The 56,028-nt window shown below is 61.1% G+C and carries 51 protein-coding genes, 1 tRNA gene and 1 rRNA gene (1 of these 53 running past the window's edge); 21 read left to right on the forward strand and 32 right to left on the reverse strand.

The window, feature by feature from the left end:
• The 6 genes from AC3Z8Y_RS02205 to AC3Z8Y_RS02230 form a co-directional block, all read right to left on the reverse strand.
• Positions 1–1,378: the 5' portion of a lipopolysaccharide biosynthesis protein gene (locus tag AC3Z8Y_RS02205; protein WP_490088277.1), read on the reverse strand. 146 nt of this gene lie to the left of the window's left edge; only the first 1,378 of its 1,524 coding nucleotides appear in the window; it begins with the start codon at positions 1,376–1,378; its stop codon lies off the left edge, out of view.
• 21 nt (positions 1,379–1,399) lie between these two features.
• Positions 1,400–2,515: a DegT/DnrJ/EryC1/StrS family aminotransferase gene (locus AC3Z8Y_RS02210; RefSeq protein WP_490088278.1), complete on the reverse strand. Its 1,116-nt coding sequence runs from the start codon at positions 2,513–2,515 to the stop codon at positions 1,400–1,402.
• Between the two features lie 65 nt (positions 2,516–2,580).
• Entirely contained in the window at positions 2,581–3,348 is a 768-nt protein-coding gene (locus AC3Z8Y_RS02215; protein WP_490088279.1) for a hypothetical protein, read from the reverse strand.
• A gap of 625 nt (positions 3,349–3,973) precedes the next feature.
• Positions 3,974–4,780: a carbon-nitrogen hydrolase family protein gene (locus AC3Z8Y_RS02220; RefSeq protein WP_490088280.1), complete on the reverse strand. Its 807-nt coding sequence runs from the start codon at positions 4,778–4,780 to the stop codon at positions 3,974–3,976.
• A gap of 4 nt (positions 4,781–4,784) precedes the next feature.
• Positions 4,785–6,467 carry a flavin monoamine oxidase family protein gene (locus tag AC3Z8Y_RS02225; protein ID WP_490088281.1) on the reverse strand — a complete coding sequence of 561 codons (1,683 nt, stop codon included), beginning with the start codon at positions 6,465–6,467 and terminating at the stop codon, positions 4,785–4,787.
• A gap of 242 nt (positions 6,468–6,709) precedes the next feature.
• Positions 6,710–7,168: an Lrp/AsnC family transcriptional regulator gene (locus AC3Z8Y_RS02230; RefSeq protein WP_490088282.1), complete on the reverse strand. Its 459-nt coding sequence runs from the start codon at positions 7,166–7,168 to the stop codon at positions 6,710–6,712.
• A gap of 440 nt (positions 7,169–7,608) precedes the next feature.
• Here AC3Z8Y_RS02230 and AC3Z8Y_RS02235 point away from each other — a divergent pair, with 440 nt between their 5' ends.
• Together AC3Z8Y_RS02235 and AC3Z8Y_RS02240 are read left to right on the forward strand one after the other, a co-directional pair.
• Positions 7,609–9,042, forward strand: coding sequence for a DUF2723 domain-containing protein (locus AC3Z8Y_RS02235; RefSeq protein ID WP_490088283.1), 1,434 nt, complete (start codon positions 7,609–7,611; stop codon positions 9,040–9,042).
• A gap of 139 nt (positions 9,043–9,181) precedes the next feature.
• Positions 9,182–10,279 carry an alpha/beta hydrolase gene (locus tag AC3Z8Y_RS02240; RefSeq protein ID WP_490088284.1) on the forward strand — a complete coding sequence of 366 codons (1,098 nt, stop codon included), beginning with the start codon at positions 9,182–9,184 and terminating at the stop codon, positions 10,277–10,279.
• Here AC3Z8Y_RS02240 and AC3Z8Y_RS02245 read toward each other — a convergent pair.
• The 6 genes from AC3Z8Y_RS02245 to rpsU form a co-directional block, all read right to left on the reverse strand.
• The gene (locus AC3Z8Y_RS02245; protein ID WP_490088285.1) at positions 10,276–11,421 is read right to left on the reverse strand and encodes a Fic family protein; all 1,146 of its coding nucleotides are present in this window, start codon (positions 11,419–11,421) and stop codon (positions 10,276–10,278) included. The genes AC3Z8Y_RS02240 and AC3Z8Y_RS02245 overlap by 4 nt on opposite strands.
• A gap of 177 nt (positions 11,422–11,598) precedes the next feature.
• A tRNA-Ile gene (locus tag AC3Z8Y_RS02250) sits at positions 11,599–11,675 on the reverse strand.
• Positions 11,676–11,734: 59 nt separating this feature from the next.
• Positions 11,735–12,454, reverse strand: coding sequence for a GNAT family N-acetyltransferase (locus AC3Z8Y_RS02255; protein ID WP_490088286.1), 720 nt, complete (start codon positions 12,452–12,454; stop codon positions 11,735–11,737).
• 177 nt (positions 12,455–12,631) lie between these two features.
• Positions 12,632–14,482: an RNA polymerase sigma factor RpoD gene (gene rpoD / locus AC3Z8Y_RS02260; RefSeq protein ID WP_181113219.1), complete on the reverse strand. Its 1,851-nt coding sequence runs from the start codon at positions 14,480–14,482 to the stop codon at positions 12,632–12,634.
• A 67-nt stretch (positions 14,483–14,549) separates the two neighbouring features.
• Positions 14,550–16,508, reverse strand: coding sequence for a DNA primase (gene dnaG / locus AC3Z8Y_RS02265; protein ID WP_490088287.1), 1,959 nt, complete (start codon positions 16,506–16,508; stop codon positions 14,550–14,552).
• Positions 16,509–16,733: 225 nt separating this feature from the next.
• On the reverse strand, positions 16,734–16,949 hold the full coding sequence (rpsU, locus tag AC3Z8Y_RS02270) for a 30S ribosomal protein S21 (protein WP_002551877.1): 216 nt from the start codon (positions 16,947–16,949) through the stop codon (positions 16,734–16,736).
• A 202-nt stretch (positions 16,950–17,151) separates the two neighbouring features.
• Here rpsU and tsaD point away from each other — a divergent pair, with 202 nt between their 5' ends.
• On the forward strand, positions 17,152–18,177 hold the full coding sequence (gene tsaD, locus AC3Z8Y_RS02275) for a tRNA (adenosine(37)-N6)-threonylcarbamoyltransferase complex transferase subunit TsaD (RefSeq protein WP_490088288.1): 1,026 nt from the start codon (positions 17,152–17,154) through the stop codon (positions 18,175–18,177).
• A 34-nt stretch (positions 18,178–18,211) separates the two neighbouring features.
• Here tsaD and plsY read toward each other — a convergent pair whose 3' ends face one another.
• Positions 18,212–18,781 (reverse strand): glycerol-3-phosphate 1-O-acyltransferase PlsY, encoded by a 570-nt coding sequence (gene plsY / locus AC3Z8Y_RS02280; protein ID WP_490088289.1) that lies wholly within the window; start codon positions 18,779–18,781, stop codon positions 18,212–18,214.
• Between the two features lie 72 nt (positions 18,782–18,853).
• Between plsY and folB the strand changes: the two genes are divergently transcribed.
• Positions 18,854–19,207: a dihydroneopterin aldolase gene (gene folB, locus AC3Z8Y_RS02285; RefSeq protein WP_181113208.1), complete on the forward strand. Its 354-nt coding sequence runs from the start codon at positions 18,854–18,856 to the stop codon at positions 19,205–19,207.
• Positions 19,198–19,704 carry a 2-amino-4-hydroxy-6-hydroxymethyldihydropteridine diphosphokinase gene (folK, locus tag AC3Z8Y_RS02290; protein ID WP_490088290.1) on the forward strand — a complete coding sequence of 169 codons (507 nt, stop codon included), beginning with the start codon at positions 19,198–19,200 and terminating at the stop codon, positions 19,702–19,704. The genes folB and folK overlap by 10 nt, the downstream gene beginning before the upstream one ends.
• Positions 19,705–19,729: 25 nt before the next feature.
• Here folK and AC3Z8Y_RS02295 read toward each other — a convergent pair whose 3' ends face one another.
• The 11 genes from AC3Z8Y_RS02295 to AC3Z8Y_RS02345 all read right to left on the reverse strand — a co-directional run bounded on the left by AC3Z8Y_RS02295 (position 19,730) and on the right by AC3Z8Y_RS02345 (position 33,552).
• Positions 19,730–20,845: a tRNA nucleotidyltransferase/poly(A) polymerase-related protein gene (locus AC3Z8Y_RS02295; RefSeq protein WP_490088291.1), complete on the reverse strand. Its 1,116-nt coding sequence runs from the start codon at positions 20,843–20,845 to the stop codon at positions 19,730–19,732.
• A gap of 51 nt (positions 20,846–20,896) precedes the next feature.
• Positions 20,897–22,459 (reverse strand): SpoVR family protein, encoded by a 1,563-nt coding sequence (locus tag AC3Z8Y_RS02300; protein ID WP_490088292.1) that lies wholly within the window; start codon positions 22,457–22,459, stop codon positions 20,897–20,899.
• The gene (locus tag AC3Z8Y_RS02305) at positions 22,456–23,730 is read right to left on the reverse strand and encodes a YeaH/YhbH family protein (RefSeq protein WP_490088293.1); all 1,275 of its coding nucleotides are present in this window, start codon (positions 23,728–23,730) and stop codon (positions 22,456–22,458) included. Before AC3Z8Y_RS02305 ends, AC3Z8Y_RS02300 begins: the two co-directional genes overlap by 4 nt.
• Positions 23,731–23,851: 121 nt before the next feature.
• A complete protein-coding gene (locus AC3Z8Y_RS02310; RefSeq protein ID WP_490088294.1) occupies positions 23,852–25,774 on the reverse strand; it encodes a PrkA family serine protein kinase in 1,923 nt (640 codons plus the stop codon).
• A 304-nt stretch (positions 25,775–26,078) separates the two neighbouring features.
• Entirely contained in the window at positions 26,079–26,405 is a 327-nt protein-coding gene (glpE, locus tag AC3Z8Y_RS02315; protein WP_490088295.1) for a thiosulfate sulfurtransferase GlpE, read from the reverse strand.
• Positions 26,406–26,422: 17 nt separating this feature from the next.
• Positions 26,423–27,244 carry a symmetrical bis(5'-nucleosyl)-tetraphosphatase gene (locus AC3Z8Y_RS02320; protein WP_490088296.1) on the reverse strand — a complete coding sequence of 274 codons (822 nt, stop codon included), beginning with the start codon at positions 27,242–27,244 and terminating at the stop codon, positions 26,423–26,425.
• The gene (gene apaG / locus AC3Z8Y_RS02325) at positions 27,244–27,624 is read right to left on the reverse strand and encodes a Co2+/Mg2+ efflux protein ApaG (RefSeq protein ID WP_490088297.1); all 381 of its coding nucleotides are present in this window, start codon (positions 27,622–27,624) and stop codon (positions 27,244–27,246) included. The genes AC3Z8Y_RS02320 and apaG overlap by 1 nt, the downstream gene beginning before the upstream one ends.
• A gap of 82 nt (positions 27,625–27,706) precedes the next feature.
• On the reverse strand, positions 27,707–28,513 hold the full coding sequence (rsmA, locus tag AC3Z8Y_RS02330) for a 16S rRNA (adenine(1518)-N(6)/adenine(1519)-N(6))-dimethyltransferase RsmA (RefSeq protein WP_490088298.1): 807 nt from the start codon (positions 28,511–28,513) through the stop codon (positions 27,707–27,709).
• Positions 28,513–29,499, reverse strand: coding sequence for a 4-hydroxythreonine-4-phosphate dehydrogenase PdxA (gene pdxA, locus AC3Z8Y_RS02335; protein ID WP_490088299.1), 987 nt, complete (start codon positions 29,497–29,499; stop codon positions 28,513–28,515). Before pdxA ends, rsmA begins: the two co-directional genes overlap by 1 nt.
• Positions 29,496–30,788: a peptidylprolyl isomerase gene (locus AC3Z8Y_RS02340; RefSeq protein ID WP_490089916.1), complete on the reverse strand. Its 1,293-nt coding sequence runs from the start codon at positions 30,786–30,788 to the stop codon at positions 29,496–29,498. The genes pdxA and AC3Z8Y_RS02340 overlap by 4 nt, the downstream gene beginning before the upstream one ends.
• Entirely contained in the window at positions 30,769–33,552 is a 2,784-nt protein-coding gene (locus AC3Z8Y_RS02345; protein ID WP_490088300.1) for an LPS-assembly protein LptD, read from the reverse strand. Before AC3Z8Y_RS02345 ends, AC3Z8Y_RS02340 begins: the two co-directional genes overlap by 20 nt.
• Before the next feature lie 128 nt (positions 33,553–33,680).
• On the opposite strand from AC3Z8Y_RS02345, the gene AC3Z8Y_RS02350 reads away from it, so the two are divergent.
• Genes AC3Z8Y_RS02350 through AC3Z8Y_RS02360 form a run of 3 tightly spaced genes read left to right on the forward strand, consistent with a single transcriptional unit; the run spans position 33,681 to position 36,138 of the window.
• Positions 33,681–34,706, forward strand: coding sequence for an aminoglycoside phosphotransferase family protein (locus AC3Z8Y_RS02350; protein WP_490088301.1), 1,026 nt, complete (start codon positions 33,681–33,683; stop codon positions 34,704–34,706).
• Complete coding sequence (gene murU, locus AC3Z8Y_RS02355; protein ID WP_490088302.1) at positions 34,703–35,374, forward strand: N-acetylmuramate alpha-1-phosphate uridylyltransferase MurU; 672 nt, start codon at positions 34,703–34,705, stop codon at positions 35,372–35,374. The genes AC3Z8Y_RS02350 and murU overlap by 4 nt, the downstream gene beginning before the upstream one ends.
• The gene (locus AC3Z8Y_RS02360; RefSeq protein ID WP_490088303.1) at positions 35,374–36,138 is read left to right on the forward strand and encodes a TerB family tellurite resistance protein; all 765 of its coding nucleotides are present in this window, start codon (positions 35,374–35,376) and stop codon (positions 36,136–36,138) included. Before murU ends, AC3Z8Y_RS02360 begins: the two co-directional genes overlap by 1 nt.
• An 80-nt stretch (positions 36,139–36,218) precedes the next feature.
• Here the strand turns inward: AC3Z8Y_RS02360 and AC3Z8Y_RS02365 are convergent, their stop codons facing one another.
• Positions 36,219–37,178 carry an alpha/beta hydrolase family protein gene (locus AC3Z8Y_RS02365; RefSeq protein WP_490088304.1) on the reverse strand — a complete coding sequence of 320 codons (960 nt, stop codon included), beginning with the start codon at positions 37,176–37,178 and terminating at the stop codon, positions 36,219–36,221.
• 139 nt (positions 37,179–37,317) lie between these two features.
• Between AC3Z8Y_RS02365 and rpe the strand changes: the two genes are divergently transcribed.
• The 7 genes from rpe (at position 37,318) to AC3Z8Y_RS02400 (ending at position 43,621) form a co-directional block, all read left to right on the forward strand.
• Positions 37,318–37,992, forward strand: coding sequence for a ribulose-phosphate 3-epimerase (gene rpe / locus AC3Z8Y_RS02370; protein WP_181119000.1), 675 nt, complete (start codon positions 37,318–37,320; stop codon positions 37,990–37,992).
• Positions 37,989–38,807 (forward strand): phosphoglycolate phosphatase, encoded by an 819-nt coding sequence (locus AC3Z8Y_RS02375; RefSeq protein ID WP_490088305.1) that lies wholly within the window; start codon positions 37,989–37,991, stop codon positions 38,805–38,807. Before rpe ends, AC3Z8Y_RS02375 begins: the two co-directional genes overlap by 4 nt.
• A 63-nt stretch (positions 38,808–38,870) precedes the next feature.
• Entirely contained in the window at positions 38,871–40,352 is a 1,482-nt protein-coding gene (gene trpE, locus AC3Z8Y_RS02380) for an anthranilate synthase component I (protein WP_490088306.1), read from the forward strand.
• 53 nt (positions 40,353–40,405) lie between these two features.
• Positions 40,406–41,005, forward strand: coding sequence for an anthranilate synthase component II (locus AC3Z8Y_RS02385; protein ID WP_490088307.1), 600 nt, complete (start codon positions 40,406–40,408; stop codon positions 41,003–41,005).
• A gap of 9 nt (positions 41,006–41,014) precedes the next feature.
• Positions 41,015–42,064, forward strand: coding sequence for an anthranilate phosphoribosyltransferase (gene trpD, locus AC3Z8Y_RS02390; RefSeq protein ID WP_490088308.1), 1,050 nt, complete (start codon positions 41,015–41,017; stop codon positions 42,062–42,064).
• Complete coding sequence (trpC, locus tag AC3Z8Y_RS02395; RefSeq protein WP_490088309.1) at positions 42,061–42,867, forward strand: indole-3-glycerol phosphate synthase TrpC; 807 nt, start codon at positions 42,061–42,063, stop codon at positions 42,865–42,867. Before trpD ends, trpC begins: the two co-directional genes overlap by 4 nt.
• A gap of 37 nt (positions 42,868–42,904) precedes the next feature.
• Positions 42,905–43,621: a lipoate--protein ligase family protein gene (locus AC3Z8Y_RS02400; RefSeq protein WP_490088310.1), complete on the forward strand. Its 717-nt coding sequence runs from the start codon at positions 42,905–42,907 to the stop codon at positions 43,619–43,621.
• On the opposite strand, the gene crp is transcribed toward AC3Z8Y_RS02400, so the two are convergent.
• On the reverse strand, positions 43,606–44,244 hold the full coding sequence (gene crp / locus AC3Z8Y_RS02405) for a cAMP-activated global transcriptional regulator CRP (protein WP_181113140.1): 639 nt from the start codon (positions 44,242–44,244) through the stop codon (positions 43,606–43,608). The genes AC3Z8Y_RS02400 and crp overlap by 16 nt on opposite strands.
• Positions 44,245–44,430: 186 nt before the next feature.
• Between crp and AC3Z8Y_RS02410 the strand changes: the two genes are divergently transcribed.
• Positions 44,431–44,874 (forward strand): OsmC family protein, encoded by a 444-nt coding sequence (locus tag AC3Z8Y_RS02410; RefSeq protein WP_490088311.1) that lies wholly within the window; start codon positions 44,431–44,433, stop codon positions 44,872–44,874.
• Between the two features lie 208 nt (positions 44,875–45,082).
• On the forward strand, positions 45,083–45,877 hold the full coding sequence (gene speD / locus AC3Z8Y_RS02415) for an adenosylmethionine decarboxylase (RefSeq protein WP_181113135.1): 795 nt from the start codon (positions 45,083–45,085) through the stop codon (positions 45,875–45,877).
• A 54-nt stretch (positions 45,878–45,931) separates the two neighbouring features.
• On the opposite strand, the gene coq7 is transcribed toward speD, so the two are convergent.
• The 4 genes from coq7 to hemJ all read right to left on the reverse strand — a co-directional run bounded on the left by coq7 (position 45,932) and on the right by hemJ (position 48,313).
• On the reverse strand, positions 45,932–46,579 hold the full coding sequence (gene coq7 / locus AC3Z8Y_RS02420; protein ID WP_490088312.1) for a 2-polyprenyl-3-methyl-6-methoxy-1,4-benzoquinone monooxygenase: 648 nt from the start codon (positions 46,577–46,579) through the stop codon (positions 45,932–45,934).
• A 41-nt stretch (positions 46,580–46,620) separates the two neighbouring features.
• A complete protein-coding gene (locus AC3Z8Y_RS02425) occupies positions 46,621–46,959 on the reverse strand; it encodes a histidine triad nucleotide-binding protein (protein WP_490088313.1) in 339 nt (112 codons plus the stop codon).
• 71 nt (positions 46,960–47,030) lie between these two features.
• A complete protein-coding gene (locus tag AC3Z8Y_RS02430; protein WP_490088314.1) occupies positions 47,031–47,804 on the reverse strand; it encodes an SDR family NAD(P)-dependent oxidoreductase in 774 nt (257 codons plus the stop codon).
• A gap of 83 nt (positions 47,805–47,887) precedes the next feature.
• Positions 47,888–48,313 (reverse strand): protoporphyrinogen oxidase HemJ, encoded by a 426-nt coding sequence (hemJ, locus tag AC3Z8Y_RS02435; protein ID WP_181113123.1) that lies wholly within the window; start codon positions 48,311–48,313, stop codon positions 47,888–47,890.
• A 132-nt stretch (positions 48,314–48,445) separates the two neighbouring features.
• Between hemJ and argC the strand changes: the two genes are divergently transcribed.
• Entirely contained in the window at positions 48,446–49,480 is a 1,035-nt protein-coding gene (gene argC, locus AC3Z8Y_RS02440; RefSeq protein WP_490088315.1) for an N-acetyl-gamma-glutamyl-phosphate reductase, read from the forward strand.
• A 120-nt stretch (positions 49,481–49,600) separates the two neighbouring features.
• The gene (gene erpA / locus AC3Z8Y_RS02445) at positions 49,601–49,951 is read left to right on the forward strand and encodes an iron-sulfur cluster insertion protein ErpA (protein WP_181113117.1); all 351 of its coding nucleotides are present in this window, start codon (positions 49,601–49,603) and stop codon (positions 49,949–49,951) included.
• A gap of 49 nt (positions 49,952–50,000) precedes the next feature.
• On the opposite strand, the gene AC3Z8Y_RS02450 is transcribed toward erpA, so the two are convergent.
• Together AC3Z8Y_RS02450 and AC3Z8Y_RS02455 are read right to left on the reverse strand one after the other, a co-directional pair.
• A complete protein-coding gene (locus AC3Z8Y_RS02450; protein WP_490088316.1) occupies positions 50,001–51,092 on the reverse strand; it encodes an anhydro-N-acetylmuramic acid kinase in 1,092 nt (363 codons plus the stop codon).
• The gene (locus AC3Z8Y_RS02455) at positions 51,092–52,519 is read right to left on the reverse strand and encodes a peptidoglycan DD-metalloendopeptidase family protein (RefSeq protein ID WP_490088317.1); all 1,428 of its coding nucleotides are present in this window, start codon (positions 52,517–52,519) and stop codon (positions 51,092–51,094) included. The genes AC3Z8Y_RS02450 and AC3Z8Y_RS02455 overlap by 1 nt, the downstream gene beginning before the upstream one ends.
• Before the next feature lie 219 nt (positions 52,520–52,738).
• Here AC3Z8Y_RS02455 and tyrS point away from each other — a divergent pair, with 219 nt between their 5' ends.
• Positions 52,739–53,938, forward strand: a complete 1,200-nt coding sequence (tyrS, locus tag AC3Z8Y_RS02460) for a tyrosine--tRNA ligase (protein WP_490088318.1) — start codon at positions 52,739–52,741, stop codon at positions 53,936–53,938.
• A 513-nt stretch (positions 53,939–54,451) separates the two neighbouring features.
• Positions 54,452–55,988 (forward strand): 16S ribosomal RNA (locus tag AC3Z8Y_RS02465).
• Positions 55,989–56,028: the final 40 nt, after the last annotated feature.

Here is a 56,028-nt window from a genome sequence, read left to right on the forward strand (position 1 = left end):
GCACAATCGGTTCGGTCAGCCCGAGGCCCAGCAGGGTCATCAGGCTGATCCGCAGAATGTCTTTCAACCACACGCCATGCAGGGCCGGCGCCAGGTGGTGGTGCACCACGCGCGGCCAGATGGCAAACGACAGCAGCCGCAGCACGAACCACGCGGCAGCGGCGCCCAGGGCGCCACAACTGTCGATGGCCAACACCATCACCGGGACGGTGACGGCTGCGGAGATCACGCTGTACCACACGTGCAGGCGAATCTGCCCGTAGGCGTATTGCAGGTGGTACTGGAAAGTACTGGCGGCCATGATCGCGCTGCCCAGGGCGTACCAGAACAGGATCGGCCTGCCCCAGTCGGCCGCGGCGCGGTCGCCGCTCCAGGCGTACAGCAAGTCGCCGGCGTGCACCGCCATCACGCTCGCCAAGGGAAACAGCAGGGTGCAGGTAAAGCGGCTGGCGGCCAGGTACAGCTGGTGCATGTCCTTGTCCCGCCCCTCGGCCAGCAGCACGGTCATGCGCGGCAGCAGCGTTTGCACCAGCGGGTTGATGAGCATCAGGATCCCGGTTGTCATCAGTGCGACGAGGGAGAAGTAACCGTATTCAGTCAGCAACAGCCGCTCGGACAGCAGGATCTTGTCCAGCTGGGTGAGCACGATCCACAGCACCGAGGTGAACGACAGGCTCAAGGCGAACGGCACGATGGGCTTGACCAGCGCCCAATTGAAACCACTCCACCAACGTGGGGCGGGCAAGCGGCTATAGGCCTTGCTGGCGAAGATCAACGTTTCGATCACCGCCACGCCCAGTTGGAACTTGAAAAATACCAACGCGTCCTGCGATACCACTGCCACCAGGAACAGGCCACCGAAGTAGCGCAAGGTGGTGATCACCACGTTGGCACCGTTGAGCCAGGCGTGCATTTCCAGCCCTTGCAGCCCGCTCTTGTACAAGGTGGCATACAACCGCAGCGCAACCATCCAGCCCATCAGCGTGATGCATTGCACGATGGTGGAGGTGTCCAGCGCCTGGGCATTGAGCCAATGCGCGGCAATCCAGGGGCTACCCAGGTACACCGCCACCACCGTCAGCAGGGTGAGCGGAAGGAAGATCAGTTCGAATGAGCGCAGCAACCAGCCGCCCTCGCGGCAACCCTCATTGCCCGCGTGCTGGTGGTGCGCAATTTGTCGCACCAGCGAAGGCGACAGGCCAACGTCCAGCAGCTGCAGCCAGGTTTGCAGCACCGTGTAGAAACCGATCAGCCCATACACCTCCGCGCCGAGATGGCTGAGGTAGAACGGCATGATCACGATACCGATCAGCAGCGTATAGGCCTGCCCAACGTAGTTGAGGGTGGTGTTGCGAAAAATCGATCGGTTTGTGCTCATGACCGGCCCGGCTACGGATGATTAAAGGGCCCGGCGCAGCGGCGCCAAGGGTAGAAGTGGCGAATCACACTGGCGTAGCAGGGTGTCGACGATGCGTTGCTGAATGTGCCGCCCCAGCCCCGGATAGATCGGCAGGCACAACACACGCTGCGCCAGCCCGCGGGAGATCGGTTGCGCCTGTTGCGGTTGCAGGTAGTCGATGGTGTCCAGGGACGGGTAGAAGTAACGGCGCGGGTTGATGTCGGCGGCTTGCAGCGCAGCCCGGGCCGATAACATGGCCCGGTGGTTGGCCAGGGCCACCGGGAAATAACTGAAGTTCGGTTCGCTGTCAGGCGCCACGCGTTGTAACTGAAGGTAGTCGCCAAGGTGGCGGGTGTAGAAGTGGGCGATCTCCGCGCGCTGTTCCAGGATGAGCTCGATGTCGTCGAGGATGCACAGCCCCATTGCCGCGGAAAACTCGTTCAGCTTGGCGTTGGTGCCCAGGCCTTCGATGGTTTCGTAGTCGGCGATACCGAAGTTGGTCATCAGCCGCACACGCTCGGCGAGGTCGTCATCGTTGGTCACGATGGCGCCACCTTCGATGGTGTGGAACAGCTTGGTCGCATGGAAGCTCAGGGTGGTCACGTGGCCCCGGTTGAGCACCGACTGCCCGGCATGTTGCACGCCAAAGGCATGGGCGCCGTCGTAGATCACCTTCAGCTTGTGGCGCTGGGCCACGCCGTCGATCTCATCCACGGCGCAGGGGTTGCCGAACACATGGGTGGCCACGATCGCGCCGGTGTCTTCTTGCAGGCTGGCCTCGATGCGGGCGGGGTCCAGGTTCCAGGTATCCGGGCAAATGTCCGCGAACACTGGCCGAATGTGCTCCCACTGCAACGTGCTGCTGGTGGCCACGAAGCTGAAGGGCGTGGTCACGGCGCTGCCGGTGAGGCCGAGCGCGCGGTAGGCGACCTGCAACGCCATGGTGCCGTTGCTCACGACCACAATGTTACGCACGCCGAGGTAATCCTTCAGGCGCTCTTCCAGCTCGCAGCACAGCGGGCCTTGATTGGTCAGCCAGCGCGAGGCGTAGATACCGTCCACGTACGCCTTGAATTTTTCCAGGTTGCCCATGTACGACTTGGTGACATTGATCATGCGGATCGTCCTTGCGCAAGCCTTGCGCGGATGGCTGTCGAGGTGACGGCGAAGTCCAGTGCGGGTCAGGCGACGGTGTCGGAACGGGCAACGCTGCGGCGGGCGCGCTGCTGATTGAGTTTGAGGATCAGCCGGGTGGCCAGGCTGCCGGCGTGAGGGTCGCCGTAGTGGAGCAGCGCGGTAGCACGACGTACCTCCGGGCTGCACGGCTGGTTGGCGTGAAGGCTGCGGTAACCCCAGAACAGGTAAAGGTTGCCCGGCACCAGCGGCAGCGTGCGTGGCTTGAACCAGCCCGCCTGGATGCCGTGGGTGAGCACGCGGCGGCTGAGCTTGTTCTGCAGCACGGCCTTTTCAATAACATTGGCCGCCACGCTGGAGCGCACCGAGCGCAGGTTGGGGAACATGATGAGATCGCCGCGTTCCTCGCCTTGCTCCGGGATAAACACGGGTACCAGCAGGGTGACGAGGGTAGCGTCATAGTGGAAGGCGTTGGATTCGCGCGCACCAGTGCCGCCCTGGACGCAGCGCAGCACGGGGAAGATTTCACTGCTGGTGGCAGGGGCGCCGGTGGCGTGACGATGCAGCTGGTCGAGGATCGCTGCCAGCTCGGGGGATGTCGCAAGCCGGGCCATGGGGCTACCGGCAAGGGCCTTCAGGCCGTGGTAGGCGAAATACTGGCCGTGGTGCCGGCCGGCTTCACGCTCCACGTATTGGCGCATTTCAGCCAGGTCGTCGGGTGAAAATGCATGTTCGATAACAGCATGCCCTTGCTGGTCCATATCATTGACCAGAAGTGCAATTGAAGTAGGGTCGTTGCGGAACAATGGCGACATGACAAGACACTCTATCCGTGAATGAACGCTTAACTTTCAAACCGAAGTTGCTGACTTCGGACAAAGCTACCGCCAGATCCTGTAATCCGTTGGACCCAAACTTCGTACTGCCTGTATGTAATGTTTCAGGTACGCTACCGCCCTCCCGTTACAAATCGGGTGCTCATGTAGGCGGGCAAATCAATAACAAGCCGATACCCTGGGCGCTCAAAAAAAGTGAGCGCTCTTTGTGGCGGCTTGTGGGGTGTTCCGGATTTTATGATGGCTGGCGATGTGCGAGCCGACCAAGGTCTTTGCCTTGGGTGAGTGATATATCGGTTTTTAGTCGCTAGCTGTCAATCATTTCGGACGAAAAAAGTGGCGTAAATCCGCTAACAAGCATTGCAGACTTGTAAGTACATGATAAATATATAAATTTAATTTTGACGCCATCATATTAATAGCGTTTTGTCTTGCAATGATGGCCAGCGGGCGGAAATCATTGATTTCTCACGCCAAACGCCGCTGCAGCCCCTCTGGTAGGGGCTTTGAGGGGGTGTCAACGATGTACTGTCGCCCGTTAGGCTTTGTAATTTACGTCGCCAGTTATATGACGCCGCCTCTAAGGGGCCCCCGTACGCTGTCGTTAATTTGACTGAGGGTTGTGGCGGCCGTAAAGATCGTTACGGCGATCAGAGAGGTAGGGGGTGGCTTTGCGGGTTGCCTGCAGATGCTGCCGGTCCAGATCGGCAATCAGCAGCGCCTCTTCTGCTCCCGCAACGGCCAGTTGCTCGCCACCCGGGCCGCACAGGCTACTGAGGCCACAGTACCGCAGGCCGGCCTCCTTGCCGCAATAGTTGGCATAGGCGAGATAGCAGCCATTTTCGTAGGCCCGCGCCCGTACCGTGACCTCTGCTACCAGTTCGAAGCCCGTCATATTCGCCGTTGGCACCAGTACCAGCTCGGCTCCACTCAATGCCAGATGGCGTACGGCCTCCGGAAACTCGACGTCATAGCAGATCAGCAGGCCCAGCTTCCATCCGTTGAGCGTGGCTACCGGGAAACCACCATCACCCGCGCTGAACATGGCCCGGTCGAGTTCGCCGAACAGGTGCGCCTTGCGGTAGTCGATCAGGCGTTGGCCTTGCCCGTCTACAAGCTGCGCAGCGTTGTAGACCCCCCCGCTGGGGCCTGCCTCGGGGTAGCCATAGGCGATGGCGATGCTGTTCCTGCGTGCAATCGCGGCGACTTGCGCCGGCGCTTCTCCATCGGGAGCATGAGCCAGCGCCTGGGCGGCCTGGGCCCCGATGTTGTAGCCGCTGAGGAACATCTCAGGGAATACCACAAGGTCGGCGCCACGGCGCGCCGCCTCGGTTGCCCAACGCTCGAGCCTGGCCATGTTCTGCGCCGGCAGGTTGGGCCCCGCAGGGCCCTGATACAAGGCAATTCGCATGGCGTCAGTCCGGGAGGGCCACTGGACCGAGTGTATCGAACACGTCGCCAGGGCCGGGATTGGTGGGGAATGTGTTGCCGCCGAAATGGTTCATGATCCCCCACACGGCATTGAGCGAGGTTTGCACGGCCCCCTCCACCCAGGCTGGGGTCCAGGACACATCGTCGCCGGCAATGAAGATCCCGCGTTGTTCGGCGGGCATGTCGCGCTGGATGAAGTGCGCGTACATGCGCTGGTTATAGCGGTAGTGCCCTGGCAGCGCACCCTTGAAAGCACCGAGGAAGTGCGGGTCCGCCTCCCAGGACACGGTGATCGGGTCGCCAATGATGTGCCCGGCGATGTCCACGGTGGGGTAGATCTTCTTCAAAGCATCCAGGGCAAGCTTTACCCGCTTTTCTACCGGGTGGGGCAGCATCTTCAGGGCATCGCTCATCCACGAATAAGACAGGCAGATCACGCCCGGCTTGCCTTCCCCGTTGTCGAACAGGTACGTGCCACGGGTAAGGCGGTCGGTGAGGGTCATGCTCATGGTGTCACGGCCGGTGACCGGGTCTTTGTCCTTCCAGAATGGCCGATCGACCATCACAAAGGTTTTCGAGGACTGCATGTAACGGGTGCGGTCCAGGGCCATCCACATCTTCTGGGAAAACAGCGATTCCTCGCATTCGATCTGGGTGGTGAGCAGCCAGCTCTGGCACGTGGCGAGCACGGCAGGGTACACACGGGTATGGCCCCACACGTCAGTCACGGCGAACTGGCCGTTGTCGGCGCGGGCGACCTTCTGCACGCCGCAGCGGGGCGCACCGCTGTGCAGGCTGCTCAGGCTGGTGCCTTCAGGCCAGTGGGCGCAGCGCTCCGGCACATGCCGCCAGATGCCCAGGGGCACCTGCTCTACACCGCCCACTACCAGGTGCTGGTGATCGTCACAATTGGTCATCACTACCCGAAGGATTTCGAGCATGGAATTGGGGAAGTCCGAGTCCCAGCCACCGGTGCCGAACCCTACCTGCCCGAACACCTCACGGTGCTGGAAGGTAAGCCCTGCGAAGGACTTGGACGTGGCCACGAAATCGTAGAACGTGCGGTCGTCCCACAGCGGCACCAGGCTGTCCCAGAGGGCCTTGAGGCGGGTGACGTCGCGGTCGCGTATCGCTTGCTGGATTTCGCCGAAATGCGCCCGTTCTTCCAGCGCATCGGCCCAGGCATCGGCCACTTCGTGGAACAGCTTGGGCAGGTCCGCCACGTTTTCGGCGTAGTAGGTTTGCCCTTCGAGGTCGATCACGGTGCTGCCCGATGCTGAAGTAAGCGGGTTCGGGAAGGGGCGGGTTTCCAGCCCCAGCATGTCCACGTAGTGATAGAACGCGGTAGAGGAAACGGGGAAGCGCATGCCGCCCAGCTCGGCGATGATGCCTTCAGCGGCCTCGAAAGGCTGCGAGCGAAGGCGCCCGCCCAGCCGTGAGGCTTCATATACCACCGGGCGCAGCCCGAGCTTCATCAGCTCATACGCGGCCACCAGGCCCGCAATCCCCGCACCAATGATGGCCACTTCCTTACCGTGGTTCGCCTCCGGAATGCTGCCCAACCCCTCGGGGTGCTCGATCCATTGGTCGAAGGCAAAGGGAAAGTCAGGCCCGAATACGGTAATCGGCTTCTCGAAGCCAGCAGGATGGCGGTTGGGTTTGAGCATGGGCACCTCGCAGGAATGCAGTCTGGTCAGTATAGGAAGGCTGACGGGCATTCTAGGGAGGTGCTGGCACGTTATTAAGACGCAGAGTGCGGTCTTTTTGCCTGATTTCTCGTCGAAATGATAAACGCACTGGTCATTTCTGCGGTAGGGGGCTTCCAACCCTGTGGGAAGCGGGCGCCCCGCGAACGATTTGTGTCAGCGAGCTTTCCCCGGATATGGCCAACCCTATAAGAAATATCGCGCTAACCGCGACCGCGATCGATCTTGGTGCTGAGGATGATCGACGTGGTGGTCTTGTCTACGCCTTCAAGGGCGCCGATCTGGTCCAGTAGTTCATCCAGCGCCTCTGGGCTGTCGGTATGCAGCCAGGCCACATAGTCGAACTCGCCGCTTACCGCGCACAGTTGCTGGATCTGTGCCATGGCGCCGAGGCGCTTGAGCACATCGCGGCCGGCCTTGGGCTGTACGGTGATGCCCACATAAGCTTGCAGTCCGCCAGTCAGGGCGCGCTGTGCAAGGCGAACGCCATAGCCAACGATCACACCGTTGCGCTCCAGGCGGGCGAGGCGCGAGGTCACTGTGGTTCGGGCGATCCCCAGTTTTCTGGCAAGGGTGGCAACGCTCTCGCGCGCATTCACCTGTAAGGCGGCAATCAATTGACGGTCAACCCCGTCGAGGGAAAAGGCGCTGTGGTCTGTCATCGGTGCTCAAACACATGAAGGCATAGGGCTATCCTAGTAAACCCAGCGCTCCGAGTCACTCGTTATCGCAAAACGTCGAATAGCCGTGAAAATTATTTTTTGTGCAGTTCTGGCGTGGCAGGAAATGGAGAAAGGGACTTTCCATTTTTTTGGCGTCAGCTAGGTGGCGAAAAGCCATCGCCCTATTTATTAATATGCAGTGGCTTTGAAAGAAATGTCGTTATAGTTGCGGGTTATACGAAGGCAGTGGGCATGACGATCTTTCATGGAAGTTGTTCGAGGTCATGCTGCCTCCGCTAATAGATAGCGGCGTCAACTTAATCCTTCCAAACTTATTAGTTGAAACCTCGCTTGCGTCTGTGCACAAAAGACTTGAGCTGGGGGGCAGATCGACACGCGCACAGGCTGCTTTACCTGGTTTGTATCAAGGAGAACACTCGATGGGCCAAGGACATTCAAACCATTTCAAAGGGCCGTGGCCGCTTCTGCTGCTGTGCGCCGCCATCATGGCCAGCTTCCTGGCCTCCAGCGGCCCGGTGCAATGGATGGACAATGGCATGGCCATCGCCGACGCTACCGTGGGCAGGTACTTCAGTGAAACCCTGGGGGCAGCGGATCACCCGCTCTATCAGTTTTTCAGCACGGCGGTGTTCGAGCAGCTCGGCATCCAGGTGCTGGGCCTGCTCAATTCCATCCTGTTGATCCCCTTGGCGGGGAGTGTGTACTGGCTGGCCCGCAACCTGGGCTTGCAGCGTAACCTGGCGTTCCTGGCCGCTGCCGTGATGGTGCTCTCCCATGCCGTGTTCTGGGTGTCGACCAAGGCCGGGGTGTACATCTTTCACTCGCTGTTCGTGGTGCTCGCCTACGCCTTGTACTTCGAGCGCCGCAGCGGCCTGGGCGACATCGGCAAGCTCCTGGTGATCGGGCTGTTCACCGGCCTGGCCGCGAGCACTCACCCGTTGACCTTCGTGGTGATGCTGCCGCTGTACCTGCGCCTGGCAAGGGAGCAGCGGTTGTTCATCCTGCTGACCGTACCGGCCTTTGTGGTGGGCTTTCTCACGGCGTACCCGGCGATGTTCAATGACCTGGACTCAGGCCTGAGCCTGCTCCAGATCGCCCGCCATTACCTTACCGGCGCCTCTCCGTTCGCCCCTGACCAAAGCTGGGAAGGCAGCATGCTGCGCTTCGACGTGATGTGGCACGAAAAGAACTCCGTCATGTTGCTCTGCCTGTCGCTGATCGGGCCACAGCTGTTAGGGCTGGTGCTGGTGCCTAAGGATCGCAAGCTGCGCCTGGTGTGGTGGGCGCTCTTGTTGAACTTCGTGTTCGCGGTGTCATTCAACGTGTATGAGCGTTTCGCGTTTTTCCTGCCCGGTGTCATCTTCGCAGCGGTGCTCGGGGTGATTCAGCTGCGCGAGCTGCTCCCCGATACTCGCCTGGGCGCTTGGCTGCTTGGGCTGTCGGCGCTGTGTTCACCCGCCGCGCTACTGAGCATGTGGCTGTTGTACGCCGCCGGCGCGGTGCCGTTGCCGGTGCACGCCGAGGCGCTGCCTATGCGTAACGACATCCACTACATCATGGTGCCGTACTTGCGTGATCGCTCCGCCGAAGAGTTTGCGCATTTTTATGCGGCCTCCGCCCCTGTGGGTGCGCTGATCGTCTCGGACTGGATTCCCATGGGCGCACTGCGCTCGGCTCAAGCCGCGGGCATACTCACCGACCGTTCGTTCGTGTCCTGTGAAAACGCCCAGGACCTTAGCCTGTACCTGCAAGGCCCAGGCGCATTCCTTCCTCGGACCAGTTACTGCGAAGGTATCAAGGCGCGATTCAAGCTGGAGAAGCTGGTTGTAGGGTATCAACTGCTCGGCAAGTAAGACCTTGCTTACCGCTGGTCTGAGGTATGGCAATTTGCCTTGAACGGCGCATCGTTTCGTTCGGCCAAAAGTCGGGAAGGGTGTTCGCACCCGCCCGCCACGCCTGTGGCCTTTCTGCCGAGCGACAGAGGACCTTCTTATGCTTTCACCGCGTTATCTACGTTGTGCCCTGGTTGCCGCAGTCGCCACCGCAGGCTTGGCCGCGTTGGCTGGCTGCGCCCGTGACCCGGAAAAACCAACCTTGTCCGAATTGGCAGTGAGCTCTATCAAGAGCCTGTTCAGAACCGACAGCGACATGCAGAAAGTACTGAATGCCCAGGCGGCGTTCGACCCGAAGGCCATCGAGAAGACCACGCCGGAAGAAGCGCGCAAGCAGCCCACCGTTGCTGATGCAGTGAAGCGTGTACTGGCCGACCAGAACCGCGACAGTAGCCCGACAGCGCTGGTGCCTGGCGTAACCACCAGGGACATTACCGTCTCCGGCGCCGCTGGCTCGTTGCCGGCCACGGTGTACACCCCCGCGGGCACCGGTCCGTTCCCGGTGGTGCTGTATTTCCATGGCGGCGGCTGGGTTATCGCAGACCGCACTGTGTACGACGGCGGCGCGCGGGGGCTGGCCAAGCAAGCGAACGCCATTGTGGTCTCGGTAGACTACCGGCGCGCGCCAGAGGCCAAATTCCCCGCCGCCCATCAGGACGCCGTTGCTGCGTGGAAATGGCTCGGCAGCAACGCCGCCAGCCTTGGGGGTGATCCGAAGCGCCTGGCCCTGGCAGGCGAAAGCGCCGGGGGCAACCTTGCCGTTGCTACCGCTATCGCCGCTCGCGATCAAGGCCTCACCGCCCCCAAACATGTACTGGCGGTGTACCCGGTCGCCCAGGCCAATACCGATACCGAAAGCTACCTGAAATACGCCGATGCCAAGCCGCTCAACCGGCCGATGATGCTGTGGTTCGTGGCACACGTGACCAACAGCGCGGCGGACCTGAAAGGCCCACGTATCGACCTTGTGCATGCCGACCTGCACGGGCTGCCGCCGGTGACCCTCATAAACGCCGAGATCGACCCGTTGCGCGACGACGGCGCGCAGTTGGAACAAGCGTTGCGTACGCAAGGCGTGAGTGTTGAGCGCAAGCTGTATGACGGCGTGACCCACGAGTTCTTCGGTACCGCGGCCGTGGTTGAGAAAGCGCAGCAAGCGCAGGCATATGCGGGGGAAAGGTTGAAGGCTGGCTTCTAAGGAAGTGGGATACAGGTGGTGGGGGTGTTGACCCGGTAGCGGGTGCTTCGCCCGCCGCCTGGGAGTTTCTCCAGATAACCTTTGGCCAACAAGTCGGCCAGGTGTCGAGTGGCCGTTGCCTTGGAAACCTTGGCTACGGCCTGATACTGCGCCGCGCTGATACCGCTTTCAAAACCACGTTCCCCGCCGTCGAGCAAGCGATTGAGAACCTTGACCTGTTCCTCGGTCAGCTCCGCGCCGCGGTGTGTTTGCCAAAAGCGGGCTTTGGCCATCACCCTCCCTATGCGAGCCATTGCGGCAATCTGGCTGCGCAGCAGCGTGTGAAGAAACCATTCCAGCCAGGCCGTAATGTCCAGGCCGCCCTTTTGGCTGGTTTCCAGTACATGGTAATAGCCCGCTCGGTCATCCAGGATGCTGGCGGACATGGCATACAGGCGAATCCCCTGGTTGTCTGCCTGCGCCAACGCAAGGTCGGTCAGGGCGCGGGTAAGCCGGCCATTCCCGTCGTCGAACGGATGGAGGGTCACGAACCAGAAGTGGGCGATGCCGGCACGTAGCAGTGGGTCGAGCGCTGCATTCGCCCGGCTACTGGCGAACCAATCCATAAAGGCCTTTAACTGAGCCTCCAGCCCTTCGCGAGGTGGTGCTTCGAAATGAACAGTGGGTCGATCCAACCGGCCGGACACAACTTGCATGGGTTCATTACTCCGCAACGTGCCTACCCGAACAGGTGCAGTCATCAACGGCTCGTCAGCAGGAAATAACCACTTGTGCCAAGTGAATAACCGGCCAAGCGTGAGGGCGTGGTCGTAGTTGCGAGTGGCATCCAGCAGCAGGGCGGCCAGCCCCTCGCTACGGGGGCTTGGTTTACCGCTGTCTTGCACACCCAACCGTCGGGCAAGGGATGATCGCACCGAACCGGCATTCAATTCCTCGCCCTCGATGGCAGAAGACGTGATGATGTTCTGCAGTAATGCATCGAGATATTGCTGTGCGTCTGTGGCTTCTTCCACGGCACCGGCCATCCCCAAAAGACGGCCCTGCGCTTGGGTACAGGCGCGTAGCAAAGGCAAAAGCGGGTCGGCCTGCCAGGTGAAAGCTGGCCAGCCGGGGTATTGCCAGATCCAGGCAGGAGGGTTCACGGGTAATCTCCGGAGGCGATGAGCCGAATAATAGCGTTATTCGGCTCATACTGTGAGCCGAATAGGTGAGCTATTCGGCTCACAGATTGTGGCTTGGAGAGCAGGCATGGCGCTTTCCGTTCCGGCAATGGAAAGCCTACGGGCACAAAAAAGCCGCGCATGCGCGGCTTTTGAAGTTGGTGGGCCCACACGGACTCGAACCGTGGACCAAAGGATTATGAGTCCTCTGCTCTAACCAACTGAGCTATAGGCCCATAGAGACGGGCGATTATAACGAGGCTTTTGGTTGGGTGCCATCCGAAAGAACCGTTTGTTACTTATTGCCTGCTGGCTTGCGCAACGTCGCGAGGGCATGCCGCTGCTGGCCCTGCTCGTCGAAGTTCTCCGGAGCAAGCCACGCCTCGAAAGCGCTTTTAACGGCTGGCCATTCCTCGCTAATGATCGAATACCACGCCGTATCCCGGTTCCGCCCCTTATAAACCACGGCGCGGCGGAAGGTGCCTTCATAGCTGAAGCCCAGGCGTTCTGCCGCTTTACGGGACGGAGTATTCAGATCGTCGCATTTCCATTCGTAGCGGCGATAGCCGAGCGTGTCGAACGCGTAGGCCATAAGCAGATACTGGGCTTCGGTAGACAGTGGTGATTGCTTGAGCAAAGGCGAGAAGGTCACGCTGCCCACTTCGATTGCGCCGTGGGCAGGGTCGATGCGCATCAGGGCCAAGGTGCCTACGGCTTTGCCGGTGCCCAGGTCAATCACAGCGAAGTGACGGGGGTCAGTGCTCAAGGCGGCGGTTTCGGCATAGGCCCGGTAAGTTTCGGGGCTATCAAAAGGGCCCACGAACAGATAGGTCCAGTCGCTGCCGTCCTTGGCTTGGGTGTAGGCGGCATACAGGTCGGCGGCGTGGGTATCGGCGTCCAGCGGTTCGAGGCGGCAGTAGCGGCCGGGGAGGGTAACCCCGGCAGGCTGGGGCCGGGGCGCCCACCCTTCAATGGGAAAGCCGATGGGTTGACCGTATTCATTCTGCCTGGCCATGGTGCCTGCCTTGTTATGGGGATGCACCACTGTAGCGGAGCAATGGTTCTGTTAAAGATCCATTGGAGAGAATTTAAAGGGGGCCAATTGCCGGCGAATATAGGCGCCCCAGAACGGGCTGTCGCGGGCAATAAAAACCCCGAGCAAGCCCGGGGTTTTTTGTGACGCGGGTGACGCTTACTCGTCCAGGAACGAGCGCAGGTGCTCGCTACGGGTCGGGTGGCGAAGCTTGCGCAGTGCCTTGGCTTCGATCTGGCGGATACGCTCACGGGTAACGTCGAACTGCTTGCCCACTTCCTCGAGGGTGTGGTCAGTGTTCATGTCGATACCGAAACGCATGCGCAGTACCTTGGCTTCGCGGGCGGTAAGGCCGGACAGCACTTCGCGGGTCGCTTCCTTGAGGCTTTCTACCGTAGCCACGTCGATCGGGGACTGCATGGTCGAGTCCTCGATGAAGTCGCCCAGGTGGGAGTCTTCATCGTCGCCGATCGGCGTTTCCATGGAGATCGGCTCTTTGGCGATCTTCAATACCTTGCGGATCTTGTCCTCAGGCATTTCCATGCGCTCACCCAGCTCTTCCGGGGTGGGCTCGCGGCCCATTTCCTGCAACATCTGGCGGGAAATACGGTTGAGCTTGTTGATCGTCTCGATCATGTGCACCGGAATACGGATGGTGCGCGCCTGGTCGGCGATGGAGCGAGTGATCGCCTGGCGGATCCACCAGGTGGCGTAGGTCGAGAACTTGTAGCCGCGACGGTATTCGAACTTGTCCACCGCTTTCATCAAGCCGATGTTGCCTTCCTGGATCAGGTCGAGGAATTGCAGGCCACGGTTGGTGTACTTCTTGGCGATGGAGATCACCAGACGCAGGTTCGCCTCGACCATTTCCTTCTTGGCGCGGCGAGCCTTGGCTTCGCCGATGGACATGCGACGGTTGATGTCCTTGATTTCCGCGACGGTGAGGCCGGTTTCGGCTTCAAGGTCGATCAGCTTCTGCTGGCAGCGCTCTACATCTGCCTGTACACGGCCAATGGCTTCGGCGTATTTCGCCTTGCCACGGGCCAGGAAGGCAGCCCAGCCCTGATCCACTTCGTTGCCGGGGAACAGGCGCAGGAAGTCTGCACGAGGCATGCGAGCGTCACGTACGCACAGCTGCATGATGGCGCGTTCCTGGGCGCGAACGCGATCCAGCGCGCCACGTACCTGCTCCACCAGCACTTCGAACTGCTTGGGCACGAGCTTGATCGGCATGAACAGTTCGGCCAGCAGCAGCATTTCGGCTACGCCTTCCTTGCTGTCGCGGCCGTGCTTCTTCAGGACCTTGCGGGCCACCTGAAGCTGTTCGGCGACTGCGCCGAAGCGCTGACGGGCAACTTCCGGATCCGGCCCGCTTTCGCCTTCTTCCTCGTCGTCGGTCGCGTCGCCGTCTTCCTCTTCGTCTTCTTCCTTGTCAGCGGCGGGCGCTGCCTTGGGGTCGACGGGAGGTGGCATGTCCGACGGGCTGGCGATCACGTCGTCAGGGTCGATGTAGCCGCTGAGAACGTCCGACAGGCGGCCGCCTTCGGTGGTGACACGATCGTATTCGCTGAGGATATAGTCGACAGTGCCCGGGAAGTGGGAGATAGCTCCCATGACTTCGCGGATACCCTCTTCGATGCGCTTGGCGATTTCGATTTCGCCTTCGCGGGTGAGCAGCTCCACCGTACCCATTTCACGCATGTACATGCGAACGGGGTCGGTGGTGCGACCGATATCGGTCTCGACGGCGGCCAGCGCAGCGGCGGCTTCTTCCGCGGCAGCCTCATCCGTGTCGGCTTCGGCCAACAGGAGGGCATCCGCATCCGGAGCAGTCTCGAATACGTTGATCCCCATGTCGTTGATCATGCGGATGATGTCTTCCACCTGCTCCGGATCTGAAATATCCTCGGGCAGGTGGTCGTTGACCTCGGCGTAAGTCAGGTAGCCCTGCTCACGACCACGGGTGATCAACTCTTTGATACGAGATTGCTGTTGCGCTTTTCCGGACATAACACCCTATCCACTGAAGGTCTTGGCGGGCAAAAAACAAGCCGAGGATTATACCCGAGCTAGGACCTCACACGCCAGTTGAGGTCGGGTTTTGTGCGTTTGCGTTGCGGCTAAGCAGCTCGCGCAGCAGGTTTTTTTCCTCTGCGCTGAGTTCACCCTGCCTGGCCTTTCGAATCAGGTTTTCCAGGCTGCGCTCACGTTGACGGGCTGACAGACTGGAAATGGTGTCGAAAAACTGTTGTTCAAGGTTATCGGCCTCTATCAGCCATTCTTTCTCGGCCAAGGCGCGCAAAAGGCGCCCCTGGTCCGTCCCGTGCCACCGGGCGATCAATTGCAGAGAGCGTAGCCGAGGATTCTTCTGAAGTGCCTCGAGCAGCGCGACCAGCAATTGGGCGTAAACATGATCTTCATCGGCCAGATGGCTGGCATCTTCAACTTTTGTCGCCAACTGCGGATGGTGCAACAACGTGCGCAACGCACTGAGCGTGGGTGGTTCCACGCTGGTGGGCGTACGTGGCGCCCTGGGCTCGTAGTCCCGGCGCTGGCCGCCGCGCTCCCACGGCTTGCCGTCCCTTTTCTTCCCGCTGCCCTTGCGCGGTTGCCACGGCTGGTTGGGCTCGATGGTTGGCGCGTCAAGGTAGGCCGGTACGTAGTCGGCAGGGCCTTCGAAATCCACATAAGCCCCTGCGTCGCCGCCTTGGGCGGTGTCTCGCTGGGGCTGCCGTTGAGCCAGCTGGCTCATTGCTTCACCACTCAGGCCGGTGATTTCACCCAGCCTTGCACGCATCAATGCCTTTAAATTCGCCCCAGGCACCCGATCAATCAGTGGCGCCGCCAGCGTGGCCATATGCGCCTTGCCTTCCAGCGAGCGCGGGTCCGCTTCTTCGGACAACTGCTGGAAGAAATAATCCGCCAGCGGTTGTGCATGCTGCGCGATCCGCGCCTTGAACGCGTCCAGGCCCTCGGCACGGATCAACGTGTCCGGGTCTTCCCCTTCCGGCAGGAACAGAAAGCGCGCCTTGCGCCCGTCCTGAAGGCTGGGCAGCGCTGCTTCCAGTGCACGCCAGGCAGCGTTCCGGCCGGCCTGGTCGCCGTCGAAGCAGAACAGAATGCCGGGCACGATGCGGAACAATCGCTTGATGTGTTCCTCGCTGGTAGCCGTACCCAGGGTAGCCACCGCGTTGCGCAGGCCCTGCTGAGCCAGGGCGATCACATCCATGTAGCCTTCGACAACGATGACTTCGTCGAGGTTGCGATTGTATTTGCGAGCCTCGAACAGGCCGTAGAGTTCCTGGCCTTTATGAAACACCGGTGTTTCCGGCGAGTTCAGGTATTTGGGCTTGTCGTCGCCGAGCACCCTGCCGCCGAACGCGATGACCCGCCCCCGGCTGTCGCGTATCGGAAATATCACGCGGTCCCGGAAGCGGTCATAGCGCTTGCCGGTCTCGGCGTTCTCGATCAGCAGCCCGGCATCGATCATTGCCCGCTGTTGCAGGGTATCGCTGCTGAGGTGGCGGAGCAGGTTATCCCAGCCTGGTGGAGCGAAGCCCAGGCCGAAGTCCCGGGCGATTTCCCCGGTAAGCCCGCGGCCCTTGAGGTATTCCACCGCGCTTTTGCGTGCCGGGTGTTGCCGCAGAGCCTGGCGATAATAGTCTGCCGCTGCAGCCAGCAACGGGTATAGCGGCGAATCCGTAGGCTGGCGCGGCTTGCTGCCACGGCGTGACTCTTCCCGGGGCACTTCCATGCCCGCTGCCTTGGCAAGCTCCTCGACAGCCTGGGGAAAGTCCAGGTTGTCGTGATCCATCACAAAGCCCAGGGCGTTACCACCGGCGCCGCAGCCGAAACAGTAGTAGAACTGTTTGTCTGGGCTAACGCTGAACGACGGGGTTTTTTCCTTGTGGAACGGGCAGCATGCGGTGAAATTCTTGCCCGCTTTTTTCAGTTGAACGCGTGAGCTCACCACATCGAGGATGTCGGTGCGGTTCAGCAGATCGTCAATGAAACCTTGCGGGATGAGCCCGGCCATGCCATGCCCTCAGGCTAGACGTGCGTTTGGTCAAGTGATGGTGCGGGATGTTAGCACCGAGGCAGTGCCAATCGCAGCGAGCGCTGTATAACGAAAACGGAGGGGGAACGCAGTTGGATCGCGGTTGGCGGCACAGGGCCACCCGCCGGAATTACGTGATCCGCAATTGCCAATGGCCCGGCTTTGAAGGCCGGGCCAGACAAATGCTTGCAGCGAACGCCGGTATTAGTACAGGCGAACGGCGCGGCGCTGTTCGCGCTGGACTTTCTTGGCGTGACGCTTGACTGCGGCTGCAGCCTTGCGCTTGCGCTCGGAAGTCGGCTTTTCATAAAACTCGCGGCTACGAACTTCAGCCAGTACACCGGCTTTTTCGCAGGAGCGCTTGAAACGACGCAGAGCTACGTCGAAGGGTTCGTTCTCTTTAACTTTGACGGCTGGCATCCAGGGCTACCTTAATTCATTACCGGGGCAACGTACCCCTGCTTTAAAGCGCGGTGGAATACGTCGGTTTTCAAGGGTTGCGGATGTTACCCTTTGAAGGCGCGGAATGCAAAGCCTCTGATCGAAAACCGCTGGTCGGCACGGCGGGGCGCGACTATCATGCGCGCCTTCGTTACCGCCTCGGCAAAGGCTATTGATACCCATGCTAGTACTGGGACTGGAAACATCCTGCGATGAAACGGGCGTCGCGCTGTACGACAGCGAGCAGGGCCTGCTCGGCGACGCGCTATTCAGCCAGATCGACCTGCACCGTGTCTATGGCGGCGTGGTGCCTGAGCTCGCTTCGCGCGACCACGTGAAACGTATGCTGCCCCTGATTCGTGAAGTGCTGGGGCAGGCCGGGCGTGCCACGGGTGATATCGACGCCATTGCCTATACCGCCGGCCCCGGGCTGGTGGGCGCGCTGCTGGTCGGCGCGTCCTGCGCGCAAGCCATGGCATTCGCCTGGGGTATTCCCGCATTAGGCGTACATCACATGGAAGGGCACCTGCTGGCACCCATGCTGGAAGATCGGCCGCCGGCGTTCCCGTTCGTGGCCTTGTTGGTTTCCGGGGGGCATACGCAACTGGTTCGGGTCGACGGCATCGGCCGCTATGAACTGCTGGGTGAAAGCCTGGACGACGCCGCTGGCGAGGCCTTCGATAAAACGGCCAAGCTGATGGGGTTGCCTTATCCCGGCGGCCCGGAAATAGCCCGCTTGGCGGAATTCGGCACCGCAGGTCGCTTTACCTTCCCGCGGCCGATGACCGACCGCCCGGGGCTGGACTTCAGCTTCAGCGGGCTGAAAACCTTCACGCTCAATACCTGGCAGCAGTGCAAGGCAGCTGGCGACGACGGTGAACAAACTCGTAACGACATTGCGCTGGCGTTCCAACAGGCAGTCGTTGAGACTCTCGCCATCAAATGCAAACGTGCCCTCAAGCAAACCGGGCTGAAAACCCTGGTGATCGCCGGTGGTGTAAGCGCCAACAAGGCCTTGCGGGCCTCGCTGGAAAGCATGACCGGCCAATTGGGCGGCGGCGTGTTTTATGCCCGCCCCCGGTTCTGCACCGATAACGGCGCAATGATCGCTTATGCGGGCTGCCAGCGGTTGCTGGCCGGGCAGCATGAGGATCTGGGCATCCAGGTGCATGCACGCTGGCCGATGGAACAACTGCCCGCAGTGTGACGGGGCCCGTGTCGCAGGGCTTGGGTGATGGCGCCTAGAAGTGCCGTTCCCGCCCTGCAAGCAGGTCACGCAGGTTCGCTCGGTGGCGCCACACCACCAATACGGTGAGTACGGTCATTGGCAAGAGTGCCTGTGGTGCTTGCCAGGCCAATAGCGGTAGGGTGAGCGGAATTGCAGTCAGGGCAGCCAGAGAGGCGGTGCGGCTGAGCTGGAAGGTCAGCAGCCACACGATTATTGCCAACAGCAAGGCGGGCGGGTACAGGCCCAGCAACATGCCCGCGGCAGTGGCTACACCCTTGCCACCCCTGAAGTTGAAGTACAGCGGGAACAAATGGCCAATCACCGCGCACAGGCCGATCCACGCCTGGGCTTGCAGGCCGAACCCCAGCGCCTTGGCCAGCAACACCGGTGCAAGGCCCTTGGCCAGGTCGCCAAGCAGGGTCAGCATGGCCAGTTTACGCCCTGCAACCCGCAGCATATTGGTGGCTCCGGCGTTGCCGGAACCGCTGGCGCGGGGGTCGGGCATCCCGGCCCCTCGGCTGAGCAGGATGGCGAAGGACAGTGAGCCGAGCAGGTAGGCCACAAGGGCCAGTAACCAAGGCATGCTAACTATTCCGGGCGTGGACGTTCGGATTCTAACGGCGCAGGGCGCCTTTGTCGTCAGGGGAGAAAAAGCTTGGACATCGTGTTCATCGAAGGCCTCGAGGTAGACACCGTAATTGGTGCCTATGACTGGGAGCGCGATATTCGCCAGTGCCTGCGCCTGGATTTCAGCTTTGGCTGGGACAACCGGCCCGCGGCGGCCAACGATGACCTGACCAAGGCCCTCGATTACGCCAAGGTGTCCGAGGCTGTGCAGGCATTTGCCCAGGCGGCGCGGTTCGAGCTGGTGGAAACCTTCGCCGAACGGCTCGCTGCGAAGCTGATGAGCGATTTCGGGATGCCCTGGCTGCGCCTGCGTGTCACCAAGCCTGGCGCCGTTCCGGCCGCCAAGGGTGTGGGTGTGGAGATCGAGCGCGGATGTCGCTGACCAGGGTTTACCTGGGGCTCGGTAGTAATGTCGACCGCCATACTCATTTGTGCGCCGGGCTCGACGCGCTGGCCGAAATCCTCCAGGGCCTGCAGTGCTCGGCGGTGTTCGAAAGCGAGCCTATCGGCATCAAGAGCGGGCCCTTCCTCAACATGGTCGTCACCGGGCTCACAGCCATGCCGCTGATGGCACTGGACCGCAAGCTCAAGTTCATCGAGGCGGACAACGGCCGCTATGCGCCGCAGCGAAAAGGCCTGCCGCTGGACATCGACGTGCTGATGTACGGCCAGCAGGTGGGCACCTTCGACGGGCTGGTATTGCCGCGCGCCGAAATACTGCGCAATGCTTTCGTACTGTGGCCACTGGCCCTGCTGGCGCCGGACGAAGTGCACCCAGGGGCTGGGCGCACCTTTGCCGAGTTGTGGAGCGAAGCGTCCATCGACCAGCGCCTGGCGCAGGTGCCGTTCGATTGGCAGGCGCCCGGCACGGGGGGTTAGGGTCGTTCCCCGGCTTTGCCTGGTCCTACAAGGGCCTAGTCAGGGCTGCCAGGCGTGCTTGCCTGAGCGCGTCGCCCAGCGCCTGCCCGGTATGGCCCGCATCCACCAGGGGCTTCACCGGGACGGCCCGCGCCGCCGTTGCGGCGCCGTGCAGATACGCGCCCTCGGGCCATGATGGCTTGCCCTCCGCCCGCGCCGCCATCTCACAGGCATGAAGAAACCCTTCAAAGCGCTGGGGCCTGCGGTACACATCGAACGCTTGCAGCATTTGCAGTAGCGCCTCGGGGTCCATTTCGCGAGCGTGTTCTGCCTGCGTGTGGTATTCGGTAGCCAGTTGGGCCAGTTCCTGGCAGTCGCGCGGTACCTTGAAGCGTATGTTCAGCGCGGCGACGGCTTGGGGGTTCAGGCGCAGCAACAGTGCCGACCAGCGTACCGCCAAAGGGTGTTCCACTGCAGCCGCCTGATGAAGAGCTTCCAGGCTGAGCGCGCGCACGGGCTCAGGTAATTCGCTGAGTTCGGCGAACAGCACTTTCAATGCCCCGCACGCTTCAAGCACCTCGAAAAACACCTGCGGAGTACTTTCAAGCAGCGCCCGGGAAATTTCCTTCCAGCTGCGCTCGGGCGTCAGCGCTTCCAGCTCCCCGGATTCGCTTAGCTGCTGCATCAGTTCCAGCGTCTCGGGCGCCACCCGAAAGCCCAGCGGGGCATATCGCGCCGCAAAGCGGGCTACACGCAATACTCGCAAGGGATCTTCGGCGAACGCCGGGGAAACATGCCGCAACCAGCGCTGTTCGAGGTCCGCTTGGCCCCCGTAGGGATCAATGACGTGGCCGTCGTCGTCCTCGGCCATGGCATTGATAGTGAGGTCTCGGCGCCGCAGGTCGTCCTCGAGAGTAACGTCGGGGCTTGCATGGAACACGAAGCCGCCATAACCCCGGCCGCTCTTGCGTTCAGTGCGTGCCAGCGCGTATTCGGCGCCGTTGTCGGGATGGAGAAACACTGGAAAATCCGCCCCTACCGGACGGTAGCCCAACGCAAGCATCGCTTCGGCCGAAGCCCCGACCACCACCCAGTCGATATCTGCCACAGGCAGGCCCAGCAGGCGGTCACGCACGGCGCCGCCAACCTTGTAACTCTTCATGCAGTTCTCCTTCAGCGCTACAGGATATACCGGCAGCGCCGAAGGATCAGCTCAGAGGTGGACCACGGCCATGTCCAGGCGGCCGTAGTCGCCCTCACCGTGGTCATTGCGGGGAGGTACATGGTGAGTCTTGACCACCTGGTCGCCTTGCACGGTTTCCAGGTGCACGTCAAAGCCCCACAGGCGGTGCAGGTGCTTGAGCACCTCTTCGGTAGACTCCCCGAGCGGCTTGCGGTCGTGCTGCTGGTGGCGCAGGGTCAGGGATCGGTCGCCCCGGCGGTCTATGCTCCAGATTTGCACGTTGGGTTCGCGGTTGCCGAGGTTGTACTGCGCGGCCAGGGTTTCCCGGATCAGCCGATAGCCGCTGTCGTCATGAATGGCAGGCACCAGCAGGTCGTCCCGCTGATCGTCATCCAGAATGCTGAACAGCTTCAGGTCGCGAATGACCTTCGGCGACAGGTACTGCAGGATAAAGCTCTCATCCTTGAAGCTGCTCATCGCGAATTTGATCGTGGACAGCCAGTCGCTGCCGGCAATATCCGGGAACCAGCGGCGGTCTTCTTCGTCAGGTTTTTCACAGATCCGGCGAATATCCCGGTACATGGCGAACCCAAGCGCGTAAGGGTTGATACCGCTGTAATACGGGCTGTCATAGCCCGGTTGGTATACGACGCTGGTATGGGATTGCAAAAATTCCATCATGAAGCCGTCTGTCACCAGGCCCTCGTCATACAGGTCATTCATCAGGGTGTAATGCCAGAACGTTGCCCAGCCCTCGTTCATTACCTGCGTCTGGCGCTGTGGATAGAAATACTGGGCGATCTTGCGAACGATCCGTACCACTTCCCGTTGCCAGGGCTCCAGCAGCGGGGCATGTTTTTCGATGAAGTAGAGGATGTTCTCCTGAGGCTCCGACGGGAAGCGTGCGTGATCCTGCTCGCTCGCCTTTTCAGTCGCCTTGGGAATGGTGCGCCACAAGTCGTTGATCTGCCGCTGAAGGTGTTCCTCCCTGTCTTTCTGGCGGCGGCGCTCTTCTTCCGCGGAAATAGGGTAGGGGCGCTTGTAGCGGTCCACGCCGTAGTTCATCAATGCATGGCAGGAGTCGAGCAGGTCTTCCACAGCGTCGATGCCGTGGCGCTCCTCGCATTGCATGATGTACTGCTTGGCGAACACCAGGTAATCAATGATCGAACTGGCGTCCGTCCAGGTGCGAAACAGGTAATTACCCTTGAAGAAGCTGTTATGGCCGTAGCAGGCATGGGCGATCACCAAGGCTTGCATGCCGATGGTGTTTTCTTCCATCAGGTAGGCAATGCAAGGGTCCGAGTTGATCACGATCTCGTAGGCCAGCCCCATTTGCCCACGGGTGTAGGATTTCTCGGTACTCAGGAAGTGTTTGCCGTAGGACCAATGGTGATATCCCAACGGCATGCCCACCGACGCATAGGCATCCATCATCTGCTCGGCGGTGATCACTTCGATCTGGTTGGGGTAGGTATCCAGAGCATAACGCTCTGCGATACGGCCGATCTCCCGGTCGTAGGTCTGGATAAGCTCGAACGTCCACTCCGAGCCAACGGACAAAGGTTGGCGCTTCTGCTCTCTCGCGGTCATGTCACTAGCCTGCGTTGGAAGAGTTCACGGAAGACCGGATAAATGTCCCCGGCGGTCACCAGCTGTTGCTGGGCAAAGGTGTCGGGGAAGTGATCGCCGATCCGCTCGTATTCGAACCACAGGGCCTGATGCTCCCGGGGGGTAATTTCCACGTAAGTGTAGTACTGCACATGGGGCATGATCTGCTTGGTGAGGATCTCCCGGCAGATGGGGGAATCATCGTTCCAGTTGTCGCCATCCGAAGCCTGAGCAGCGTAGATGTTCCATTCGTTGGTCGGGTACCGCTCCGCCATGATTTCCTGCATCAGCTTCAGCGCGCTGGACACAATGGTCCCTCCCGTTTCGCGGGAATAGAAGAACTCTTCCTCGTCCACTTCCCGGGCGCTGGTGTGGTGGCGGATGAATACGACTTCGATCTTGTCGTAGTTCCGCTTGAGGAACAGGTACAGCAAGATGAAGAAGCGCTTGGCGATGTCCTTGGTGGCTTGGGTCATGGAACCGGAAACGTCCATGAGGCAGAACATCACAGCCTTTGAACTGGGGTTGGGATGTTTGACCAGCAGGTTGTACTTCAGGTCAAAGGTATCGAGGAAGGGTACCCGGTGAATGCGCGCGCTGAGCTTTTCCACCTCCGCTTCCAATGCCTGGATATCGCCGAAGTTATCAGGCTCTTCCCTGCGAAGGCGCTCCAGTTCGGCCTTCGCTTCGCGCAACCGCGCACGGCTGCTGCCAGATAGCGCGATACGCCGGGCATGGGCCGAACGCAGGGTACGGATGATGTTGATGCGTGACGGGTTGCCCTCGTTGGCGATACCGGCGCGCACAGTCTTGAATGTTTCGGAGCCGGTAAGGTGTCGCTTGACCAGGTTCGGCAATTCGAGGTCTTCGAACATGAATTCCAGAAACTCCTCCTGAGTGATCTGGAACACAAACTCATCCATCCCCTCGCCGGAGTTGCCAGCCTTGCCGGCACCCTTGCCGCCGCCACCGCCACCTTGAGGGCGGGGAATATGCTGCCCGGAGGTGAACTCCTTGTTGCCGGGGTGAACGGTGGTCTGCTTGCCACCACGGCCGTGGTGCAGCACCGGCTCGTCGATGTCACGGCCGGGGATGCTGATCTGCTCGCCGTGTTCCATGTCGGTGATGGAGCGCCGGCTGACCGCTTCTTCCACGGCTTTCTTGATGTGATCACGGTACCGCCGCAGGAAACGCTGGCGGTTTACCGTGCTTTTGTTCTTGCCATTCAAGCGTCGGTCGATCACATAACTCATAGGCCCCTCCGGGGCAGCTTCAAGCCTCAAGCCTCAAGCTGCAAGAATTCGGCATACGCAAGGCTACCCGGCAGTACCGGGCAGCTTGCCGCTTGGAGCTTGTCACTTGCCGCTCGCGGGCTTATTGCGACTTGCGAACACGCAGGTACCACTCGGAGAGCAACCGCACCTGTTTGTCGGTATACCCGCGTTCGACCATACGGGTAACGAAGTCGTTGTGTTTCTGCTGGTCTTCCTTGCTGGCCTTGGCGTTGAAACTGATGACCGGCAGCAGGTCCTCGGTGTTGGAGAACATTTTCTTCTCGATCACCACGCGCAGCTTCTCATAGCTCAGCCAGGTCGGGTTCTTGCCATTGTTATTGGCACGGGCACGCAGCACGAAGTTGACGATCTCGTTGCGGAAATCCTTCGGATTGCTGATGCCGGCCGGTTTTTCGATCTTCTCAAGTTCCTCGTTCAGGGCCACCCGGTTGAGGATTTCGCCGGTTTCCGGATCGCGGTACTCCTGGTCTTGTATCCAGAAGTCTGCATACAACACATAGCGATCGAAAATGTTCTGACCGTACTCGCTGTAGGATTCCAGGTACGCGGTCTGGATTTCCTTGCCGATGAACTCGATATAGCGAGGCGCCAGGTATTCCTTCAGGTAGCGCAGGTAGCGTTCTCTTACCTCTGCGGGGAATTGCTCCTGCTCGATCTGGTGTTCCAGTACGTACAGCAGGTGCACGGGGTTGGCCGCCACTTCGTGCGGGTCGAAGTTGAAAACCTTGGATAGAATCTTGAAGGCGAAGCGAGTGGACAGGCCGTTCATGCCTTCGTCCACACCTGCCGAATCGCGATATTCCTGGATCGACTTCGCCTTGGGGTCGGTGTCTTTCAGGTTTTCACCGTCATACACCCTCATCTTCGAATAGATATTCGAGTTCTCCGGCTCCTTGAGCCGCGACAGTACGGTGAACTGAGCCAACATCTTGAGCGTGTCCGGGGCGCAGTGTGCCCTGGACAAGGAACTGTTGATCAGCAGCTTGTCGTAGATCTTGATCTCGTCGCTGACCCGCAGGCAGTACGGCACCTTCACGATATAGATACGGTCAATGAAGGCTTCGTTGTTCTTGTTGTTGCGGAAGGTATGCCACTCCGATTCGTTGGAGTGGGCCAGCAGTACCCCGGTGAACGGTATCGCACCCAGGCCCTCGGTACTGTTGTAGTTGCCTTCCTGAGTGGCGGTCAGCAACGGGTGCAGCACTTTGATCGGTGCCTTGAACATTTCCACGAATTCCATCATGCCCTGGTTGGCGCGGCACAATGCACCGGAATAGCTGTAGGCGTCGGCGTCGTTCTGGGGGTATTCCTCCAGCTTGCGGATGTCCACCTTGCCCACCAGGGCGGAAATGTCCTGGTTGTTCTCATCGCCCGGCTCGGTCTTGGCCAGTGCGATCTGGTTCAGGATGGAAGGGTAGAGCTTGACCACCTTGAACTGGCTGATGTCCCCGCCGAATTCCTGCAGCCGCTTCGTGGCCCATGGGGACATGATGGTGTTGAGGTAGCGGCGAGGGATGCCAAAGTCTTCTTCGAGAATGGCCCCGTCTTCGGTCACGTTGAACAGCCCCAGCGGGGATTCGAATACCGGCGAACCCTTGATTGCGTAAAAGGGCTCTTTTTCCATCAACTGCTTCAACTTTTCAGCGAGCGAGGATTTGCCGCCACCCACCGGGCCGAGCAGATAGAGGATCTGTTTCTTTTCTTCCAGGCCTTGGGCGGCATGACGAAAATAGGACACGATCTGGTCGATGCAGTCTTCCATGCCATGGAAGTCTGCGAATGCCGGATAGCGGCGAATGGTCTTGTTGGAAAATATGCGAGACAGCCGAGAGTTGGTAGCAGTGTCTACCACCTCGGGCTCGCCGATGGCCGTGAGTAAGCGTTCGGCCGCCGACGCGTAGGCCTTGCGGTCGGTTTTGCACAGCTCCAGGTATTCCTGAAGCGTCAGCTCTTCCTGTCGCGTGCTTTCGAAACGTTGTTGGAAGTGGCTAAAAATACTCATGACGTCACCTCGCTCGATACCGGAGCCGACGTCGGATCACTCAGCCGATGCTTGGTGGCAGCCGGAGCCGGCCTGCTGCCATTACCCCCCAGAACACCTGAAAATTGCTACCGATGACCCGCGCGCCGGTATACCGGCTCTCCCCTGTTTTGGATGGCCTGGGCTTAAGGATAGTTGGTAATCCAGAAATTCAAGGGCGCCCCCGCATTTAGTTGGGGGGCTGGGAGGCGTGGAGAAGCAGCGAGGCCCCGGAAACCGTGACCCCGTGGAGCGCTTGTCAGGTATGCAACATGACAAAAAAAATTCACTCGGCTTGCTTTGAGACCTCCTGCGGGAAGGTCTCGCGCCAGAGCTCGAAGCCGCCGTCGAGGCTGTACACGTCCGAGAACCCCTGGCTGATGAGGTAGGCGGCCGCAGCCTGGCTCGAATTGCCGTGGTAGCACACCACCACCAGTGGCGCGTCCAGGTCAGCCTTGGCGATGAAGTCGTGCAAGGAATGGTTATCCAGGTGACGCGACTCGCTGATATGAGCGGTGGCATACGTTTGAGGGTCGCGGATATCGACCACTACTGCGCCTTGCTCGCGAAGGGTTTGCGCCTGTTGAGGGGCGATACGCTTGAATTCCGACATGATGGCTCCTGTGCCGCTCAGCGATTGGGTGAACACTTGCAGCGATGCATGTGCAAGGTATCGACGTTCATCAGGGTCATGGCGTTGCCCCACACGCAGCCGGTGTCCAGGGCAAATACGCCGGGCTCGTTGCAACGGCCTTCAAGCGCCGCCCAATGGCCGAATATGATGCGGGTATGGCGGGTGCGCCGGTCTTTGTGGCTGAACCAGGGGGCGTAGCCTGGCGGCGCGCTGTCAGCGCCTTCCTTGCCCTTGAGGTCCAGCTTGCCGTCACGGGTACAGAAGCGCATGCGCGTGAAGTAATTGGTGATCACCCGCAGGCGCGTCACGCCGTGCAAATCCTTGTTCCACTTGGCGGGCTCGTTGCCGTACATGCCGTCCAGATAAGGTTTCACCAGGTTATCGTCGCGCAACGCGCTTTCCACTTCGGCGGCATGGCGCAGCGCTTTGCTCAGCGGCCACACAGGCGGAATACCCGCATGTACCAAGGCGATGTTTCGCGGCTCATCGTAGTGGAGCAGCTTCTGGCCCCGCAGCCACTGCATCAGTTCGGGGGCGTCAGGCGCTTCAAGCACTTCGGCGAGTGTGTCGGCTTTTTTGAGCCGTTCGATGTTGTACCAGGCGGCGAGCAGGTGCAGGTCGTGATTGCCGAGCGTGCACACAAACGAATCGCGAATGGAGTGGAGAAAACGCAGGGTTTCGAGCGATTGCGGGCCGCGGTTGACCAGGTCGCCCACGCTCCAGAGCGTATCCCGGGTGGGGTCGAAGCGGACCTCATCGAGCAAGCGCTTGAGTGGGTCCAGGCAGCCCTGAAGGTCACCTACCGCATACACCGCCATCAGTGCAGGGCCCCCGGCACCGCCAGGCGGAACGGGGCGATGATGGCGTCGAAGTGCTTGCCGTCTTCGGCAACCATCTGGTAGCTCCCCTGCATGTTGCCCACTTTCGTGGCCATGACGGTACCGCTGCTGTAGGTATGTGCCTGGCCCACACCAATCAGCGGCTGTTGGCCGATAACGCCGGGGCCGCGCACTTCCTCGACCTTGCCATCGCCATCGGTGATCACCCAATGGCGTGACATCAGCCGCGCAGGCACCTTGCCCTTGTTGCGAACGGTCACCGTATAGGCGAACGCGTAGCGGCCCTGGTCAGGGCTGGATTGCTCCGCCAGAAAGCGTGTGTCAACGGAGACGTCTATGTGATAACGCGGGTCAGACATAGGTGCAGCCTTTAAACCGGATCGAATGAACAGTGCGTCGCCATGAGTCTAGGCCATCCTGCCGTGGATGGCCTTGCCTGGGCTATGACGCCTCGGGAAGGTCGGCCAGCTGGTCGGCCAGGCGCACAAACGCCGCGATGTCCAACTGCTCCGGGCGCAAGCTTCCATCCACGCCCGCCGCCTCGATAGCCGCGGCCGGCAGCAGTGCCTTGAGGGTGTTGCGCAGGGTCTTGCGGCGCTGATTGAACGCCTCGCGCACTACCCGCTCAAGCAGCCGGTGGTCCTTAGCCGGGTGTGGCAGGGCGTCGTGAGGCACCAGGCGCACGATGGCCGAATCCACCTTCGGTGGCGGATTGAACGCTCCGGGGCCGACATTGAACAGGTGCTCCACGCGGCAATGGTACTGAACCATGATGGATAGCCTGCCCCAGTCGCCGCCGCCAGGCCCCGCAGCAAGCCGCTCGACCACTTCTTTCTGCAGCATGAAGTGCATGTCCTTGATCAGGGCAGCGTTGCCGAGCAGATGGAAGATCAGGGGCGTGGAGATGTTGTAGGGCAGGTTGCCGACTACCCGCAGGCTGCGCGGGGCGGCACCGAGCCGGGCGAAGTCGAACTTCAGTGCGTCGCCCTGGTGCAGCGTGAAGTTGCCACGGCCTTCGAAACGTTGATGCAGCAAGGGCACGAGGTCCTTGTCCAGCTCGATCACGTCCAGTTGCCCGCCGCTGTCCAGCAGGCCTTCGGTAAGGGCACCTTGCCCGGGGCCGATCTCGAGCAGCCGATCGCCTTCACGGGCATGGATCGCGCGCAGGATGCGGTCGATCACGCCGGCGTCATGGAGAAAGTTCTGACCGAAGCGTTTACGCGCCCGGTGTTGGTATTGCTCGTTCATCAACGTGCCTCGGCCATTTGATAGGCAGTTTCAAGTGCGACCTGCAGGCTGCCGGTGTCGACCTTGCCGCTACCGGCCAGGTCCAGGGCAGTGCCATGGTCGACGGAGGTGCGGATGATCGGCAGGCCCAGGGTGACGTTGACCGCCGCGCCGAAGCCTTTGTACTTCAGCACCGGCAGGCCCTGATCGTGATACATGGCGAGCACCGCATCGCAGTGCTCGAGGTGTTTGGGGGTAAACAGCGTGTCGGCCGGGAGCGGCCCTATCAGGTCCAGGCCTTCAGTACGCAAGCGCTGCAGCACTGGCTCGATAACGTCGATTTCCTCATGCCCCAGATGGCCGCCTTCACCGGCATGGGGGTTAAGCCCACACACCAGGATACGCGGCGTGGCAATGCCGAATTTCTCTTGCAGGTCCCGGTGCAGGATACGGGTCACCTGTTCCACGCGCTCATCGGTGATGGCGTTTGCAACGTCCTTGAGCGGGAGGTGGGTCGTTACCAGGGCCACGCGCAGGCCACGGGTTGCCAGCATCATGACCACTTGCTCGGCACCGCACAGCGCCTGAAGAAACTCGGTATGCCCGGAGAAGGGCGTGCCGGCCTCGTTTATCACACCCTTGTGGACGGGAGCGGTGATCATGCCGGCGAAGTCGCCCTGCAAGCAGCCTTGGCCGGCCAGCGTAAGCGTAGCCAGTACGAAGTCAGCGTTGGCGGGGTTCAGGGTGCCGGCCACAACGGGCGCGGCGAGCGGCACATCCAGGACGTACAGCGCACCCGCGGGGGCGGGCGTGTCGGGGAGTGCCGCGAGGGTAACGTTGCGCAGGTCTACCGCCAGCCCCAGCTGTGCGGCCCGCTCGGCGAGCAGGTCACGGCTGGTGATGGCAATGAGAGGGTAGGGCTGGGGCCCGGAGGCCAGCAACAGGCACAGGTCGGGACCTATGCCGGCTGGCTCGCCGGGTGTAAGCGCGAAGCGAAGGGCGCTCACTGCTTGATTTCGACGTAGGCCTCGTCACGGATCTGACGGAGCCAGTTTTGCAGTTCGTCGTCGTACTTGCGGCTACGCAGTACGTTCAGCGCCTGCTGTTCGCGGGCTTGCTGGGTAGCGTCGGTGGCGCGGCGGCCAAGCACTTCGAGAACGTGCCAGCCGAACTGGCTCTGGAAGGGCTGGGACACGGTGCCTACCGGCGTTTGCGCCATCACGTCACGGAACTCGGGCACCAGCGATTGTGGGTCGATCCAGTTGAGGTCGCCACCGTTGAGCGCAGAGCCGGGGTCTTCCGAGAAGTTCTTGGCCAGCGTGGCGAAATCCTCTCCGTCCTTGATACGGGTGTACAGCGTCTTGATCAGGCGTTCGGTTTCAGCCGGGCTGCGGATTTCGCTAGGCTTGAGCAGGATGTGGCGAACGTGGACTTCTTCGCGCATTTCTGCCTGGCCACCGCGGCTTTCCACCAGCTTGAGGATGATGAAGCCACCCGGTGTACGTACCGGCTGGGTCACTTCGCCCGGCTTCATCGAAGCCAGCATCTGGTCGAATGGGGCGGGCAGCTGAGCCGCCTTGCGCCAGCCCATGTCACCGCCTTCGAGGGCGTTGTCACTGGCCGAACGCGTGGTGGCCAGCTGTGCGAAGTCTGCGCCCTCGCGGAGCTGTTGGTACAAGGCCATCGCCTGGTTGCCCGCGGCCTGGATCTGCTGCGAATTCGCGCCATCCGGCGTGGCGATCAGGATGTTGGCCAGGTGGTATTCCTGCGACAGCTGAGCCTTGCCGAGATCGGACGCCAGGAAGTTCCTTACTTCCTGCTCGCTCACCTGGATACGCTCGGCAACGCGACGCTGGCGCACCCGGCTGATGATCATTTCGCGGCGTACCTGCTCGCGGGCCCCGTCGTACGACAGGCCGTCGTGGGCCAGGGCTGCGCGGAACTGATCAAGGCTCATGTTGTTGCGCTGGGCAATGGTGCCCATCGCGCCGTTGAGCTCTTCATCGGTAATGCGAATGCCGGAGCGTTCACCGATCTGCAACTGCAGGTTTTCCAGGATAAGGCGGTCGAGCACCTGCTTTTGCAGCTCCTCGATCGGCGGCTCGCCACCGCCACGCTTGGCGATGGTTTGCCGAACTTCCTGCATGCGCTGGTCCAGCTGGCTTTGCATGATCACGTCGTTGTCGACGATGGCCGCTACCTTGTCCAGTTGCTGAACCTGCGCATGCGCCAGGGTACCTATAAACAGTGCGCCCAACAGCATGGGGCGCAGTCGATCACATAGCTTGGTCTTCACGTTCACGATAACCCTGAATGCCTTTGTCGAGGAAACCTTCGACTTTATTGCCTACTACGCCACCCAGGCCCTTGAGCACGATCTGGAGGAAGATGCCGTGATCGCCCTTTTCGTTTTCTGGGGCGTTCTGGCTGTATTCGTCGTAATCAACCCAGTAGCGGTTGATCAGGCGCAGTTTCCAGCAGCAATTGTCGTACTCGAAGCCACCAAAGGCTTCCAGCGTGCGGTTGCGGTTGTAGTCGTACTGCCAGCGACTGATGAGGTTCCACTGCGGAACCAGCGGCCACATGACCGAGAAGTCATGCTGCTGGATCTTGTAGTAGTCCTTCACGTAGTTGTCGTTGCCCGGGGTACCGTAGTCGCCACCAAACTGCCAGCGGCCGGTGGCCGTGTCGTAGTGGATAGTATCGTCACGGTAGCGGAAGCCGGCGTTGATGATCTTGTTCGGGTTGTCTTCTGGCTGGTAGTGGAACATCGCGCTACCCGAACGGGTGCTGCGGCTGTCCGGGTCCCAGTTGAAGTCCGAGGTGAAGCGCCAGTCGCGGTTGAAGCGGTACTCGTATTCCAGCGCGTACGGAGAAACATCCGACTGCGCGTCCTGACGGTCCTGGTAAGCGATCTGCGGAAGCTGAACCTTGCGATCCTTGAAGTACACAGCCTGGCCAATCGCGAAGCGTTGGCGTTCGAAGCCATTGTCTTCGATCCAGCGGCTGGTCACGCCCAGGGACAGCTTGTTCTCGTCACCGATGCGGTCGCCGCCACTGAAGCGGTTGTCGCGGAACAGCGAGGCGTAGCTGAACACGCTTTCACCCGTATCGAAGACCGGAATGTCGTTCTGGTTCTCGTACGGAACATAGAGGTAGAACAGGCGTGGCTCGAGCGTCTGGCGGTAATCCGTCCCGAACATCTGGGTGTCGCGGTCGAAGTAAAGGCCGCTGTCCACACTGAAGATCGGTACGCTGATGTCCTGGGAACTGCTGAAGGACTCGCCAGTGGTGTTGACGCCGCTCAACAGATCAGCCTTGCCCTTGGAATCCAGGTCCAGGTTGTACTTGGTGTACTTGTACTTGACGGTCGGGCGGATGTAACCGTAGGTCCAATCCATTGGCAGGCTCATCGCCGGAACCAGGTCCAGGCGGTCACCATTGGCGCGGGCAAGGCCAAAGACGTTACGGTCGATGCGCGGGGTTTCAAGGCCGTTGTCGTCGGTATAAGTACCCGTCCGCAAGTCACGATCGAAGCGTACGGCTTCGGTGTGATAGCTGAACTGCAGGCCCGCCGGGTGGAACGGCAGCGCGCCATCGAGGGTAAGCTGCGGCAGGCGGTCGTACGGAGTGATGTCCGAAACGGTCGCCAGCTGGTAGCTCTGCACGTTCAACCGCGCGGTATAACCCTGGCCGCGATAGGTAAGCGAACCCTGCTGGTTGACGAAATCGCGGTCTTCCACGCCGATCTGATCGGATTGCAGGTCCTGGAAGTAGTACGGATCGCTGATGCGGGTGTAGTCCACTTCGCTCAGCAGGCGCGTATCCAGGCCACCCTTGTGCTGCCAGTTGATCATCCAGCGACGCTTGGCGTAGTCGGATTGATTTTCCCGGTCGTCGTTCTCGTCGTTGAGGTAGCCGCCGCCGAACTGGCCTTCGCTGGTGGGCGTGAGGTAGCGGAACTCGCCTTCCATCAACAAGCCACGCTTGGCCATGTAGTGCGGGTACAACGTGGCGTCGTAGTTGGGCGCCAGGTTGAAGTAGTACGGCGTGACCAGCGTGAGGCCGTTGTCGCTGCTGCTCGAGATGCTCGGCGCCAGGAAACCGGATTGGCGGCGATCGTCGATCGGGAAGTAGAAGTACGGCGTGTAGAGGACAGGGATGTCCTTCACGCGCAACGTGGCGTTGGTCGCGGTGCCGAAGCCGGTGGCCGGGTTCAGCGTGATGTTGTTGCCCTTGACGGACCAGGCATTGCTGCTCGGTTCGCAGGTGGTGTAGGTACCATCCTTGAGGCGAATGATCGCGTTTTCGGCCCGCTTGGCGTAGAGCGCCGAACCACGGGCGCGCTGCTTGTGCAGTACGTATTCGGCGTTGTCGATCTGGGCGGCACCGGTGTCCAGCTGGACTTCGGCGTGGTCGCCCACGATCAGCGCGCCGTTGTCACGCAGCTTAACGTTGCCGTTGAGTTCGCCGCGGTTCTCGGCCTGGTGCAGCGCGGCCTCGTTGGCTTCGACCTGCATGCTGCCCTGGCGCATGACCACATCACCCGCCAGGGTAGCGGTTTGCGACTGCTCCTCGTAGCGCGAGGCGCGAGCATTGATATAGGTAGGCGCATCGGACTTCGACGTTTTGTCGTTCATGCCGGGGCGCAACGGCTCCACGTAGGTGCCGGAGCAGTAGGGGCCGGTTTCCGCGAGCTGTGCGGGCGTGAGCTTTTCCCGGGGTACCCAGTCCAGATGGCTGTAATCGGCGCTGCGGGACTTGAGCACACGGCCCTTGCTTTCGGTCACCAGCGTGGTGGCCGGAGCGGTGTCTTCGCCAGCACTGCCGCCTTCATCGCCTGCCGCTGCGCTTACCGAAGAAGCGGTATGCTGGGGGCGGGGTGGAAGTGCGGCGCTGGTGTCGCGGGTTTTGCAGTCCCAGGAACCCGAAGCGGACACCTGGCAGTCATACTGCGGTGCGGCGCTGACGAAAGGCGATGCAAGGGGTTGCATCGCCAGCAGGCCGCCGGTAACCAGCAACGGAAACTTTCTACGAAACGCGGGGGATTTCAATGCCATCTTATTAGTCCGGGCTTCCTGCGTGCCATCTGCCCGTGCGGGTGTGCACGCCTCTCGATGGTCTGAAAAAGATGCTGGATAATAAAGCATGACCCGCTTGACGGCTAGCGCCGTCGGAGACTCCTTAAATGCCCGATCAAGATGTACGCCTCGAACAACTTCAGCCATGGCTTGAGTTGCAACTCAAGAACCTGTACCAGGCCCAAGGCTGGGGCGAGGTGCCCGAGGGCGAATTGACCGCCGCCAGCAGCGACGCGAGCTTCCGCCGTTATTTCCGCTGGGCTACCCCTGAGCGAAGCTTCATCGTGATGGATGCCCCGCCGCCGCAGGAGAACTGCAAACCGTTCGTGGACATCGCCGCGCTGCTGGCGAGCGCCGATGTGCATGTACCTTTTATTCATGCGCAGGATCTTGAGCGGGGCTTTCTGCTGCTCAGTGACATGGGGCGCAAAACCTACCTGGATGTGATCTCCACGGATAACGCCGACGCGTTGTTCGATGCGGCGATACAGGCATTGCTGAAGTTTCAGCAGCTTCCCATGGCCGCGCCGTTGCCCAGCTATGACGACGCGCTGCTGCGCCGCGAGCTGGAGCTGTTCCCCGAATGGTACGTTCGCCGCCACCTGGGCGTGGAGTTCGACCAGAACCAGCGAGCGCAGTGGGCTGCGGTCAGCCAGTTGTTGATCGACAGCGCCCTGGCGCAGCCCCGGGTGCTGGTGCACCGGGACTACATGCCGCGCAACCTTATGTTCAGCACGCCCAACCCCGGTGTGCTGGATTTCCAGGATGCCGTTTATGGGCCGGTGACCTATGACATCACCTGCCTGTTCAAGGACGCGTTCCTCAGCTGGCCCGAGGCTCGGGTAGGCGATTGGCTGAGCCAATACTGGCACGCGGCGCGTGAGCAAGGTGTGCCAGTGCAGCCCGACCTTACCGATTTCCTCAGGGCCAGCGACCTGATGGGGGTTCAGCGCTACCTCAAGGTCATCGGTATCTTTGCCCGCATCTGCCATCGCGACGGCAAGCCTCGCTACCTGGAGGATGTACCGCGCTTCTTCGCCTACATCAGTGCGGTGTGCAAGCGGCGCAAGGAATTGTCAGGGCTGGCCGAGCTGCTGGGTAGCCTGCCGCAACCCGGCGAGGCTAGCGTATGAGGGCAATGATCCTCGCCGCCGGCAAAGGCGAGCGGATGCGCCCACTTACCCTGCACACGCCCAAGCCACTGCTGCCAGCGGGCGGCGTGCCTTTGATCGAGCATCAGTTGCAGGCGCTGTTGGCTGCCGGTTACCGGGACGTCGTGATCAACCACGCCTGGCTCGGTGAGCAGATCGAAGCCTACCTGGGCAGCGGCGAGCGATTTGGCGCGCACATCCGCTATTCGCCTGAAGGCGAGCCGCTGGAAACCGGCGGCGGGATCTTCAAGGCCTTGCCGCTGTTGGGCGATGGTGCCTTTGTGATCGTCAACGGCGACGTATGGTCCGGTTATGACTATTCACGTTTGCGCTTGCCTGAGGGCGCCTTGGCGCACCTGGTGATGGTAAATAACCCGGCTCACCATCCTTCGGGCGACTTTGCCCTGAATGAAGGGCGGCTGGCCGACCTGCCCGCAGCGGGTCAACCCTTGACCTACAGCGGTATCGCTGTGTTGCACCCTTTGTTGTTCGAGGGCTGCGCCGAGGGTGCTTTCAAGCTGGCCCCCTTGCTGCGCAAGGCCATGGCTGACGGGCGCGTGACGGGTGAGTACTTTGATGGCCCTTGGGTAGATGTAGGAACCCCGGAGCGCCTTGCAGAGGTTGAGCAACTGCTTGCGGAGCGCCATTGATGTTGTGGCCGGTGACAGTAGTAGGCGTGACGGCGGGCTTTGCGTTGGCTCACATTCCAGGCGCGATCCTGGGCGGCTTGCTGGGCCAGGTGGTGGACCGCCGCCTGGATGTTCACCGCTGGGCCGAGCTGTGGGCCCGCATGAATGGGCGCGCGGGGCTGGCCGAGGATGAGCTGCTATTCGTGTTGCTAGGGCGGCTGGCCAAGGCGGACGGCCGTGTTCAGGAAAACCACATTGCCCAGGCACGTAACGAAATGGCCTTGCTGGGGATGGACGCGCCTGCGCGCAAGCGAGCCATTGCCGCGTTTGGCCGTGGCAAGGCTGGCAAGGATTCGCTCCGCGGCCACCTGCGCCGATTGCAAGGCCAGCCGACCACGGCCGAAGGGCTGTTGCGGGCTTGCTGGCGGATGGCCTGGGCGGATGGCCGCGTGGGCCCGGCCGAGCAGCAACTTATGCTCGATTGGGGTAACTGGCTTGGCTGGACCGCGCCCCAGTTGCGGGCCTTGGGCCAGGATTACGCGCCTGCATCGCGAACACTGGCGGGCCCGGCCGGCGCCTACCACGATGCCTTGCGGGTGTTGGGCGTTAACGCGGCGACCGACCCGGAACAGATCAAGCAAGCGTATCGGCGATTGCTCAGCCGCCACCATCCCGACAAGCTGCAGGGCAAAGGCGCTAGCCCGGCCCAGGTAAAGGTCGCGACCGAGCGCACGAGAGAGCTGCACGGCGCCTATGAGGTGGTGCGCCGACGGCGGGGGTTCTGAGCCCGCGTGTCAGCCGCCGCAGGATCTGCGGCCTGCCGGGCCGGTCGCCGCCAAGGCGGGCTGCTACAGCGCTCCCAGGTTTAGGACTGCGGACTCAGCCAGCCGCGGATCCGGCGGTACAGTTGCTCCTGTTCGGCCGCGCGGTCGCCGGGCAGGGCATTGAGCTCGGTCTGGCTATATTGGCTACCGGCCTGGCGCTTGCTGGCTTGCAGGCGCTGAGCTGCGGCACTGCGCAAGTTGGGATTGGTCGCGTAATAAATGTCTGCTACCGGCACCTTCAGCTGCGGCGCCAGCAGGTCGAGCCCGGCCGGGGCTGACTCGGGCGTTCTACCCGCTACCATCACCAGGCGCTGAGCGCGTGAAGGCTGGCGTTCGCTCAGGTAGCGGGCGGCCCAATAGGCGCCGGTTCCATGCCCCAGCAGCACGATGTTGCGTGCCTTCACCTGCTGAGCAAAGGCAATGCCGGCGTCGATACGCGCAAAGATTCGGGCGGCGTCCGTTTTCAGCTGGTCATCGGTGCTGTTCTCGCCTTCCGCCGGTGTGGTGGTGTCCGAGCCGCTGGCCGCTGCCTGTTCGATCGGCGCGTTGGCATCGGGGGGCGTTGCCGAGCTTCCCGCTGCCGCCGGGGCGGGCGGTTCGATGCCGCGCGGTTGCACCGCTTCGCTGACAAGGTCGGGGAGGGTAAGGCTGAGCGTGCCCCAGCGGGCATCCGGCAGCCTTGTGCGCAGTGGCGCTACAACGTCGGGCCAGTTGGCGCTCTCTCCGGCCCCCGGAACAATGATCACCATGCCCACCGGGTCAGCGTCGTTTGCCGGGTGCCACAAGGCCATGAAGTTATCCCCGCTGGCCTGCAACGTTTGTACCTCCTGGGCAGGAAGCTGGCGCGCGATGGCCTGGGCCTCCTGCTCGCTGCGCTCGAGCAAGGGCGCACGCTCTACGGCTGCGGGCGGCGCGGCGGGTTCATCAGCGGCGATGGCATGAAATGAAAAGGGCAGGGCGGTCGCCAGCGCGAGCAGCCTGGCACAGTAAAAAGCGCGCATCGTGGTTTCCATATCGATTGCTTGACCGCAGCCTAAGGCCATTCGGCGGCCACCGCCAGTGCCCTTGGCCGCGCCACTGCCCGCCTTGGGCCGCCATCGGCTACAATGCGCGCCACCGTGTTCAGCCTACAGGTCCAGCATGCAACCCTTCGCTATTGCGCCGTCTATCCTCTCCGCCGACTTCGCTCGCCTGGGCGAGGAGGTAGACAACGTACTCGCCGCTGGAGCGGATGTGGTGCATTTTGATGTGATGGACAACCACTACGTCCCCAACCTGACCATCGGCCCGATGGTGTGCGCCGCCCTGCGCAAGTACGGCATCACCGCGCCGATCGACGTGCACCTGATGGTCAGCCCGGTAGACCGCATCATTGGTGATTTCATCGAAGCCGGCGCCACCTATATCACGTTCCACCCAGAAGCCACCCAGCACATCGACCGCTCCCTGCAGCTGGTGCGCGAAGGCGGCTGCAAGTCGGGCCTGGTGTTCAACCCGGCTACCCCCCTGAGCGTGCTGGAATACGTGATGGACAAGGTGGACATGATCCTGCTGATGAGCGTGAACCCGGGTTTCGGTGGGCAGAAATTCATCCCCGGCACGCTCGAGAAGCTGCGCCAGGCGCGGGCGATCATCGACGCCAGCGGCCGGGATATCCGTCTGGAAATCGACGGCGGCGTGAACGTGCACAACATTCGTGAGATCGCTGCCGCGGGCGCCGATACCTTCGTGGCCGGCTCGGCCATCTTCAATGCCCCGGATTACCGCGCGGTGATCGACAGCATGCGCGCCGAGCTCGCCCTGGCCCGCCCATGAGCGGGTTCGAGCGGTTGTTCCCCGGCCAGTTGCCCAGGCTGGTGATGTTCGACCTCGACGGCACACTGGTGGATTCGGTGCCGGGCCTGGCCGCCGCAGTCGATCGCATGCTCATCGAACTCGGCCGGCCGCCTGCAGGTATCGACGCGGTGCGCCTGTGGATCGGCAACGGTTCGAAGGTGCTGGTGCGTCGGGCGCTGGCTGGCGGCATCGAGCACAGCGCGGTCGATGACGAACTGGCCGATCGCGGGCTCGCGCTGTTCATGACGGCGTACGGCGAGGACCACGGCCGCACCGAGGTATACCCGGGCGTTCGCGATACCCTGAAGTGGCTGGCCAAGGAAGGCGTGGAAATGGCGCTTATCACCAACAAGGCCGAGCAGTTCGTGGCGCCGTTGCTCGATGAGCTGAAGCTGGGGCGGTATTTTCGCTGGATCATCGGTGGCGATACGCTGCCACAACAGAAGCCTGATCCGGCCGCGCTGTTTCATGTAATGAAAATGGCCGGGGTAGCCCCGGAACACGCCCTGTTCGTGGGCGATTCGCGCAACGATATCCGCGCGGCCAAAGCCGCTGGCGTGGCCTGCGTGGGCCTTACCTATGGCTACAACCATGGGCGGCCGATTGCTGAAGAGCAGCCCTCACTGGTGCTGGATGACCTGCGGGCACTTTTGCCTGGTTGCTTCGAGCGTGCCGCTGAGATAACGTTGCCCGACACCCCTGCCCCTTCAGGTCGAGAATCCCCCGTGGCGGTTACCTGCAAACTCTGGATGAAAGTCATCAAGGCCCTGGCCCGCTGGCGCTGGCGCGCCTGACTTCCCCTGGCCGGTCCGCCGGCGCGTTTGCTCGTACTCCGTTCTTTCCGCCACGAGGCAGCTATGACCCGCGAAGAATTCTTGCGCTTGGCCCAATCCGGCTACAACCGCATTCCCCTTGCCCACGAAACCCTGGCCGACTTCGATACGCCGCTGTCGATCTACCTGAAGCTGGCTGACCAGCCCAACTCCTATCTGCTGGAGTCCGTGCAGGGCGGCGAGAAGTGGGGGCGTTATTCCATCATTGGCTTGCCCTGCCGAACCGTATTGCGGGTGCATGGCCATGCGGTAAGCGTCACCCGTGACGGGATCGAGATCGAGCAGCACGAGGTCGAGGATCCGCTCGCCTTCGTCGAGGCGTTCAAAGCCCGTTACAACGTGCCCACCATTGCCGGCTTGCCGCGCTTCAACGGCGGGCTGGTAGGGTATTTCGGTTATGACTGTGTGCGTTATGTAGAGAAGCGCCTGGGCGCGTGCCCCAACCCGGACCCTATCGGTGTGCCGGACATCCTGCTGATGGTGTCGGATGCCGTGGTGGTCTTCGATAACCTGGCGGGCAAGATGCACGCCATCGTGCTGGCCGACCCTGCCCAGCCAGACGCCTACGAACAAGGCCGCGCACAGCTGGCAGAACTGATCACTCGGCTACGCCAGCCCATTACGCCGCGCCTTGGCCTGGACTTTTCCCGGCCAGCGGGCGCGGAGCCGGCGTTCCGCTCCAGCTTCAGCCAGGAAGACTTCGAGCGAGCGGTGAGCACCATCAAGGATTACATCCTGGCAGGGGACTGCATGCAAGTTGTGCCCTCTCAGCGCATGTCCATCGACTTCGCCGCGGCGCCCATCGACCTGTACCGCGCCCTGCGTTGCTTCAACCCCACGCCCTACATGTACTTCTTCAACTTCGGTGATTTCCACGTTGTGGGCAGTTCCCCCGAAGTGCTGGTGCGGGTGGAGGACAATCAGATCACCGTTCGCCCCATCGCAGGTACCCGGCCACGGGGTGCTACCGAAGAGGCGGATCACGCGCTGGAAGTGGACCTGCTCAGCGACCAGAAGGAGCTGGCCGAACATTTGATGCTGATCGACCTGGGCCGCAACGACACCGGGCGGGTATCGGAAATCGGCAGCGTGAAGCTCACCGAGAAGATGGTGATCGAGCGTTACTCCAATGTGATGCACATCGTTTCCAACGTGACCGGCCAATTGAAGGCAGGGCTGACCGCCATGGACGCGCTGCGCGCCATACTGCCGGCCGGCACCCTGTCGGGGGCGCCGAAAATCCGCGCCATGGAAATCATCGACGAGCTGGAACCCGTCAAGCGTGGCGTGTACGGCGGCGCCGTGGGTTATTTTGCCTGGAACGGCAACATGGACACCGCTATTGCCATACGCACGGCCGTCATCAAGGGTGGCGAGCTGCATGTGCAGGCGGGCGCGGGCATCGTGTCCGACTCGGTACCGGCCCTGGAATGGGAAGAAACCCTGAACAAGCGGCGGGCAATGTTCCGTGCCGTCGCACTGGCCGAGCAGGCCACGGCTGAATAAGCGGAGCGGGCCGCACAGGGCCTGCCCGATTCCCGATTCGAGAGGTTCGCGCCATGCTGCTGATGATCGATAACTACGACTCCTTTACCTACAACGTTGTGCAATACCTGGGTGAGCTGGGCGCCGAGGTCAAGGTGGTGCGCAACGATGAACTGACCGTTGCGCAAATAGAGGCGCTGGCGCCGGAGCGCATCGTGGTGTCCCCGGGCCCCTGCACGCCAAGCGAGGCGGGTATCTCGATCGAGGCTATCCTCCACTTTGCTGGCAAGCTGCCGATCCTGGGTATTTGCCTGGGCCATCAGGCGCTGGGCCAGGCCTATGGCGGTGAAGTGATCCGCGCCCGCCAGGCGATGCACGGTAAAACCAGCCCGGTTACTCACCGTAACCTGGGCGTATTCGAGGGGCTTGCGCAGCCACTGACCGTGACCCGTTACCACTCGCTGGTGGTGAAGCGCGAAAACCTGCCGGACTGCCTGGAAGTGACTGCCTGGACGCAACACGCCGACGGCAGCGTGGACGAGATCATGGGGCTGCGCCACAAAACCCTGAATATCGAGGGCGTGCAGTTTCACCCGGAGTCGATCCTCACCGAACAGGGCCATGAGCTGCTGGCCAATTTCCTCAAGCAAACCGGCGGCACTCGCCAGGGTTAAGGACACCAGATGGATATCAAGACAGCCCTGGGGCGCGTGGTCAGCCAGCTGGACCTGAGCACCGAAGAAATGCGCGACGTGATGCGGCAGATCATGACCGGCCAATGCACGGAAGCACAGATCGGCGCGTTCCTGATGGGCATGCGCATGAAAAGCGAAAGCATCGACGAGATTGTCGGCGCTGTGTCTGCCATGCGTGAGCTGGCTGGCAAGGTGGAGCTCGGCACCTTGGACAAGGTGGTCGACATCGTTGGCACCGGCGGCGATGGCGCGAATATCTTCAACGTGTCCACTGCCTCGGCGCTGGTAGCCGCTGCCGCGGGGTGCACGGTGGCCAAGCATGGCAACCGCGCGGTGTCCGGCAAAAGCGGCAGCGCGGACCTGCTCGAGGCGGCCGGGGTTTACCTTAACCTCACCCCTGTTCAGGTGGCGCGCTGCATCGACAGCATCGGCATTGGCTTTATGTTCGCCCAGGCCCACCATGGCGCCATGAAGTTCGCCGCCGGGCCCCGAAAGGACCTTGCCCTGCGCACGCTGTTCAACATGATCGGGCCGCTGACCAACCCGGCGGGCGTAGTGCATCAGGTGGTGGGTGTGTTCAACCCCGCCCTGTGCCGCCCGTTGGCCCAGGTGCTGCTGCGCCTGGGAAGCAAGCACGTGCTGGTAGTGCACTCGCGCGATGGCCTGGATGAGTTCAGCCTGGCCGCCCCTACCACCGTGGCGGAGCTGAAGAACGGCGAAGTGATCGAATACACCGTGGAGCCCGAAGACCTTGGGCTGCGCAGCCAGAGCTTGCACGGCCTCACGGTCGATAGCCCGCAAGCGTCGCTTGAGTTGATTCGCGATGCGCTGGGGCGCCGCAAGACCGAAAACGGTCGCAAGGCTGCCGAGATGATCATCCTCAATGCCGGCGCCGCGCTTTATGCCGCGGACCACGCCACCACGCTCAAGGAAGGGGTAGCCTTGGCCAGCGACGCGCTTCATACGGGGCTGGCCCGGGAAAAACTCGAAGAACTGGGCGCCTTTACCGCCGTATTCAAGCAGGAGAACGAAGCATGAGCGTGCCAACAGTGCTGGAAAAGATCCTGGCCCGCAAAGCCGAGGAAGTAGCCGAGCGCAAGGCGCGTATCAGCCTGAGCGAACAACAGGCGGCTGCCCGCGTTGCGTCGCCCGCCCGCGGCTTCGCCGAAGCCCTGCTACGTCAGCGCAAGCTCAAGCAACCTGCGGTGATCGCCGAGGTGAAAAAGGCCTCCCCGAGCAAGGGGGTGATCCGTGAGGAGTTCTTCCCCGCCGAGATTGCCAAAAGCTACGAAGCCGGCGGCGCCACGTGCTTGTCGGTACTCACCGATATCGACTTCTTCCAGGGCGCCGACCACTACCTCCAGCAGGCGCGCGACGCTTGCTCGCTCCCGGTGATCCGCAAGGATTTCATGATCGACCCCTACCAGATCTATGAAGCCCGGGCCCTGGGCGCCGACTGTATCCTGCTGATCGTGTCCGCGCTGGACGACGGCCTGATGGTCGAACTGGCAGGCGCCGCCAAGGACGCCGGCCTGGACGTGCTGGTAGAAGTGCACGACGGGGACGAACTGGAGCGCGCGCTCAAGCATCTGGATACCCCTTTGATCGGCGTGAACAACCGCAACCTGCATACCTTTGAGGTCAGCCTGGAAACCACCCTCGACCTGCTGCCAGGCATGCCGCGGGACCGTATGGTGATTACCGAAAGCGGCATCCTCAATCGCGCGGATGTGGAGCTAATGGAGATCAACGACGTGTACGGCTTCCTGGTGGGCGAAGCCTTCATGCGCGCGGAGCACCCGGGCGACGAGCTGGCGCGGTTGTTCTTCCCGCAGCGCTAAGCTCGGGCTATTGGCGCAAGGCGCAAGGAGCACCTTCATGGATGACGTTCGGCGACTTACCACCGAGCAAGGCTTGCAGGCTGAGCTGGCGTTGCTCGCTTCGGTGTGTGATGGCGAGCGTGCCGATGGGCTATTGCTGTGGCAGCCCACCGACCAAGCCTTGGTAATGCCTCGGCGCATGGAGCGGTTGCCCGGTTTTTCAGACGGTGCTGCGGCCGCTGCGCCGCTTGGCTGGCCGGTACTGCTGCGCGAAACCGGTGGCGAGCCGGTACCGCAATCCCCGGCCACTATCAACGTGGCGCTGGTGTACGCAGCGCCGCGCGTCGAGGGTGATCTCAATCGGCTGGAGCGCGCTTACCTTCGGCTATGCGATCCGTTGTGTGCAGTGGTTCTCGGGCTGGGCGCGCAGGCAAGCCTGGGCGAGGTGCCAGGTGCTTTCTGCGATGGGCGCTACAACGTGAATATCGACGGGCGCAAATGGGTTGGCACCGCGCAGCGTTGGCGGCAGTCACGCCACCATGGAGGGCCGGTGGTGCTGGTGCATGGGGCCATGCTCATGGAAAACCAACGTGCAGAAATGATCGCGGTAGTGAATGCGTTCAATGAGGGCTGCGGGCTAGCTCAGCGCTGCAACCCTGGCAGCCATGTTGCCTTCGAGGAACGCTTCGCGGGTGTGCATGCGCTGGGCGAACTGCAAGCGGCCCTCGAGGCAGAGCTTGCAGCCATTCGCGTGCTGAATCAGCGAGTACCGTAGACCACCATGGTTTTGCCTTTCACGTGGATCAGCTGGCGCTCTTCCAGGTCCTTCAGCACGCGCCCGACCATCTCGCGGGAACAGCCTACGATCCGGCCAATCTCCTGACGGGTCACCTTGATCTGCATGCCGTCCGGGTGCGTCATCGCATCCGGTTCCTTGCACAAGTCGGTAAGGCAGCGCGCAACGCGCCCGGTAACATCATGGAAGGCCAGGTCGCCCACCTTGCGGGTGGTCCTGCGCAGCCGGTAAGCCATCTGCGTGCCGAGGCTGTACAGTATTTCCGGGTCCAGGCGCGCCAGCTCACGAAACTTCGCGTAGCCCACTTCGGCAACTTCGCATTCGGTCTTTGCCCGTACCCAGGCGCTGCGTTCGCCTTCCATATGAGGCGGATCGAACAACCCCAACTCACCGAAGAAGTCACCCTGGTTGAGGTAGGCAATCACCATTTCCCGGCCGTCACTGTCTTCGATCAGAATCGTGACCGAGCCTTTGATGATGTACGAGAGCACATTCGATTTGTCGCCCGCACAGATGATAGTGCTCTTGGCCGCATAACGGCGGCGTTGGCAATGAGCCAACAGCTTGTCGACAGGGTTGATCTTGGCGGCTAACGCGACCATGGGCTGGGGTTCCGGTACGGGGCGACAGGGTAGTGTGGCGGCATGCCATCATCTTGACGTCAGCTTACCAGCACTTCATCTGTATCGCGATATTTACCGATAACTTGAGCCCGCCGGGCATTTGCGTCTGATTTGGCCCATGGAGGCCTGTGCTAAGCTGGCGGCCTTTTAAGCGGAGAGCCAGCAATGAAGGCACGAATTCAATGGGCCGGCGGGGCCATGTTTATCGGTGAATCCGGCAGCGGGCACGCTGTGGTCATGGACGGCGCGCCGGAAAACGGCGGTCGCAACCTGGGTGTGCGGCCCATGGAGATGGTGCTTATCGGCCTGGGCGGCTGCAGCAGCTTCGACGTGGTCGCCATCCTCAAGAAGGCCCGCCAGCCTGTGGAAAGCTGCGAAGCGTTCCTGGACGCCGAGCGCGCCGAGGATGATCCGAAGGTCTTTACCCGCATTCACCTCAACTTCGTGGTGCAGGGGCGTGGCCTGAAGGAATCTCACGTGAAGCGCGCCGTGGAGTTGAGCGCCGAAAAGTATTGCTCGGCGTCTATCATGCTGGCGCGCGGCGGGGTGAACATCACTCACTCCTACGAAATCGTCGAGCTGGGCGACGGCGACATCCAGACATCATAAAAGCCGCTCATACTCTGGCATACAGTGGCGCGGGTCTGCATAATGCGCCACTTTTTCAAGGCCGACCTTGAAGCCGGGAGCCCCCGGGCAAGACAACCAAAATCGCCATCGCGAAGAGGTGTAAACCGTCCTACGCAGACGCCAGCCGGCGCCTGACGGGCATGCTTGATCACGCGGCCGGGCCGCATTCAAAGAGAGTTTTCCAACGGTGAAAAGCAAACTCAAGCTCCATGGGTTCAATAACCTGACCAAGACCTTGAGCTTCAACATCTACGACATCTGCTATGCGCAGACGCCGCAGGACCAGCAGGCTTACGTCGAGTACATCAACCAGGAGTACGACGCCGCCCGCCTGACCCAGATCCTTACGGATGTTGTAGATATCATTGGTGCCAATATCCTGAACATCGCGCGTCAGGACTACGAGCCACAGGGCGCCAGTGTGACCATCCTCATATCCGAACAACCGGTTACCCCTACCGAGAGCCAGATCGAGGAATCCCCCGGCCCGCTGCCGGATACCATCCTCGCGCACCTCGACAAGAGCCATATCACGGTGCATACGTATCCGGAAATTCACCCGGATAACGGCATCGCGACATTCCGTGTGGACATTGACGTTTCCACCTGTGGGGTGATTTCACCGCTCAAGGCGCTGAATTACCTGATCCACCAGTTCGACTCGGATATCGTCACCGTGGATTACCGCGTACGTGGGTTTACGCGTGACATCGAAGGGCGCAAGCACTTCATCGACCACGAGATCAACTCGATCCAGAATTACCTGTCCGAGGACACGCGTGACGCCTACCAGATGGTTGACGTGAACGTGTATCAGGACAACCTCTTCCATACCAAGATGTTGCTGAAGGAATTCGAGCTGGACAACTACCTGTTCGGCGACGCCACCAGCAACTTCTCCGCCGAGCAGCGCAGCCAGGTAACGGAGCGGGTGAAGCACGAAATGCTCGAGATCTTCTACGGGCGTAACTTCGCCCAGTAAGCGAGCGGTACCCGGCCGGGCTTTGCGCCCGGCTATGGGTACCGCGCTCGGCGGTCAGATCCGATAGGTACTCTTGGTCATCACCTTTGCCATCAGGCTCATGCCCAACTTCACCGGCAGTGGGAAGCGCAAGCCCCCGGCATCCAGTGCCGCTTGTGCATGATGGGCTTCGTCCGTGCGCATCTGCTCCAGAATCGCGCGAGACTTCTGATCCTCTACAGGGATTTTCTCCAGGTGCTCATCAAGGTGCTTGCATACCTGTTGCTCGGTTGCAGCCACAAACCCTAGGCTCACCTTGTCGCTGATCAGGCCGGCAACCGCGCCCATTCCGAATGACGCGCCATAGAACAACGGGTTCAGCACGCTTGGGCGGCTGCCCAGTTGGCGGATACGTTGCTCGCACCACGCCAGATGGTCCACCTCTTCATCAGCGGAATGTTCCATGGCTTCACGGATTTCCGTGCGCCGCGCCGTTAGCGCCTGGCCCTGATACAAAGCCTGAGCGCAAACTTCTCCGGTATGGTTCACGCGCATCAGGCCGGCCACGTGCTTGCTTTGGGCGTCGCTCAGGGCAACGTCCGGCTGTAGCAGGGCGGGCGAGGGGCGAGCAGGTTGCCCGCTGAACGGCAACAGCGTGCGGGCGACGTTATCCGCCTGGAGCAGCAGTTTGTCGATAGTCGAATAGTGACGGTCGTTGGCCACGAAAACCTCCTGGGATGAGAATGGCGGGGCGCGCGTGGTAATCAGCCCGGCGGCCAGTGCATCTGGCGCTGGCCGAGCACATGCATGTGGATGTGATAAACCGTCTGGCCGCCCAGTTCATTGCAGTTCATTACAACGCGGAAGCCCTTCTCGCAGCCAAGTTCTTTGGCCAGCCGTTGCGCGGTGAACAGAATGTGCCCGGCAAGCGGTGCATCTTCCTCGGTGAGGTCGGCCAAGGTGGCAATGGCCTTCTTGGGGACTACCAGAAAATGCACCGGGGCCTGGGGTGCGATGTCGTGGAAGGCGATGACCTGATCATCCTCATAGATGATCTTGGCAGGTATTTCCTTCCGGATGATCTTGTCGAAAAGCGTGTCCACAGCGTTTCTCCCTGGCTGTCAGTGTGGTGCAGTTTACCTATCCGGGCGCGCATCCGCCCAGCGCTCTCTGTTCAGGCCCTGGCAGCGGTGCGGTTGATCGAGGAAAGGGCCTTGCGTACCAACCATCGAGGTGCCACCCGCGAAGCGCGAACCAGCCAACGGTTACGCCACCCGGGAATAATCAGCGCCTTGTTGCGTTCCAGTGCCAGCACTGCGGTAAGTGCCACTTCTTCAGGCGTCATCGGCAGGCGGCTACCGCGTTTTTCACGCTGCTGTTCGCCGTGCACGCGCAGAGGACCGGGGCAGAGCACCGATACACCGATACCACTCTGCCGGAGTTCTTCGCGCAGCCCTTCCGAAAGGTGCAGTACGTAAGCCTTGCTGGCAGCATAGCTGCTCATCCAGGGCCCTGGCTGGAAAGCCGCTACCGAGGCTACGTTGAGAATCTGACCGCCGCCGTGCACGGCCATGGCGTTGCCGATCGAATGGCAGAGGCGAGCCAGGGCCAGCATGTTCAGCTCGATCAGGTCCTGCTCGCGCAGCCAGTCCTGGGCCAGAAAGTGCCCCTGCGAATGCAGCGCTGCGCAATTCACAAGCAAGTCGATGTGCTGCCCGCTTTCCTCGAGCTCCAGCAGAAAGCCAGTGAGCCGCAGGGGTTCGCTGAGGTCGCAGCCGCGGAACAGCACTTCCACGCCGAAGCGCTGGGTAAATTCGATCGCGATCGGTTCGAGGTCGTCACGGTAACGTGCCACCAGCAGCAGGTTGCGGCCTCGCCGGGCCAAGGCTTCGGCCAAGGCCAGGCCAAGACCGCTCGAGGCGCCTGTCACCAAGGCATAGGAAGGCATAGGGGGTACCGATTGCGAATAAAGAAGAGCGCCGCAGTTTAACGTCACGCCTGAAGCGTGTCACAAGCTGCCGCGCTCACAGATCAGAAGGGCTTGACCACTACCAGCACCACGATCACCAGCAGCAGAACCACCGGCACCTCATTGAACCAGCGATAGAACGTATGGCTATGGCGGCTTTCGTTGCGCTCGAACCGCTTGCGGTGGGCGCCGCACACATGGTGATAGCCGATCAACAGTACTACCAGGGCAAGCTTCGCATGCAGCCAACCCATGCTCATCCAGCTGGGGTTGAGGTAAACGAGCCAGGCGCCAAAGATCAGGGTCAGCAGCATGGATGGGGTCATGATGCCGCGGTAGAGCTTGCGCTCCATGATCACGAAGCGTTCCCGGCTGGGCGTGTCTTCGCTCATGGCGTGATAAACGAACAGTCGGGGCAGGTAGAACAGCGCCGCAAACCAGCACACCAGGCTCACGATGTGCAGGGCTTTGATCCAGAGATAGAGCATTTCCAGGCTTCCACGGTTTAGACCGTCACGATAGTAGAGCGCCAGCGCCCACGCGTCACGCCAACAGTTGTCGCCCCTGCCGCACGCCCCTATTATCCGGGCTTTCCGATCGTGTTCAGGGTGGGCAGGCAAATGGTCAAGGTGGGTATTGTTGGCGGCACGGGTTACACCGGTGTCGAGTTGTTGCGCCTGCTGGCCCAGCATCCCGAGGCTGAAGTCGCGATTATTACGTCCCGGTCGGAAGCCGGCGTATCGGTGGCTGACATGTATCCGAACCTGCGCGGCCATTACGACAGTCTCAAATTCAGCGTGCCAGACACCGCCGCCTTGGGTGCCTGCGATGTGGTGTTCTTCGCCACGCCCCACGGTGTCGCCCATTCCCTTGCAGGTGAATTGCTGGCAGCTGGCACACGTGTGATCGACCTGTCTGCGGATTTTCGCCTGCAAAACGCCGAAGAATGGGCGCGGTGGTATGGGCAGCCCCACGGCGCGCCTGAATTGCTGGGCGAAGCTGTGTATGGCCTGCCGGAAGTGAACCGCGAACGCATTCGCTCCGCTCGCTTGATTGCAGTGCCGGGTTGCTATCCCACCGCAACCCAGTTGGGTTTCCTGCCGCTGCTCGAAGCCGGGCTGGCGGACAACACCCGCTTGATCGCGGACTGTAAATCCGGGGTAAGCGGAGCTGGCCGTGGTGCGAGCGTAGGCTCACTGTTCTGCGAAGCCGGCGAAAGCATGAAGGCCTATGCCGTGAAGGGGCATCGGCACCTTCCCGAGATCACCCAGGGGCTGCGCCAGGCGGCGGGCGGCGAGGTCGGCTTGACCTTCGTTCCCCACCTTACCCCGATGATTCGCGGCATTCATGCCACCCTCTACGCTACCGTGGCGGATACGTCCGCAGACCTGCAGGCCTTGTTCGAGCGCCGCTATGCCGATGAGCCGTTTGTGGACGTGATGCCGGCGGGCAGCCACCCTGAAACCCGCTCCGTGCGTGGCGCCAACGTTTGCCGTATTGCGGTTCACCGCCCTCAGGGTGGGGATCTGGTAGTTGTGCTTTCGGTGATCGACAACCTGGTCAAGGGCGCCTCCGGGCAAGCCGTTCAGAACCTCAACATCCTATTCGGCCTCGACGAGCGCCTGGGCCTGGCGCACGCGGGCTTGATGCCGTAATTACGGCCGGTGCGGAATGAGCGGGCGGCGTGCCCTGAGCAATTGTTGACCATTTTGCTCGGGAAAGCGGATAATGCCCGCATTTCGCATTAGAGTTCGGCTAGCGCCGGGAGAGTCAACATGAGTGTCGAAACCTTCACGCCCACGGTGTTGCAGTTCACGCAGGGTGCCGCCCACAAGGTGAAAACCCTGGTCGAGGAAGAGGGCAACGATCGTTTGAAGCTTCGCGTATTCGTGACCGGCGGCGGCTGCTCGGGCTTCCAGTACGGCTTCACGTTCGATGAAGACATCGCCGACGATGACACCATCGTAGAGCGCGAGGGCGTAAGCCTTGTGGTAGATCCCATGAGCTTCCAGTACCTGGCCGGCGCAGAAGTGGACTACCAGGAAGGGCTTGAAGGGTCTCGTTTCGTGATCAACAACCCCAATGCCAGCACCACTTGCGGTTGTGGGCAGTCGTTCTCGATCTGACCCTTCGCATCAGCTGTACGAACGCCGCGCATTGTCGCGGCGTTTTCGTTCATGCCGGGTAGATCGCGCCCAGCACCCGCAACCCGCTCGCACCTGTCACTTCAGGGCGATTGGCCGGGATACCTTCCAGGCAACAGTGGGCCAGCCAGGCAAACGCCATGGCTTCCATCCAGTCCGGGGCCACACCCAGGGCATCGGTGCTCAGCACTCGGCTTTCCGGCAGCAGGCTTTGCAAGCGGGCCATGAGCGCCGCATTGTGAGCGCCGCCACCGCACACGAACACCCCTTCGGGGGCCGGCATCGCTTTGAGCAGGGCCTCAGTGACCGTGCGCGCCGTGAGTTCGAGCAATGTTGCTTGCACGTCCGCTTGGCTGACCTGTGGGTGTTTCGTCAGCTGGTGCTGCAGCCAAGCGAGGTTGAAGACCTCCCGGCCGGTGCTTTTGGGGCCTGTGGCGGCGAAGAATGGGTCTGCCAGCACTGTATTCAGCAGTGCCTGATCTACCACGCCACTGGCTGCCCACGCGCCATCCCTGTCGAACAGCTCGCCACGGCAGGCGTTTATCCAGGCATCCAGCAGTACGTTGCCTGGGCCGCAATCGAAACCGTACACGGGATGCCCCGGGCGGATAAGGCTCAGGTTGGAAAAGCCTCCCACGTTAAGCACGGCGACCGCGTTACCTTCAGCGGCGAACAGCGCTTCATGGAAGGCTGGCACGAGGGGGGCGCCTTGGCCGCCAGCGGCCACATCACGGCGGCGGAAATCCGAAACCACCGTAATGCCAGTGCGCTCTGCGAGCAGGGCCGGGTTACCGATCTGGACAGTAAAGCCACGGGCGGGCTCATGGCGGATGGTCTGGCCGTGGCTACCAATGGCCCGTATCTGGGGCGCTGTTATTCCGGCTTCGGAGAGCAGATGGTTGATGCCGTCGGCTGCCAGGGTAGCCCAGGCGTTTTCAGCAAGCGCTACGCGGGCGACCTCGTCGTTGCCACTGGCACACAAGGCGAGCAGCTCGGCGCGCAGCGAATCAGGAAGGGGTACATAGCGAGAGGCGATCAAGCGGGTGGTGCCCTCTTGGGACACCACCGCGATGTCGAGACCATCCAGGCTGGTGCCCGACATGACCCCGACATACAGGCTCATCAGCGCTTGCTCGCTACGAGGGTAGAGCGCTCCTGGTCCATGCGGGCCATAAGCGGTTGGGCAACTTGCAGGAAGCGCTGGCGTTCGTTGCGGGCGATGGGGTCTGCCATCGGGAGCTTCTGGCCCAGAGGGTCCACGTGCACGCCGTTTACCTGGAATTCGTAGTGAACATGCGGGCCAGTGGACAAGCCAGTAGTGCCGATGTAACCAATCACTTGGCCTTGCTTCACCGGGCTGCCGTCACGAATGCCTTTGGCGAAGCCCTGCATATGCCCGTAGAGCGTGCGGTAGGTATTGCCGTGCTGGATGATCACGGTGTTGCCATAGCCGCCTTTGCGCCCGGCAAGAACGACCTTGCCGTCACCGGTAGCCTTGATCGGGGTACCCCGTGGCGCGGCGTAATCCACCCCTTGGTGGGCGCGGATCTTGTTCAGAATGGGGTGCTTGCGGCCGCCAGAAAAGCGCGAACTGATGCGGGCGAAATCCACCGGTGAGCGGACGAATGCCTTGCGCATGCTGTTGCCGTCGGCCGTGTAGTAGTTCGTGTTGCCCTGCTTGTTGGTGTATCGCACCGCCGTGTAGGTTTTGCCTCGATTGATGAACCGGGCGGAGAGCACGCTGCCGGTGCTGATCACCTTGCCGTCCAGTACGCGCTGCTCGTACACCACATCGAACTGATCGCCGGGGTGGATGTCCTGGGCGAAGTCCACGTCGTAGCCGAAGATGTTTGCCAGATCCATGATCTGGGCGTGGGACAGCCCGGCGCGCTGCGCTGACATCGACAGTGAGCTGGTAATCGTGCCGTGGGCATAGGCCGCACGCGTGACAGGGGTCTCAACCGCGCGCTGGAAGGCGAACATGCCATTGCTGCCGCGCTCCAGGCGTATGGATTCAAGGTGCGACAGCTTGGTGTGAAGCGTTTGCAGCTTGCCGTCAGGCGTGAGTTCAAACTCGAGGATCTGGCCCTTGTGCAGGTGCGTGAACTGTTTCGCCTGCTTGTCGCTATCCAGCGCCGACTGTACCTCGGCGGCCGAGAGGCCCACTTTTTCAAACAGCGCCGAAAGCGTATCTCCGCGGCCGACCACGACCTGCCGATGAAGCTCCGCAGGCGCCGCAGCTACCGCAGGCGCTGGTTCTGGCTGGGCCGGAGTTTCAGGAGCAGAAGCCGTTGCGTCATCCGCGTCACCTTCTATCTGCGCGAAAGGCGAATCCCCGTTCCCAGGTGGGGTAGAGAGCGTATCCGGGCTCTGCTCCTCCAAGGTTTGGGTTGGCGGTTCCAGGTCGATGGCGAGGGAGGTTTTCTTGGCTTCAACCTCCGCGGAGGGAAATACGAGCAGTGCCAGGCTAAGCAGGGCGGCGATGCCGCTGGCGGCCAGCAGGTGCGTTTTGGGGTACAGGGGCGGCGCTTTGGTTGGGGCGTCGGTCATGGGTTCTGGACTTTATAAATGAGAATGGAAATGACTTGGAAAAGATGAATGACATGATGAAGATGAAATAACTGCCTAAAATATAACCAATTCATCTGTGAGGCAAGCTTTCCCAGACGCTTTTACCCAAGCGCCAAGTCACATCGCTGTGCTGCTTGGGTTTGGGGCGGTGATCTTGTATGTTGGGCGTTTTTGAATCGCAGCCTTGTGGGGCTTTATATGCACTCTATTGACGAGCAGCTGGCGCTGATCAAGCGCGGCGCGGAAGAGGTATTGGTCGAGGCTGAGCTCATCGAGAAGCTCAAGCGCGGGCAGCCGCTTCGAATAAAGGCCGGTTTCGACCCAACGGCACCCGACCTCCACCTGGGGCACACCGTGCTTATCAACAAGCTGCGGCAGTTCCAGGATCTGGGGCATCAGGTGATCTTCCTTATTGGGGACTTCACGGGAATGATCGGCGACCCCAGCGGCAAGAGCGCCACGCGCCCGCCTCTGACTCGGGAGCAGGTGCTGGAAAACGCCGAGACCTACAAGACCCAGGTGTTCAAGATTCTCGACCCCGCCCGCACCGAGGTGGCGTTCAACTCCACCTGGATGGACCAGATGGGCCCGGCGGACTTCATTCGCCTTACTTCCCAGTACACCGTGGCGCGGATGCTGGAACGCGATGACTTCCAGAAGCGCTACAGCGGTAACCAACCGATCGCGATCCACGAGTTCCTCTATCCGCTGGTGCAGGGTTACGACTCCGTTGCCTTGCGGGCAGACGTGGAGCTGGGCGGTACCGACCAGAAGTTCAATTTGCTGATGGGCCGCGAATTGCAGCGCGGCTATGGGCAGGAAGCACAGAACATCGTGACCATGCCGCTGCTCGAAGGCCTGGATGGCGTGAAGAAGATGTCCAAGTCCCTGGGCAACTATATAGGTATCCAGGAAGCGCCCGGCGTGATGTACAGCAAGCTGCTGTCTATTCCCGACACCTTGATGTGGCGCTACTTCGAGCTGCTGAGCTTCCGGTCCATGGCCGAGATCGACGGTTTCAAGGCCGACGTTGCTGCCGGCGCGAACCCGCGGGATATCAAGATCAAGCTCGCCGAGGAAATCATTGCTCGCTTCCACGGTGAAGAAGCTGCCGCGAATGCGCATCGAGGTGCGGGTAACCGTATGAAGGAAGGGGAGCTGCCTGAAGACCTTCCAGAGGTAGCGCTGGTAGCCGCCGAGCCTATGCCTATTGCAGCGGTGCTCAACCAGGCAGGCCTGGTGAAGAACTCGGCAGCTGCGCGCGATCTGCTCAGCGCAGGCAGTGTGCGTATAGATGGTGAGGTAGTGGACCGCTCCTTTGTATTCCAGCTGGGCGCAGCTCACGTGTGCCAGGCGGGCAAAAAGGCCTTTGCACGCATCACTCTGAGCGCCGAGTAAGTTTTTCAAAATAGCTGTTGACGCCCTTTCAAAAGCCCTTATAATGCGCCCCACTTCCAGCGACAACGGAACGGCAAACTTCTGGAGAATCAACGAGTTAGCAGTTCAGGTAAGCGGGAAGTGGCTTCGATCTCCGGATCGGATGCGGTGAGAAAGGGGGTTGACAGCAGGTTGTAACGCTGTAGAATTCGCCTCCCGCTTCGAGAGGTAAGTGAAGCGGTCAAGTGTTTGAAGTTGAACGAGAAATTCTGAAAACTTCCAAAATAAACGCTTGACACGATGTAAGGTTAGCGTAGAATGCGCGCCTCGGTTGAAGCGAACAGCTCAACCAACCGCTCTTTAACAAAATGAATCAAGCAATTCGTGTGGGTGCTTGTGAGTTGGACTGATTGTCACAATGATTATCAGCATCACAAGAACTCAAGCGAAGAAATTCGAATTGAGTGGCTTCCTTCGGGAAGTCTTGCGATTGCTGAGCCAAGTTTAGGGTTTTCTCAAAACCCAAGCAGTATTGAACTGAAGAGTTTGATCATGGCTCAGATTGAACGCTGGCGGCAGGCCTAACACATGCAAGTCGAGCGGATGATGGGAGCTTGCTCCCGGATTCAGCGGCGGACGGGTGAGTAATGCCTAGGAATCTGCCTGGTAGTGGGGGACAACGTTTCGAAAGGAACGCTAATACCGCATACGTCCTACGGGAGAAAGTGGGGGACCTTCGGGCCTCACGCTATCAGATGAGCCTAGGCCGGATTAGCTAGTTGGTGAGGTAAAGGCTCACCAAGGCGACGATCCGTAACTGGTCTGAGAGGATGATCAGTCACACTGGAACTGAGACACGGTCCAGACTCCTACGGGAGGCAGCAGTGGGGAATATTGGACAATGGGCGAAAGCCTGATCCAGCCATGCCGCGTGTGTGAAGAAGGTCTTCGGATTGTAAAGCACTTTAAGTTGGGAGGAAGGGCAGTAAGCGAATACCTTGCTGTTTTGACGTTACCGACAGAATAAGCACCGGCTAACTCTGTGCCAGCAGCCGCGGTAATACAGAGGGTGCAAGCGTTAATCGGAATTACTGGGCGTAAAGCGCGCGTAGGTGGTTTGTTAAGTTGAATGTGAAATCCCCGGGCTCAACCTGGGAACTGCATCCAAAACTGGCAAGCTAGAGTACGGTAGAGGGTGGTGGAATTTCCTGTGTAGCGGTGAAATGCGTAGATATAGGAAGGAACATCAGTGGCGAAGGCGACCACCTGGACTGATACTGACACTGAGGTGCGAAAGCGTGGGGAGCAAACAGGATTAGATACCCTGGTAGTCCACGCCGTAAACGATGTCAACTAGCCGTTGGGAGCCTTGAGCTCTTAGTGGCGCAGCTAACGCATTAAGTTGACCGCCTGGGGAGTACGGCCGCAAGGTTAAAACTCAAATGAATTGACGGGGGCCCGCACAAGCGGTGGAGCATGTGGTTTAATTCGAAGCAACGCGAAGAACCTTACCAGGCCTTGACATCCAATGAACTTTCCAGAGATGGATTGGTGCCTTCGGGAACATTGAGACAGGTGCTGCATGGCTGTCGTCAGCTCGTGTCGTGAGATGTTGGGTTAAGTCCCGTAACGAGCGCAACCCTTGTCCTTAGTTACCAGCACGTTAAGGTGGGCACTCTAAGGAGACTGCCGGTGACAAACCGGAGGAAGGTGGGGATGACGTCAAGTCATCATGGCCCTTACGGCCTGGGCTACACACGTGCTACAATGGTCGGTACAGAGGGTCGCCAAGCCGCGAGGTGGAGCTAATCTCACAAAACCGATCGTAGTCCGGATCGCAGTCTGCAACTCGACTGCGTGAAGTCGGAATCGCTAGTAATCGCGAATCAGAACGTCGCGGTGAATACGTTCCCGGGCCTTGTACACACCGCCCGTCACACCATGGGAGTGGGTTGCACCAGAAGTAGCTAGTCTAACCTTCGGGGGGACGGTTACCACGGTGTGATTCATGACTGGGGTGAAGTCGTAACAAGGTAGCCGTAGGGGAACCTGCGGCTGGATCACCTCCTTAATCGACGACACAGCCGCCCATAAGCACCCACACGAATTGC

The organism is Pseudomonas sp. 3MAES_34.3B (genome assembly GCF_058145875.1).

What these genes read in the sequence shown, in the direction of transcription:
- AC3Z8Y_RS02455 (WP_490088317.1), bottom strand. Translation starts at nt 52,519, where the DNA reads ATGACCGACGCCCCAACCAAAGCGCCGCCCCTGTACCCCAAAACGCAC.
- AC3Z8Y_RS02450 (WP_490088316.1), bottom strand. Translation starts at nt 51,092, where the DNA reads ATGAGCCTGTATGTCGGGGTCATGTCGGGCACCAGCCTGGATGGTCTC.
- AC3Z8Y_RS02365 (WP_490088304.1), bottom strand. Translation starts at nt 37,178, where the DNA reads ATGCGCGCTTTTTACTGTGCCAGGCTGCTCGCGCTGGCGACCGCCCTG.
- AC3Z8Y_RS02385 (WP_490088307.1), top strand. Translation starts at nt 40,406, where the DNA reads ATGCTGCTGATGATCGATAACTACGACTCCTTTACCTACAACGTTGTG.
- AC3Z8Y_RS02305 (WP_490088293.1), bottom strand. Translation starts at nt 23,730, where the DNA reads ATGAGTTATGTGATCGACCGACGCTTGAATGGCAAGAACAAAAGCACG.
- folK (WP_490088290.1), top strand. Translation starts at nt 19,198, where the DNA reads ATGTCGCTGACCAGGGTTTACCTGGGGCTCGGTAGTAATGTCGACCGC.
- rsmA (WP_490088298.1), bottom strand. Translation starts at nt 28,513, where the DNA reads ATGAACGAGCAATACCAACACCGGGCGCGTAAACGCTTCGGTCAGAAC.
- apaG (WP_490088297.1), bottom strand. Translation starts at nt 27,624, where the DNA reads ATGTCTGACCCGCGTTATCACATAGACGTCTCCGTTGACACACGCTTT.
- AC3Z8Y_RS02225 (WP_490088281.1), bottom strand. Translation starts at nt 6,467, where the DNA reads ATGCTCAAACCCAACCGCCATCCTGCTGGCTTCGAGAAGCCGATTACC.
- glpE (WP_490088295.1), bottom strand. Translation starts at nt 26,405, where the DNA reads ATGTCGGAATTCAAGCGTATCGCCCCTCAACAGGCGCAAACCCTTCGC.
- AC3Z8Y_RS02295 (WP_490088291.1), bottom strand. Translation starts at nt 20,845, where the DNA reads ATGAAGAGTTACAAGGTTGGCGGCGCCGTGCGTGACCGCCTGCTGGGC.
- AC3Z8Y_RS02255 (WP_490088286.1), bottom strand. Translation starts at nt 12,454, where the DNA reads ATGGCCAGGCAGAATGAATACGGTCAACCCATCGGCTTTCCCATTGAA.
- AC3Z8Y_RS02430 (WP_490088314.1), bottom strand. Translation starts at nt 47,804, where the DNA reads ATGCCTTCCTATGCCTTGGTGACAGGCGCCTCGAGCGGTCTTGGCCTG.
- plsY (WP_490088289.1), bottom strand. Translation starts at nt 18,781, where the DNA reads ATGCCTTGGTTACTGGCCCTTGTGGCCTACCTGCTCGGCTCACTGTCC.
- AC3Z8Y_RS02410 (WP_490088311.1), top strand. Translation starts at nt 44,431, where the DNA reads ATGAAGGCACGAATTCAATGGGCCGGCGGGGCCATGTTTATCGGTGAA.
- trpC (WP_490088309.1), top strand. Translation starts at nt 42,061, where the DNA reads ATGAGCGTGCCAACAGTGCTGGAAAAGATCCTGGCCCGCAAAGCCGAG.
- tsaD (WP_490088288.1), top strand. Translation starts at nt 17,152, where the DNA reads ATGCTAGTACTGGGACTGGAAACATCCTGCGATGAAACGGGCGTCGCG.
- AC3Z8Y_RS02375 (WP_490088305.1), top strand. Translation starts at nt 37,989, where the DNA reads ATGAGCGGGTTCGAGCGGTTGTTCCCCGGCCAGTTGCCCAGGCTGGTG.
- argC (WP_490088315.1), top strand. Translation starts at nt 48,446, where the DNA reads ATGGTCAAGGTGGGTATTGTTGGCGGCACGGGTTACACCGGTGTCGAG.
- AC3Z8Y_RS02345 (WP_490088300.1), bottom strand. Translation starts at nt 33,552, where the DNA reads ATGGCATTGAAATCCCCCGCGTTTCGTAGAAAGTTTCCGTTGCTGGTT.
- AC3Z8Y_RS02240 (WP_490088284.1), top strand. Translation starts at nt 9,182, where the DNA reads ATGCTTTCACCGCGTTATCTACGTTGTGCCCTGGTTGCCGCAGTCGCC.
- AC3Z8Y_RS02400 (WP_490088310.1), top strand. Translation starts at nt 42,905, where the DNA reads ATGGATGACGTTCGGCGACTTACCACCGAGCAAGGCTTGCAGGCTGAG.
- AC3Z8Y_RS02310 (WP_490088294.1), bottom strand. Translation starts at nt 25,774, where the DNA reads ATGAGTATTTTTAGCCACTTCCAACAACGTTTCGAAAGCACGCGACAG.
- rpoD (WP_181113219.1), bottom strand. Translation starts at nt 14,482, where the DNA reads ATGTCCGGAAAAGCGCAACAGCAATCTCGTATCAAAGAGTTGATCACC.
- AC3Z8Y_RS02320 (WP_490088296.1), bottom strand. Translation starts at nt 27,244, where the DNA reads ATGGCGGTGTATGCGGTAGGTGACCTTCAGGGCTGCCTGGACCCACTC.
- AC3Z8Y_RS02300 (WP_490088292.1), bottom strand. Translation starts at nt 22,459, where the DNA reads ATGACCGCGAGAGAGCAGAAGCGCCAACCTTTGTCCGTTGGCTCGGAG.
- AC3Z8Y_RS02235 (WP_490088283.1), top strand. Translation starts at nt 7,609, where the DNA reads ATGGGCCAAGGACATTCAAACCATTTCAAAGGGCCGTGGCCGCTTCTG.
- dnaG (WP_490088287.1), bottom strand. Translation starts at nt 16,508, where the DNA reads ATGGCCGGGCTCATCCCGCAAGGTTTCATTGACGATCTGCTGAACCGC.
- AC3Z8Y_RS02230 (WP_490088282.1), bottom strand. Translation starts at nt 7,168, where the DNA reads ATGACAGACCACAGCGCCTTTTCCCTCGACGGGGTTGACCGTCAATTG.
- hemJ (WP_181113123.1), bottom strand. Translation starts at nt 48,313, where the DNA reads ATGCTCTATCTCTGGATCAAAGCCCTGCACATCGTGAGCCTGGTGTGC.
- rpsU (WP_002551877.1), bottom strand. Translation starts at nt 16,949, where the DNA reads ATGCCAGCCGTCAAAGTTAAAGAGAACGAACCCTTCGACGTAGCTCTG.
- rpe (WP_181119000.1), top strand. Translation starts at nt 37,318, where the DNA reads ATGCAACCCTTCGCTATTGCGCCGTCTATCCTCTCCGCCGACTTCGCT.
- AC3Z8Y_RS02350 (WP_490088301.1), top strand. Translation starts at nt 33,681, where the DNA reads ATGCCCGATCAAGATGTACGCCTCGAACAACTTCAGCCATGGCTTGAG.
- trpE (WP_490088306.1), top strand. Translation starts at nt 38,871, where the DNA reads ATGACCCGCGAAGAATTCTTGCGCTTGGCCCAATCCGGCTACAACCGC.
- erpA (WP_181113117.1), top strand. Translation starts at nt 49,601, where the DNA reads ATGAGTGTCGAAACCTTCACGCCCACGGTGTTGCAGTTCACGCAGGGT.
- AC3Z8Y_RS02360 (WP_490088303.1), top strand. Translation starts at nt 35,374, where the DNA reads ATGTTGTGGCCGGTGACAGTAGTAGGCGTGACGGCGGGCTTTGCGTTG.
- AC3Z8Y_RS02215 (WP_490088279.1), bottom strand. Translation starts at nt 3,348, where the DNA reads ATGTCGCCATTGTTCCGCAACGACCCTACTTCAATTGCACTTCTGGTC.
- murU (WP_490088302.1), top strand. Translation starts at nt 34,703, where the DNA reads ATGAGGGCAATGATCCTCGCCGCCGGCAAAGGCGAGCGGATGCGCCCA.
- tyrS (WP_490088318.1), top strand. Translation starts at nt 52,739, where the DNA reads ATGCACTCTATTGACGAGCAGCTGGCGCTGATCAAGCGCGGCGCGGAA.
- AC3Z8Y_RS02220 (WP_490088280.1), bottom strand. Translation starts at nt 4,780, where the DNA reads ATGCGAATTGCCTTGTATCAGGGCCCTGCGGGGCCCAACCTGCCGGCG.
- AC3Z8Y_RS02210 (WP_490088278.1), bottom strand. Translation starts at nt 2,515, where the DNA reads ATGATCAATGTCACCAAGTCGTACATGGGCAACCTGGAAAAATTCAAG.
- trpD (WP_490088308.1), top strand. Translation starts at nt 41,015, where the DNA reads ATGGATATCAAGACAGCCCTGGGGCGCGTGGTCAGCCAGCTGGACCTG.
- crp (WP_181113140.1), bottom strand. Translation starts at nt 44,244, where the DNA reads ATGGTCGCGTTAGCCGCCAAGATCAACCCTGTCGACAAGCTGTTGGCT.